The organism is Nocardia sp. NPDC056564 (genome assembly GCF_042793755.1).
GTDB lineage: Bacteria > Actinomycetota > Actinomycetes > Mycobacteriales > Mycobacteriaceae > Nocardia.
Genome location: NZ_JBHTUR010000027.1, coordinates 54,991 through 98,793, shown reverse-complemented (window position 1 = coordinate 98,793; position 43,803 = coordinate 54,991). Strand labels below are relative to the sequence as shown.

Annotated in this window: 43 protein-coding genes (1 of these 43 only partly in view); 17 read left to right on the top strand and 26 right to left on the bottom strand. The window is 68.4% G+C overall.

The window, feature by feature from the left end:
* The 4 genes from ACFQ9K_RS40925 to ACFQ9K_RS40910 all read right to left on the bottom strand — a co-directional run.
* Window positions 1-238: rRNA adenine N-6-methyltransferase family protein (locus ACFQ9K_RS40925; protein ID WP_378984387.1), on the bottom strand; the 238-nt coding region annotated here is incomplete at its 3' end.
* 136 nt (window positions 239-374) lie between these two features.
* Window positions 375-1,541, bottom strand: coding sequence for an alpha/beta fold hydrolase (locus tag ACFQ9K_RS40920; RefSeq protein ID WP_378716020.1), 1,167 nt, complete (start codon window positions 1,539-1,541; stop codon window positions 375-377).
* Between the two features lie 216 nt (window positions 1,542-1,757).
* The gene (locus tag ACFQ9K_RS40915; protein ID WP_378716018.1) at window positions 1,758-2,885 is read right to left on the bottom strand and encodes a transglycosylase family protein; all 1,128 of its coding nucleotides are present in this window, start codon (window positions 2,883-2,885) and stop codon (window positions 1,758-1,760) included.
* A 191-nt stretch (window positions 2,886-3,076) separates the two neighbouring features.
* A complete protein-coding gene (locus ACFQ9K_RS40910; RefSeq protein WP_378716016.1) occupies window positions 3,077-3,904 on the bottom strand; it encodes a TatD family hydrolase in 828 nt (275 codons plus the stop codon).
* Window positions 3,905-3,951: 47 nt separating this feature from the next.
* Between ACFQ9K_RS40910 and metG the strand changes: the two genes are divergently transcribed.
* Entirely contained in the window at window positions 3,952-5,550 is a 1,599-nt protein-coding gene (gene metG / locus ACFQ9K_RS40905; RefSeq protein WP_378716014.1) for a methionine--tRNA ligase, read from the top strand.
* Window positions 5,551-5,656: 106 nt separating this feature from the next.
* Entirely contained in the window at window positions 5,657-6,325 is a 669-nt protein-coding gene (locus tag ACFQ9K_RS40900; protein WP_378716013.1) for a TetR/AcrR family transcriptional regulator, read from the top strand.
* Between the two features lie 67 nt (window positions 6,326-6,392).
* Here the strand turns inward: ACFQ9K_RS40900 and ACFQ9K_RS40895 are convergent, their stop codons facing one another.
* The 3 genes from ACFQ9K_RS40895 to rsmI all read right to left on the bottom strand — a co-directional run bounded on the left by ACFQ9K_RS40895 (window position 6,393) and on the right by rsmI (window position 9,120).
* A complete protein-coding gene (locus ACFQ9K_RS40895; protein WP_378716011.1) occupies window positions 6,393-7,145 on the bottom strand; it encodes an isocitrate lyase/phosphoenolpyruvate mutase family protein in 753 nt (250 codons plus the stop codon).
* 45 nt (window positions 7,146-7,190) lie between these two features.
* Window positions 7,191-8,069, bottom strand: a complete 879-nt coding sequence (locus tag ACFQ9K_RS40890) for an SMP-30/gluconolactonase/LRE family protein (RefSeq protein ID WP_378716008.1) — start codon at window positions 8,067-8,069, stop codon at window positions 7,191-7,193.
* Window positions 8,070-8,259: 190 nt separating this feature from the next.
* On the bottom strand, window positions 8,260-9,120 hold the full coding sequence (gene rsmI / locus ACFQ9K_RS40885) for a 16S rRNA (cytidine(1402)-2'-O)-methyltransferase (RefSeq protein ID WP_378716006.1): 861 nt from the start codon (window positions 9,118-9,120) through the stop codon (window positions 8,260-8,262).
* A gap of 142 nt (window positions 9,121-9,262) precedes the next feature.
* Between rsmI and ACFQ9K_RS40880 the strand changes: the two genes are divergently transcribed.
* A complete protein-coding gene (locus tag ACFQ9K_RS40880; protein WP_378716004.1) occupies window positions 9,263-10,885 on the top strand; it encodes a dolichyl-phosphate-mannose--protein mannosyltransferase in 1,623 nt (540 codons plus the stop codon).
* Here ACFQ9K_RS40880 and ACFQ9K_RS40875 read toward each other — a convergent pair.
* Both ACFQ9K_RS40875 and arcA read right to left on the bottom strand, forming a co-directional pair.
* Entirely contained in the window at window positions 10,882-11,241 is a 360-nt protein-coding gene (locus ACFQ9K_RS40875; protein ID WP_378716031.1) for a GntR family transcriptional regulator, read from the bottom strand. The two genes, ACFQ9K_RS40880 and ACFQ9K_RS40875, sit on opposite strands and share 4 nt — an antisense overlap.
* A gap of 7 nt (window positions 11,242-11,248) precedes the next feature.
* Complete coding sequence (gene arcA, locus ACFQ9K_RS40870; protein ID WP_378716002.1) at window positions 11,249-12,547, bottom strand: arginine deiminase; 1,299 nt, start codon at window positions 12,545-12,547, stop codon at window positions 11,249-11,251.
* A 172-nt stretch (window positions 12,548-12,719) separates the two neighbouring features.
* Here arcA and soxR point away from each other — a divergent pair, with 172 nt between their 5' ends.
* On the top strand, window positions 12,720-13,205 hold the full coding sequence (soxR, locus tag ACFQ9K_RS40865; protein ID WP_150402090.1) for a redox-sensitive transcriptional activator SoxR: 486 nt from the start codon (window positions 12,720-12,722) through the stop codon (window positions 13,203-13,205).
* Here soxR and ACFQ9K_RS40860 read toward each other — a convergent pair.
* The 6 genes from ACFQ9K_RS40860 to ACFQ9K_RS40835 form a co-directional block, all read right to left on the bottom strand.
* Window positions 13,174-13,998, bottom strand: a complete 825-nt coding sequence (locus tag ACFQ9K_RS40860; RefSeq protein WP_378715999.1) for an SDR family oxidoreductase — start codon at window positions 13,996-13,998, stop codon at window positions 13,174-13,176. The genes soxR and ACFQ9K_RS40860 overlap by 32 nt on opposite strands.
* Before the next feature lie 106 nt (window positions 13,999-14,104).
* The gene (locus ACFQ9K_RS40855; protein ID WP_378715997.1) at window positions 14,105-15,232 is read right to left on the bottom strand and encodes a glycosyltransferase; all 1,128 of its coding nucleotides are present in this window, start codon (window positions 15,230-15,232) and stop codon (window positions 14,105-14,107) included.
* A gap of 91 nt (window positions 15,233-15,323) precedes the next feature.
* Complete coding sequence (locus tag ACFQ9K_RS40850) at window positions 15,324-16,334, bottom strand: GAF domain-containing protein (RefSeq protein ID WP_378715996.1); 1,011 nt, start codon at window positions 16,332-16,334, stop codon at window positions 15,324-15,326.
* Window positions 16,331-18,172 carry a putative bifunctional diguanylate cyclase/phosphodiesterase gene (locus tag ACFQ9K_RS40845; protein WP_378716029.1) on the bottom strand — a complete coding sequence of 614 codons (1,842 nt, stop codon included), beginning with the start codon at window positions 18,170-18,172 and terminating at the stop codon, window positions 16,331-16,333. The genes ACFQ9K_RS40850 and ACFQ9K_RS40845 overlap by 4 nt, the downstream gene beginning before the upstream one ends.
* 763 nt (window positions 18,173-18,935) lie before the next feature.
* Window positions 18,936-19,370, bottom strand: a complete 435-nt coding sequence (locus ACFQ9K_RS40840; RefSeq protein WP_378715993.1) for an effector binding domain-containing protein — start codon at window positions 19,368-19,370, stop codon at window positions 18,936-18,938.
* Window positions 19,367-19,810 (bottom strand): GyrI-like domain-containing protein, encoded by a 444-nt coding sequence (locus tag ACFQ9K_RS40835; protein ID WP_040738955.1) that lies wholly within the window; start codon window positions 19,808-19,810, stop codon window positions 19,367-19,369. The genes ACFQ9K_RS40840 and ACFQ9K_RS40835 overlap by 4 nt, the downstream gene beginning before the upstream one ends.
* A gap of 256 nt (window positions 19,811-20,066) precedes the next feature.
* On the opposite strand from ACFQ9K_RS40835, the gene ACFQ9K_RS40830 reads away from it, so the two are divergent.
* The 3 genes from ACFQ9K_RS40830 to ACFQ9K_RS40820 all read left to right on the top strand — a co-directional run bounded on the left by ACFQ9K_RS40830 (window position 20,067) and on the right by ACFQ9K_RS40820 (window position 23,452).
* Complete coding sequence (locus ACFQ9K_RS40830) at window positions 20,067-21,359, top strand: M20 family metallopeptidase (protein WP_378715990.1); 1,293 nt, start codon at window positions 20,067-20,069, stop codon at window positions 21,357-21,359.
* 5 nt (window positions 21,360-21,364) lie between these two features.
* Complete coding sequence (locus tag ACFQ9K_RS40825) at window positions 21,365-22,090, top strand: uracil-DNA glycosylase (protein WP_378715988.1); 726 nt, start codon at window positions 21,365-21,367, stop codon at window positions 22,088-22,090.
* 126 nt (window positions 22,091-22,216) lie between these two features.
* Window positions 22,217-23,452 carry a cation:proton antiporter gene (locus ACFQ9K_RS40820; RefSeq protein WP_378715986.1) on the top strand — a complete coding sequence of 412 codons (1,236 nt, stop codon included), beginning with the start codon at window positions 22,217-22,219 and terminating at the stop codon, window positions 23,450-23,452.
* On the opposite strand, the gene ACFQ9K_RS40815 is transcribed toward ACFQ9K_RS40820, so the two are convergent.
* On the bottom strand, window positions 23,447-24,676 hold the full coding sequence (locus tag ACFQ9K_RS40815; RefSeq protein WP_378715984.1) for an epoxide hydrolase family protein: 1,230 nt from the start codon (window positions 24,674-24,676) through the stop codon (window positions 23,447-23,449). The two genes, ACFQ9K_RS40820 and ACFQ9K_RS40815, sit on opposite strands and share 6 nt — an antisense overlap.
* A complete protein-coding gene (locus ACFQ9K_RS40810) occupies window positions 24,673-25,152 on the bottom strand; it encodes a MarR family winged helix-turn-helix transcriptional regulator (RefSeq protein WP_378715981.1) in 480 nt (159 codons plus the stop codon). Before ACFQ9K_RS40810 ends, ACFQ9K_RS40815 begins: the two co-directional genes overlap by 4 nt.
* Window positions 25,153-25,265: 113 nt before the next feature.
* On the opposite strand from ACFQ9K_RS40810, the gene ACFQ9K_RS40805 reads away from it, so the two are divergent.
* Window positions 25,266-26,351 (top strand): ABC transporter permease, encoded by a 1,086-nt coding sequence (locus tag ACFQ9K_RS40805; RefSeq protein WP_378715980.1) that lies wholly within the window; start codon window positions 25,266-25,268, stop codon window positions 26,349-26,351.
* Here ACFQ9K_RS40805 and ACFQ9K_RS40800 read toward each other — a convergent pair.
* Window positions 26,301-27,470, bottom strand: coding sequence for an alpha/beta hydrolase fold domain-containing protein (locus tag ACFQ9K_RS40800; RefSeq protein ID WP_378715977.1), 1,170 nt, complete (start codon window positions 27,468-27,470; stop codon window positions 26,301-26,303). The two genes, ACFQ9K_RS40805 and ACFQ9K_RS40800, sit on opposite strands and share 51 nt — an antisense overlap.
* 201 nt (window positions 27,471-27,671) lie before the next feature.
* On the opposite strand from ACFQ9K_RS40800, the gene ACFQ9K_RS40795 reads away from it, so the two are divergent.
* Entirely contained in the window at window positions 27,672-28,310 is a 639-nt protein-coding gene (locus ACFQ9K_RS40795) for an HD domain-containing protein (RefSeq protein WP_378715975.1), read from the top strand.
* 2 nt (window positions 28,311-28,312) lie between these two features.
* Window positions 28,313-29,278, top strand: a complete 966-nt coding sequence (locus tag ACFQ9K_RS40790) for a GlxA family transcriptional regulator (protein ID WP_378715973.1) — start codon at window positions 28,313-28,315, stop codon at window positions 29,276-29,278.
* 8 nt (window positions 29,279-29,286) lie between these two features.
* On the opposite strand, the gene ACFQ9K_RS40785 is transcribed toward ACFQ9K_RS40790, so the two are convergent.
* A complete protein-coding gene (locus ACFQ9K_RS40785; RefSeq protein ID WP_378715972.1) occupies window positions 29,287-29,721 on the bottom strand; it encodes a hypothetical protein in 435 nt (144 codons plus the stop codon).
* Window positions 29,722-29,875: 154 nt separating this feature from the next.
* Window positions 29,876-31,465: a glycoside hydrolase family 172 protein gene (locus ACFQ9K_RS40780; RefSeq protein ID WP_378715969.1), complete on the bottom strand. Its 1,590-nt coding sequence runs from the start codon at window positions 31,463-31,465 to the stop codon at window positions 29,876-29,878.
* Window positions 31,466-31,792: 327 nt separating this feature from the next.
* On the opposite strand from ACFQ9K_RS40780, the gene ACFQ9K_RS40775 reads away from it, so the two are divergent.
* Window positions 31,793-33,112: an FAD-binding oxidoreductase gene (locus ACFQ9K_RS40775; RefSeq protein ID WP_378715967.1), complete on the top strand. Its 1,320-nt coding sequence runs from the start codon at window positions 31,793-31,795 to the stop codon at window positions 33,110-33,112.
* Window positions 33,113-33,119: 7 nt separating this feature from the next.
* On the opposite strand, the gene ACFQ9K_RS40770 is transcribed toward ACFQ9K_RS40775, so the two are convergent.
* Window positions 33,120-33,962 carry a GNAT family N-acetyltransferase gene (locus ACFQ9K_RS40770; RefSeq protein WP_378715965.1) on the bottom strand — a complete coding sequence of 281 codons (843 nt, stop codon included), beginning with the start codon at window positions 33,960-33,962 and terminating at the stop codon, window positions 33,120-33,122.
* A 50-nt stretch (window positions 33,963-34,012) separates the two neighbouring features.
* Complete coding sequence (locus ACFQ9K_RS40765; RefSeq protein ID WP_378715962.1) at window positions 34,013-34,609, bottom strand: hypothetical protein; 597 nt, start codon at window positions 34,607-34,609, stop codon at window positions 34,013-34,015.
* A gap of 234 nt (window positions 34,610-34,843) precedes the next feature.
* On the opposite strand from ACFQ9K_RS40765, the gene ACFQ9K_RS40760 reads away from it, so the two are divergent.
* Window positions 34,844-35,737 carry an esterase/lipase family protein gene (locus tag ACFQ9K_RS40760; protein WP_378715960.1) on the top strand — a complete coding sequence of 298 codons (894 nt, stop codon included), beginning with the start codon at window positions 34,844-34,846 and terminating at the stop codon, window positions 35,735-35,737.
* A 188-nt stretch (window positions 35,738-35,925) separates the two neighbouring features.
* A complete protein-coding gene (locus ACFQ9K_RS40755) occupies window positions 35,926-36,459 on the top strand; it encodes a hypothetical protein (protein WP_378715958.1) in 534 nt (177 codons plus the stop codon).
* Window positions 36,460-36,525: 66 nt separating this feature from the next.
* Here ACFQ9K_RS40755 and ACFQ9K_RS40750 read toward each other — a convergent pair whose 3' ends face one another.
* A complete protein-coding gene (locus tag ACFQ9K_RS40750; protein WP_378715957.1) occupies window positions 36,526-37,116 on the bottom strand; it encodes a hypothetical protein in 591 nt (196 codons plus the stop codon).
* 115 nt (window positions 37,117-37,231) lie between these two features.
* Between ACFQ9K_RS40750 and ACFQ9K_RS40745 the strand changes: the two genes are divergently transcribed.
* The 3 genes from ACFQ9K_RS40745 (at window position 37,232) to ACFQ9K_RS40735 (ending at window position 40,819) form a co-directional block, all read left to right on the top strand.
* Window positions 37,232-37,756 (top strand): DUF3237 domain-containing protein, encoded by a 525-nt coding sequence (locus ACFQ9K_RS40745; protein WP_378715954.1) that lies wholly within the window; start codon window positions 37,232-37,234, stop codon window positions 37,754-37,756.
* A gap of 377 nt (window positions 37,757-38,133) precedes the next feature.
* Entirely contained in the window at window positions 38,134-39,642 is a 1,509-nt protein-coding gene (locus tag ACFQ9K_RS40740) for a peptidoglycan DD-metalloendopeptidase family protein (protein WP_378715953.1), read from the top strand.
* Between the two features lie 199 nt (window positions 39,643-39,841).
* Entirely contained in the window at window positions 39,842-40,819 is a 978-nt protein-coding gene (locus ACFQ9K_RS40735; RefSeq protein ID WP_378715950.1) for an undecaprenyl-diphosphate phosphatase, read from the top strand.
* On the opposite strand, the gene ACFQ9K_RS40730 is transcribed toward ACFQ9K_RS40735, so the two are convergent.
* Window positions 40,812-41,975: an epoxide hydrolase family protein gene (locus tag ACFQ9K_RS40730; RefSeq protein WP_378715948.1), complete on the bottom strand. Its 1,164-nt coding sequence runs from the start codon at window positions 41,973-41,975 to the stop codon at window positions 40,812-40,814. The two genes, ACFQ9K_RS40735 and ACFQ9K_RS40730, sit on opposite strands and share 8 nt — an antisense overlap.
* A gap of 103 nt (window positions 41,976-42,078) precedes the next feature.
* On the opposite strand from ACFQ9K_RS40730, the gene ACFQ9K_RS40725 reads away from it, so the two are divergent.
* Window positions 42,079-42,654: a CGNR zinc finger domain-containing protein gene (locus tag ACFQ9K_RS40725; RefSeq protein ID WP_378715946.1), complete on the top strand. Its 576-nt coding sequence runs from the start codon at window positions 42,079-42,081 to the stop codon at window positions 42,652-42,654.
* Window positions 42,655-42,873: 219 nt separating this feature from the next.
* Here the strand turns inward: ACFQ9K_RS40725 and ACFQ9K_RS40720 are convergent, their stop codons facing one another.
* Complete coding sequence (locus ACFQ9K_RS40720; RefSeq protein ID WP_378715945.1) at window positions 42,874-43,491, bottom strand: dihydrofolate reductase family protein; 618 nt, start codon at window positions 43,489-43,491, stop codon at window positions 42,874-42,876.
* Window positions 43,492-43,564: 73 nt separating this feature from the next.
* Window positions 43,565-43,803: the end of a helix-turn-helix domain-containing protein gene (locus ACFQ9K_RS40715; protein ID WP_378715943.1), read on the bottom strand. It continues 604 nt past the right edge of the window; only the last 239 of its 843 coding nucleotides appear in the window; its start codon lies off the right edge, out of view; the stop codon is at window positions 43,565-43,567.

Sequence of the window (43,803 nt, the reverse complement as noted above, 5' to 3'; positions counted from 1 at the left end):
CCACCACGTCGAGCAGCGCCAGCGTCAGCGAACCGAGGCCCGGCCCCACCTCGAGCACCACGTCGTCGCGCCCGACCCCGGCCGCCGCGACGATCCGCCGCACCGTGTTCGCGTCGTGCACGAAGTTCTGCCCGAGCTGCTTGGTCGGTCGCACGCCGAGCCGCTCGGCCAGCACCCGCACTTCGGCGGGCCCGAGCAACGCGGCACTCCCACGAGCGGCAACTTCAGGTTCGGACACCTGAAGAACCTATCAACCCGCCGGCTCGGCGCCGCGCGACGTCTCCGGCCGCGCACCCGGCTCGCCGCGCGCTTTCGGTGTGCCGCGAGGAACAGCCGGCGATTGCGGGCGCGACGGGCGAAGGTGTGCGCGACGGCTACCGCTGGAGCGGGGTGGCCTTGATGCGGTTCAGGAAGTCGTCGATGGCCGCCTGCATCGGGGCGTTGAGCTGGGTGTGTTTGCCGGTGCCGGTGACCGTCCGGAAGTCGACGCCGTTGGTGGCGAACTGCGCGGCGAGCGCGGCGTGCAGCGGGGACGGGACCGTGGTGTCGGTGACGTTGAGCAGCAACAGGATCGGCGCGTCGTAGCCGGAGGTCGGCACGGTGAGGTACTGATCGAGGGCCGAGCGGATGGGTTCCTGGCCGAGCGGCCGGGCGAGCAGGTCGCCGACGCCGAGGCCGTGCACGCGGTCGATGATGCCGTCCAGGCACAGCGTGCCGACGCTGTCCAGGACCGCACGGCCCTGCGGGGTGAGGTACTGGTCGACCTGGACGTCGGGGCGGGCCGCGCGCAGGCCGGCCAGGATGCTGACGAAGAAGCTCAGCGCGCCGTCGTTGCCGGGGATCGTGGGGATGATCGGCCCCGCCAGCGGCAGGATCTTCTCCACGTCCGATTCGGGGTCGATCGCGATGGTGCCGCGGAAGTCGAGGTCGGGCGCGTCGATCGCCTGGCGGTGGCCGGTGCCGAGCGCGGCCTGGCCGCCCTGCGACACCCCGAGCACGGCCCAGGTGCGCGACAGGTCGGGGTTGGTGGCGCGGGCGGCGCGCAGCAGATCGATGGTGGCGGTCGCCTCGGTGGCGATCTCCAGATACGGGTGCGGCCCGGTGTCGAAGCGGCCGAGTCCGAGGTAGTCGGGGGCGACCACGGCGAAGCCCTGGGCCAGCAGGCCCTGGATCAGCTGGTCCTCTTTGGACCGAATCTGCTGGTAGGGATGGCTTTCCGGAGCGGACTGGCCGCCGCAGCCCGCGCCGAGTCCGCTGGTGCCGTGGTCGTAGGCGATGACCGGCCAGCCGCCGGCGGGCGGGGTGCCCCTCGGGACGAACAGCGCGCCGCTGGCCGGTCGCGGCGTACCGTCCGAGCCGCGCATCCAGTACTCGAGCACCGAACCGCCCGATACCCCGTGCCAGCCGTCGGGCTGGGCCGAGATCGAGATCAGCGACCCCGGAGTTTCCGCCTGCGCGGGCCCGACGTTCACGAACAACGCGGCACTGGCCGACAACGTGGCCACGGCCACCGCGCGCCTGAACCCCTGAACAACCCTCATCGACCACACCTCACTGACCCGACCCACACCGTCACAAACCTGGACGAGTGTACAGATCAGCGGAATACTGCCAGCTCACCGTGACGACACAGCGAATCCCATGCAACGCCGAGGGGGCAGCCGGTAAAACCACGGCCGCCGCACGCCTTCTGCCGCACCGCACCGAAAATCGCAGGCAATTTCAGGTGCGGGAGGTCAGAAGGCGTGCGGCGGCGGTCAGCTGATGCCGAGGCGGCTGGTGCAGGCGGGCCAGGCGCCCCACCCCTGGCGGGCGCGGGTGATCTCGGCGATGGCGATCTGCTCTTCGCGGGTGGCCAGGTCGGCGCGGGGGGCGTACTTCAGCCCGCCCTGGCGTTCCCAGGTGCCCTGGTCGAATTGGATGCCGCCGTAGTAGCCGTTGCCGTTGTTGATGTTCCAGTTGCCGGTGGATTCACAGCGGGCCAGCGCGTCCCAGGTCGCGCCGTCGCGCACCGGCGGCACCTCGGTGCCCGGCTTCGCGCCCTTGCGCACGGTCTTCGGCTGCGCGGTCACGGTGACGGTCGAGGCGATCGGCTTGCGGTCCACCTCGGTGCCGTTGACCATGGTGACCGCGAAGGTGACGTCCTGCACCCCGGGTGCACCCTGGGTCTCCACCACCGAGCGGCTCATGTTCATTTCCGGGTCTTCGATCACGTGCTCTGGCGGGTCGAGCGGCAGCGTCTCGGTCCGGTTCTCGGTTCGCTTGCGGGTCACCGTGATTCGCACACCGTCGGTGAGCGGGGTGGACGCGGCGGGCTCGACGGTGTCCTGCTCGATCAGCGGAATGCCCGCGACCGCGAGGAACTCGCCGACCGTCGGCGCGGCAAGCCGCACGTCGACGGGGGCGCCGATGCCGTCCAGCAGCGAGACCGATCGTGGCGTCGCGACCTCGAGCGCGGCGCCCTCCAGCGGCAGCTTCTCGTCCCGCTTGGGCGAGACGTACACCTCCTTGGGCAGGCTCAGCTGCTCGAGCGCCTCGCCAGCGGTGAGCCCGGTGGTCCACACCTTGCGCGCCTGGCCGTCGACCATCAGCTGGACCTCACGCGCACGGTTGAGCGTGATGGTCGCGCCGTCGCCGATCTTCGCGGCCAGCGCGGGGGCGACCCGGTCGCGCTCGGTCACGGCGAAGCCCGCGGCCCGCAGGACGCCGCGGACATCGAGCGACATCGTGGTCTCGACCCGCTTCTCGCCGTCGACCACCACGGTCACCGTCTTGCGGTTCACGATCGCCAGGCCCGCGCCGACGATCAACGTCATCAACAGCGCACCCACCGCCGCGTACAGCAGCGGCGACCGTGACTGGTTGATTCGCGTGAATGGGGACATGGTCACAGTACGATAACGAGGGGTTTGGGGGTAGACAACCTTCACTTGCTTCAGCTGGGTCTTTCAATATCACGAACAGATATCGCTGCCGCAGGTTGATCACGATATATACCTATCGATGTGACCTAAGACACACCGGGCATATCCAGCCCCCTTACGGGTACTCCGATTGCCGAGAAATAGCGGATTTGTCAGATTCCGTACACGCGGCGCGCGTTCGCCGTGGTGATCTTCGCCAATTCGGCCGCGTCCTGTTCGCGTAGTTCCGCCAATGCGCGAACGGTGTACGGCAGGCAATAGGATTCATTGGGCGCACCACGGAATGGATGCGGGGTCAAATACGGCGCGTCCGTTTCGACCAGAATCAGCTCGTCCGGCACGACTTTCGCGGCCTCACGCAACTCGTGCGCATTCTTGAAACTCACGGTGCCGGAAAAACTCAGCACATAACCCTCCGCCACGCAGGCCAGCGCCATGGTGGTGTCCGAGGAGAAGCAGTGGAAGATCACCGTCTCCGGTGCGCCCTCGTCCAGCAGCACGGTCAGCAAATCGTGGTCGGCCTCGCGGTTGTGGATCATCAGCGGCTTGCGCAGCCGCTTCGCCAGGTCGATGTGCCAGCGAAAGCCCTCGATCTGGGTCTCGATATCGGCGCAGCCGTCGAGCTTGCCCGGCCAGTAGTAGTCCAGGCCGGTCTCGCCGATCGCGACCACGCGCGGGTCGGCGCCGAGGCGTTCCAGTTCCGCCTTCGCGGCGTCGTTCAGCGCGTTGGCCCGGGTCGGGTGCAGCGCGACGGCGGCGTAGACGCGGAAGTCCCAGTGCGCGGCCCGCACGGCCCACTGCGCGGCGGCGAGGTCGTCGGCCACGGTGACCACCTGGCCGACACCCACCGACGCGGCGCGGTCGACGATAACCGCGGTGGACGCCGCGTCCGTCGCGCCGCAGGCATCGAGATGCGTGTGCGCGTCGATGATCGGGGCGAGCGGCTCGGGCAGGGGCGGCGCGGGGCGCTTGCTACTCATCGAAAACCGCCGCGGGACACGGGGGAACCAGCGCCGGGGATATTCGCGTGAGTGAAGGAAACCACGGCCATTACAGTAGACACACCATGAGCGCAGCTGACCGCCCCGCCTTCTATATCACCACGGCCATCGCCTACCCGAACGGTGCGCCGCACATCGGGCATGCGTACGAGTACATCTCGGCCGACGCCATCGCCCGGTTCAAGCGGCTCGACGGGTTCGACGTCTTCTTCATGACGGGCACCGACGAGCACGGTCAGAAGATGCAGCAGGCGGCCGTGGCCGCGGGCGTCCCGGTGGAGGAGCTGGCCAGCCGCAACTCGGACGTGTTCGAGGCGCTGGACAAGACGCTGGATATCTCCTACGACCGGTTCATCCGGACCACCGACGAGGACCACCTGGCGGCCTGCGTCGCGCTGTGGGAGCGGATGCTGGCCAACGGCGACATCTATCTCGGCAACTACTCCGGCTGGTACTCGGTGCGCGACGAGGCCTTCTACACCGAGGAGGAGACCACGCTGCTGGAGGACGGCAGCCGGATCTCCACCGAGTCGAAGACCCCGGTCACCTGGACCGAGGAATCGAACTTCTTCTTCCGGCTCTCCGCCTACCAGGACAGGCTGCTCGCGCTGTACGAGGAGCACCCCGAATTCATCGCGCCCGCAACGCGGCGCAATGAAATCGTCAGCTACGTCAAGGCCGGGCTGAAGGATCTGTCCATCTCGCGCACCACCTTCGACTGGGGCGTACCGGTGCCGGGCCATCCCGAGCACGTGATGTACGTGTGGGTGGACGCGCTCACCAACTACATCACCGGCGTCGGTTACCCGGACCTGGAATCGGCCGCGTTCCAGCGGTTCTGGCCCGCCGACGTGCACATCATCGGCAAGGACATCACCAGGTTCCACACCGTGTACTGGCCGGCGTTCCTGCTGTCGGTGGGCGTCGAGGTGCCGAAACGCGTGTTCGTGCACGGGTTCCTGTACAACAAGGGCGAGAAGATGTCCAAGTCGGTCGGCAACGTGGTCGACCCGCTGGAGCTGGTCGAGACCTACGGCGTCGACGCGGTGCGCTTCTTCCTGCTGCGCGAGATCTCCTACGGGCAGGACGGCAGCTACAGCCACGACGCGATCGTCGGCCGGATCAACTCCGACCTGGCCAACGAGTTCGGCAACCTGGTCCAGCGCAGCACCAAGCTGGTCGCGCGCGACTGCGGTGGCGTGGTGCCGACGCCGGGCGAGTTCACCGACGCGGACCGCAAGCTGCTGGACCTGGCCAACGGGCTGCTCGACCGCTGCCGCGCCGAATTCGACGCGCAGCAAATGCATCTCGCGCTGGAGGCGATCTGGCTGACCCTCGGCGAGACGAACAGGTACTTCTCCGCGCAGGCGCCGTGGGCGCTGGCCAAGTCCGGCACGCCGGAGGATCTGGCCCGCGAGGCGACGGTGCTGTACGTGACGCTCGAGGTGCTGCGCATCGTCGCCATCCTGGTGCAGCCGGTGATGCCCGCCTCGGCGAGCAAGATCCTCGATCAGCTCGGTCAGCAGGAACGCACGTTCGCCGATATCGCGACGCCGATCGTGCCGGGTGTGGCGCTGCCCGCACCGGAACCGGTGTACCCCAAGTACATCGAGCCCAAGGACTGACCCCGCCCGGATCGGCGAACATGGGCACCGACGCGTAATCCCCTGGCGCGCAGTCGCATAATGCTGGGTTACGAATACTCATGTTCGCCGAACAGGGAGAGCACCCATGCGCCGACAACAGGCGACCGACTCGACACCCGTGCCGCAGAACAGCTTCGCCGATCGGCATCGGGCGGCGCGTGATGCCGTGCTGGCCTCGCAGCGCGGGCGGCTCATCGAGGCGATGGTCCAATGCGTGGACAGCGCCGGGTATTCCGCCACCACGCTCACCGATATCGTTGCCCGCGCACGGGTTTCGCGCAGCACCTTCTATGAGCACTTCGCGAACAAGGAGGAGTGTTTCGTCGAGGCGGTGCGCACCGGCGTGGACATCGTGGAGACCCGGATCACCGAGGAGCTGGCACAGCTCGCGCCGGCCGCCGGGGTGCCGGCCATGATCGAGTCGATCGTCGGCACGTTTTGCGAAACCGTCGCCACCGAACCGGATTTCGCCCGCCTGATCCTCGTCGAATCGTTCAAGGTGAACCAGGCCGCGGTCGACTACCGCGACCTGGCCGTCGACCGCTTCGCCCTGCTGTACCGCTACTTCTACGACCAGGCGCGCCAAGCCGATCCGAGCCTGCCGGAGGTTTCGGACGAGCTGATCGCGCTGATCCCGGACGCGATCGGCGAGCGCACCCGCCGAGTCATCGTGTCCGACGGCCCGGCGCACGTCCCTACCCTGGCGCCCCTGTTCGTCCAGTTCGTCAACCAGACGCTCGGCCTGTCGGCCTGAATACGTTCTCCCGCTTCGGCATTCGCCCGACGGACGACCCGCGTCGGCGAATCGCCCGTCGCCTCGGCTACTTCCAGCGGCCGAGCAGGCGTTCGACCTCCGCGGTGAGGGCGCGCTGCAAGAACGGACCGAAGCTGATCCGGGCCACGCCCTGATCGGCGAGCAGCGCCTTGTCGGACTTGTCCGGGAGCCCGACCATGCTGATCGGCAGCGACAGTTCGCTGGTCAGCCTGCGCACCGCGGCGTCGTCCTGCGCGCCGGCCGGGAACAGCACGTCGGCACCCGCCGCGGCGGCCAGGCCGAGGCGCTCGATCGCGCGGTCCACCCGATCGGCCTCGTCGCCGTCCTGGCGCAGGAACAGATCGGTCCTGGCGTTGACCACCACGTGCACCCCGGCCGCATCGGCGAACTGACGCAGGCCGTGCACCAGGTCGGCGTGCTCCTGCGGGCTGCGGAGCCGCTGGCCCTCGCTGTGCACCGTGTCCTCGATATTGAGGCCGACGGCGCCCACCTCGAGCAGTCCTTCGATCAGCTGGGCCGGTTCGAGGCCGTAACCCGACTCGATGTCCACCGACACCGGCACCTCGACGGCCTCGGTGATCTGCCGGACCCGGGTGAGCAACTCGGCGAACGTCATGCCTTCGCCGTCCGCCCGGCCGATCGAGTCGGCGACCGGATGACTGCCCACGGTCAGTGCCGCGAACCCGGCGTCCACCGCGACCTTGGCCGACCACGCGTCCCACACGGTGGGCAGCACGGCGGGATCGCCGGGGCGGTGCAGTGCGAGGAAGGCCTTGGCCTTGCTTTCCAGAGAGGTCATAGGACGATCATGCCGCGTCGTCGCGGTGCGCACCATGGCGCGCCCTCAGGGCTGGGTCAGGCGGGTGACGGCGCCGGTGAAGCTGGTGACGTAGAGCGCGCGCGGATCCCAGCCGGGGCCCGCGCCGAACCGGGCCGAAGTGGCGAACGGGATGCCGTCGGCGATGACACAGGAACTCGCGGTGTCCGGGTCGACGCGGACGACGCGGCCCGCGGCGTTCAGCGCGAGATAGATGGCCCCGTCGGGGCCGACGGTGAGATCGTCGGCCGCGTTGAGCGGACCGAAGCCGGGGAGGGTGATCCGCGCGGGTGCGGTGTCCGGATGATCGATGTCGATCGCGGCGAGGGTGGTGATCGGGTCGAAGGTGGTGGATACGAACAACTTCCGCCGAGCCGCCGCGTAGGCGAGGCCATTCGTCGAGGTCAGCTCGGCGGCGAAGGTCGTTGCGCCGGAGCCGTTCCCGGCGATCCGGGTCAGGGTGGCCGGTGCGCCCAGATCACGGCTGACCACGAAACTGCCATCGGGCAACTGCGCCAAGCCGTTCGGTGCGGTGAGGCCGGAGACCACGGTCGCGACGGTGCGCCGGGTGAGGTCCAGCGCCTCGATCGTGCCGTCGGGCCGCCCGGACAACCCGCTGCTCAGTGAGCCACCGGTGGTGAAGTACGCCGTGTCGCCGGTTACCACGATGCCGCCCGGAGAACTGGCCTGGGCCAGCACTTCTCGTGCTCCGTCCGCACCGAGCCGGTACACCGCTCCCCCACTGCCGGAGGCGGGCACCTCGGACAGCAGCAGGCCGCCGTGTCCGTCGAACGCCAGGTTCTCCAGCACGCCGAAACCGGACGCCACGGGCGACGCGGCCCACTGAGCGCACTGCGCATCGGATGCCTCCTGCGCATGGACCTCTCCGGCACCGGAGCTCAACATGAGCGCAATACCTACGGCCAGCACGCTTTTGACTGAGACACGGTGAGTCGCCATCCGAATGTTCTCCCCTCGCAACTGCGCTCAAGATATCGGCAGCCGAGCGCGAAGTTCGCGAAACCGCAGACCCCTGTGCACGTGCCCAGATCTCGCTCGGCACCCTGTCCGGCCGCACAAACCGAACGGCGTGGGTTCAGTCCTCGCCGTCGCGGCGGGCGACCAGCACCGCGTCGTACAGCTCGTTGCGGGAGGCGCCGTGCGCGCCGGCGATCTGCGCGCACGCGTCCTTCAGCCGGACACCCTGGGCGGTCAGCGCCTCTACCGCCTCGACCAGGTCGGCCGGGTCGGCGGATTCGGGTTGCGCGCCTTCGAGCACGACGGTGATCTCGCCGCGGGCGCCGTCGACGGCCCAGGCGGCGACCTCGGCGAGGGTGCCGCGGATCACCTCCTCGTAGGTCTTGGTCAGCTCGCGGCAGACGGCGGCGCGGCGATCCGGGCCGAGCACGGTGACCGCGTCGGCCAGGCAGTCGGCGAGCCGGTGCGGCGCCTCGAAGAAGACGCAGGCACGCGGCTCGGTGGCCAACGTGCGCAACCACTCCCGGCGCTGCCCGCCCTTGCGCGGCGCGAAACCGTCGAAGCAGAACCGTTCCACCGGAATCGCGGACAGGGCGAGCGCCGTGGTGACCGCGGACGGTCCCGGCAGGCAGGTCACCGGAAGATTTCGCTCGGCACAGGCCGCGACCAGCCGATAGCCCGGGTCGCTGACCGACGGCATGCCCGCGTCCGTGACCAGCAGCACCGTGCGCCCGGCCTCGATATCGCCGAGCAGCGCCGGAATCCGCGCGATCTCCACGTGGTCGTAGAAGCTGACCACCCGTCCGGTGATCTCCACCCCCAGCGATTTGGCCAGCGACTTGGTCCGCCGCGTGTCCTCGGCCGCGACGATGTCGGCCGAGCCGAGCGCGTCGCGCAGCCGCTGCGAGGCGTCCCCGATGTCGCCCATCGGCGTCGCCGCGAGCACCAGCCTGCCCGGCCCTGTCGCCTCGTCCGTCACCGCACTCCTGTCTCGACCACGCCCGACGCCCGCCGAACCTTCGCAGCCTAAGACATGCGAGGCGGCGCGAACCTCCGGCCGTGGCGCGATCGACGGCTCACCGCTGCGGGACCTCGCGGGCCGCACAGCATACGATCGGTACGTGACACAGGTGACCGACCAGCGCGCAAACGCTCCGTTCGGGGCCGTGCCCTCCTGGTCGAGCCCCGCGCCGCGGCGGCCGGCCCCAGATTTCGGACCGACCGACACGCTGCGCGGCTGGCTGGTCACCGCGTTCCTGACCGCGATCGCCGCGGTGACGCGGTTCACCATGCTCAACTACCCGACCGACGCGGGCACCCCGGTGTTCGACGAGAAGCACTACGCGCCGCAGGGCTGGCAGATGCTCAACGGCGGCGGGGTGGAGGACAACCCCGGCTACGGGTTGGTGGTGCACCCGCCGGTCGGCAAGCAGCTCATCGCGATCGGCGAGGCGATGTTCGGCTACAACGGCTGGGGCTGGCGGTTCGCCTCCGCGATGGCGGGCACCATCCTGATCCTGCTGGTGATCCGGATCGTGCGGCGCCTGGCCAGGTCGACGTTGATCGGCGCGATCGCGGGCATCCTGCTGATCGCCGACGGCACCACCTTCGTCTCCTCCCGCATCGGCATGCTCGACATCTTCCTGGCGTTCTTCGCCACCGCGGCCTTCGGCTGCCTGATCGTCGACCGCGACGAGGTACGGGCCAGAATGGCGCGCGCCGACGCGGAAGGCCGGATCGACGAAACGCCGTGGGGTCCGCGACTAGGGGTGCGCTGGTGGCGGTTCGGCGCCGGCATCCTGCTCGGATTGGCCTGCGGGACAAAATGGTCCGGGGTGTACTTCATCGTCGCCTTCGGCCTGCTCAGCGTCTGTTTCGACGTGGCGGCGCGGCGGGCGTACGGGGTGCGCAATCCGTGGTTCGGCACCGGGATCCGCGATGTCGGGCCCGCGCTGTACGCCCTGGTGCTCATTCCGCTCGGGGTGTATCTCGCCACGTACTGGGCCTGGTTCGCCAGCGAAACCGGCATCGATCGGTACATGGTCGGCAACCCGTCCGCCCCGACCGACCCGATCGGCACCGGCGGATACTTCAGCTGGGTCCCCGATGCCTTGCGCTCGCTGTGGTATTTCAGCGCCAGGGCGCTGGAATTCCATGAGGGCTTGACCAATTCGGCGGGCAACCACCACCCGTGGGAGTCCAAGCCGTGGACCTGGCCGATGGGTCTGCGACCGATGCTCTACTACTACGCCGACAACGGCGTGAGCGGCTGCGGCCAGACGCAATGCGTCAAGGCCGTCATGTTGATCGGCACCCCGGCGATCTGGTGGCTCGCCTTCCCGGTGATCGCCTGGATGTTGTGGCGCAGCGTGGTTCGCCGGGACTGGCGCTACGCCGCGGTGCTGGTCGGTTACGGCGCGGCCCTGCTGCCCTGGTTCCTGACCCTCGATCGGCAGATGTACTACTTCTATGCCGTCGCGCTCGCGCCGTTCCTGGTGATGGGCATGGCGCTGGTGCTGGGTGACATTCTCGGCCCGGCCCGGCGAACAGCCGTGCCGCGCAGCCCCGTCGGCACCTATCTACCGGTCTCGCCGGACGAACGCCACGCCCTCGGCCTGCTCGCGGTCTGCCTCTATCTCGCCCTGGTGATCGCCAACTTCATCTGGCTCTGGCCGATTCTCACCGCGCTGCCGATCACGCCGGGCAACTGGCACGACCACCTCTGGCTGCCCAGCTGGCGCTAACCCTCCAGCGCCGCTTTGACATAACGCATGGCCGCCGCGTCGTCGAGTCCGAGACGACGGACCGTGGCGACGTAGGCCGTGGCGGCGCGACCCGCGACATCGCGCGTCGGGTCGCCCGAGGAGGCGATGAAAGAGCCCTGCCTGCCCCGGGTTTCGACCACGCCGTCGGCCTCCAGCTCGCGATAGGCGCGGGCCACCGTGTTGGGGGCGAGGCCGAGTTGCGCGGCGAGCGCGCGCACGGTGGGGATCTTCGTGCCCGCGGTCAGCTCGCCGGAGCGCACCTTGGCGATGATCCCCATGCGTAGCTGCTCGTAGGGTGGGACGGTCGATTCGTGCGACACGGTGATGTTGAACATGACTGGATCACAACTCATCCCGGGAGAGTGGACAGGACAGGCACCGGGGTCCGCCTCGACCGGAACCCAATTCGGAGCCGGGAATGCGCAGCACCTCGATGCCGGCGTCTTCCAGGCGCGCGTTGGTCATCTCGTTGCGCTCGTAGGCCGCGACCACGCCGGGCGCCAGCGCCAGCGTGTTGTTGCCGTCGTCCCACTGCTCGCGTTCGGCGGTGACGCCGTCCAGCCCGGTGTCGATCACCCGGAGCTTGTCGATGCCCATCGCCTTGGCCGCGGCGACCAGGAACGGATCGGGTCCGCTCATCGCCACCCGGCCGTCGCCGTCGCGCGCGCTGTAGTCGTCCTCGCGTTCGATGGTGAACGCGCACAACGAATCCCGCACCGCCGGATACATCACCAGCGCGTCGCTGTCGACCATCGTGCAGACGGTGTCCAGGTGCATGGTCGCCCGGTTCTGCGCGATCGGGACGACCAGCACGGTGTGCGCGAGATCGTCGTCGAACAGGCTGCGCGCCAACGCTTCCGCACCCGCGGGCGAGGTGCGCTCGCCGACGCCGACCGCGACCACGCCGGGCGCGAGCAGCAGCACATCGCCGCCCTCGATCGGCGCGGTATGCGATTCGTAGGCCCGGCGCACCCCGAGGAACCGCGGATGGAAGGCGTAGATCAGGTCGGTGAGCGAGGTCTCCCGGATCCGGGCGGGCAGCGCCAACGAGGTGATCGCCACCCTCGGCCCGATCCAGAACGAGGAATCCCTGGTGAACAGCAGATTGGGCAGCGGATCGATGACGAAATCCGCGCCGTGGTGCATCCGCCGCACCAGCGAGGTGGCATCCGGCCCGAACGGCAGCTCGTCGAAGGTCATGCCGGCCATCAGGATGTTGGCCAGGTCCCTGGCCCGCACGCCGCGCAGGAACGCGGCGAGCTGATCGGCCAGCGAATGCCCGAGCCTGCGCGCGTCCACCGCGGCGGAAATGCCCTGGATCCGAGCCGCGCCGCTGACCGCTAGGGTCTCGGCGAGCAGGTCGGCCAGCAGCAGCACCTCGACGCCGCGCTCGCGCAGCACCCCGGTGAACGCGTCGTGCTCCTGTTGCGCCCGCTCGACCCAGGGAATGCCGTCGAACAGCAGCTGATCGTTGTTGCGCGGGGTGAGCCTGCGCAGTTCGTCACCCGGCCGGTGCAGCAGCACCGTACGCAGCGTGCCGACCTCGGAGGTCACCGTCAACCGCGTGCCCGGACTGTCGGGGTCCAGCCCGTCCGCGTCCGATTCCTCTCCGTGCCGCGCGGGCACAGCGTCTGCTCCCATGCTCAGACCGTAGTTCGCCGCGGCCTCGAGAGCACGTAATTCGAGCCTTCGTTGCCGTCTTGCCGTGTGTGAGGTCGCTCGCCTGGCCGCTCCGGCGACTTGCCGAAGCGGTCCGTTTCCGCCCCAGCTCACCCTAACCTCAAGTATTGTTGAGGGGAATGGAGGAGCGTGCATGTCGACAGCCGATTGGCGAGCGAAGGAGCTGACCCCCGGGCAGCTTTCCGAGCGTAGTGGAGTAGCGGTTTCCGCGTTGCATTTCTACGAACGCGAAGGACTCATCAGCAGCCGCCGGACCAGCGGTAACCAACGCAGATACGCGCGCGAGACGTTACGGCGAGTCGCCTTCATCCGGATCTCGCAGCGGGTCGGCATCCCGCTCAGCGAGATTCGCGACGCCCTCGATCAGCTGCCGGAAGGCCGCAACCCCACCCGCCGCGACTGGGAGACGCTGTCCACCACCTGGCGTGCGGACCTCGACGACCGCATCACTCAGCTGATTCGGTTGCGCGACAACCTGACCGGCTGCATCGGCTGCGGCTGCCTGTCGCTCGGCAGCTGCAAATTGGTCAACGAACACGACCGGCTCGGCACCGAAGGTCCCGGCGCGCGCGTGCTCGACGTGCAGCTCAACTGTTCTGCGCGGCCAGCAACCGGCTGAACCGAGCCGAGGCGCGCCGCATCACGATCTCGTAGGGCAGCGCGAACTTTCGCGCCCACCAGTAGCCGAACCGGATGTCGAAGGACGTGTAGATCAGGAACCGGTTACGGGTGACGCCACGCAGGATCGCGGACGCCACGTGCTCCGGCGACACGGCGTGCTTGGTGAACGACTGGGTGAGCCGCTGGATCTTCGGCGCCTCCCGGTCGACGCCGACCAGCTCGACGCTGTGCACCAGCGGGGTGTCCACCGCGCCGGGCACCACCAGGTGCACCGAGATGCCGTGCTGGTCCAGGTCGAACCGCAGCACCTCGGACACGCCGCGGATGCCGTACTTGCTCGCGCTGTAGGCCGCGTGCCAGGGCAGCGCGAGCAGCCCGGCCGCCGAGGAGACGTTGACCAGGGACCCGCCCTTGCCCGCGCGCACCATCGGCGGCACGAAGTTCTCGATCACGTGGATCGGGCCCATCAGGTTGACCTCGACCATCCGCCGCCAGTGCTTGTGCTCCAGGTTCTCCACCGTGCCCCAGGCCGAGGTGCCCGCGACGTTCATCACGACGTCGAGGCTGCCGTGCGCGTCGTGCACCTTCTCGGCGAACGCGGTGACGGCGTCGTAGTCGGTGATGTCGAAGGCCTGCGCGACCAGCACCACGCCGCCGTCGCGGCGGATGTCGGCCACCGTCTCGTCCAGCCCCGCGGCATTGATGTCGGTGAGCACCAGCTGCCCGCCCGCCTTCGCGGTGGCCACCGCGGTGGCCCGGCCTATGCCGCTGGCCGCGCCTGTGATCAGCACCTTCGCGTCTCGCACTGTATTGCGGCCCGGTCGCCCGTTACCTCGCACTGCGCATCCCCATCTCGAATTGCTCGAATCGGCTCACCGCAGGGTACTTGGGCAACGCTCAGCGGCCCAGTACTGCGAGCATTCCGGCGACCGCTCGCGGCCAGGTGTATTGCTCGGCGCGGCTGCGCGCGGCCCGCCTGCGGCCGGCCGTCGGCAGGGCGAGCACATCGGTGACGGCCTGCGCGAACGCCGAGCCACGGTCCTCGGCAACCGCGCCGCACTCGGCGGTCACGATGTCTTTCAGGGCCGAGGAGCGGCTGGCCACCACCGGGGTGCCCGCCGCGAGCGCCTCCAGCGCGGCGAGGCCGAACGTCTCGTGCGGTCCGGGAGCCAGCGAAACATCGGCGGTGGCAAGCAGTTTCGCTACCATCGCGCGTTCGGAGATGAAGCCGGTGAAGTGCACGGCGGGCACCCCGTTGCCCAGCGCGGGCAGTGCGCGCGCCCGGCGCTCCAACGCCTCGCGACGCGGACCGTCTCCGGCGACGACCAGCCGAACCTCGGTGCCCGCCTTCCGCAGCGCCGCGACCGCCTCGATGCTGCGCTCCACCCGCTTCTCCACCGATAACCTGCCGCAATGCACGAGCAGCGGATGCCCCGGCGCCCCGAGGTCGGCGCGCAGCCTGCCGTCGCGCCGGTGCGGGCTGAACAGGTCCAGGTCGACGCCGAGCGGCACCAGCTCGACGTTCGGCGCGTCGATCCGGAGGAACTCCTCCCGCGCGAATTCGGTGGTGCAGACCACGATGTCGTAATCGGCGGCGGTGCGGCCGTTCGCCACGTCGGCGCAGCGCCGGGCCGCCGGACCGGGCATGAACTGGCCGAGCAGCCGATCCAGCCGTTCGTGCGAGATCATCACCCCGGCCACGTCGCGGCGGCGGGCCCAGCGGCCGAAGCCGCGCAGGGTCAGCCGGTCGGAGACCTCGAGCACGTCCGGGCGCAGCCCGGTGAGCACGTCGGCCACGCGCCGCGGGTCGGCCGCGCGATAGCCGCCGGTCCACGGAATGGCCAAGGCGGGCAGGGTTATTCGAACGACACCGGTCGGCAGGAGCTCTTCCGAACGGCGCGCGCCCGGCACGATGAGCACCACGTCGTGCCCGGCCGCCACGTACCCCTCGCCGAGATGATGCAAGGCAGTGCGCAACCCACCCGAACGCGGGCCGTAGAAGTTCGCAAGCTGAACTATGCGCACCTCGCAGATGGTGCAGCCAGTCGGGTTATCTTCGGGACCGGTGCGCCCAACTCGACATGAACAGCCGTGAAAGACCCGGCGAACCCGCTTTTCAGGGCGCTTCCGGCCACACCCGGATCAGCCCGTGGCCGCGGTCGGCGGGCACCGGGGACAGCTCGGCGCCCACCGGGATCCAACCGGTATCGGCGAAGCGCACGCGAAACCGCAGTCGTTCGGCCGTGGCCGCGGGCGCCAGCAGATCGGCGCAGGCGGACCGGAAACCGTCGAGGTCCTCGGGATGCAGCGTCGGGCGCTCGACGGCCCAGCGATCCAGCGGCGGGGCCGGGGTGCGGGTCCACTCGTAGATGAGTCCGGAGTGCAGCCCGACGAAGCCGACGCCGTCGTCGATCCGCTGCGACACCGCGCGCACCATGGCCATGTCCACGTCGGGCCGGGCCGGTGCCGCGCCGGCGCATTCGCGCATCACCGCCCTGATCCGGCGGGCGACCGGATCGGCGCTGGTCACCATCTGGAAGCAGCGCACGACGCCGTCGTCGCCGAGCATGTCCACCTGGCTCTGGTGCCTGCCCTCGAACGCGGCCACCATCTCGAAGTAGTCGATGCGCCCGTCGAAGCGCACCATGCGCCCGAACGCTTCCGGCGGCGTCCGGATCACCCGCACCTCCGCGGGCGCCCTGGCGAAGATCATCTCCTCCAAACCCGGTCCGTGATGGGCCAATTCGGTCTCGGCCTGCCAGTCCCACGCACCGGCGCGCGGACGCGGCGGCGGGGGCACGTCGGCGGCGGCCACCCACACCTGCACGCCGTGCACCTCGTCGAACGCGCACAAGACGGGCACCCCGAGCACGACGAGCCCGGTCTCGCGATGGGTCGCCGACTCCCCGGTCGCGACGCAGTTCTGCACCACCTCGGCGATCCGAAGTGGCGCGGCGGCGTGCAGATCCCGGCGGACCCGCACCAGGCTCGCCCAGTCCTTGACCTTCGCCCCGTCGGCCACCAGGGTCGGCTCGGCGACCGTACCGTCGGGTGTCCGGCCCAGGGTCTCGATCAGCAACCAATCCCGTTCGGGCGGTTGACCTTCGGCCCCGCGACCAGCGGTCATATCCCCGCAGTACCGCGGCTCGCCCTGGGCAGATCGAGATCCAGCGGGATGCGCCCCACCGCCAGATGCGCCTCCACCTCGTCGGCGGGCATCGGCCGGGCGATCAAAAAGCCTTGGGCCCGATAGCAACCGAGGCCGACCAGGGTGCGCGCGGCGACCGCGGTCTCGACCCCCTCGCCGACCACCCCGAGACCGAACGAACCGGCAAGCCCGATAATGGATTTCACGATGGCGAGATCGTCGGTACTGGCGCCGAGGCGCTGCACGAAGCCGCGGTCGATCTTCACCGCGTCGACCGGGAGCGCCTTCAGGTGCGACAGCGAGCTGTAGCCGGTGCCGAAATCGTCGATCGCGATCTGCACGCCCATCCGCTTGAGCCCGCGCAACGTCACCTGGGTGCGAGCCAGATCCTGCACGACCACGTGCTCGGTGATCTCCAGGCAGATCGAGCTGCCGTCGATGCCGAACAGCCGCAGGATGTCCTCGATCCGTTCGACGAAGTCGAGGCTGACCAGCTGCACCGGCGAAACATTGATCCGCATCACCACATTCGCGGCCAGCCCGCGTCTGCGCCATTCGGCGAACTGCGCGCAGGCCGATCTGATCACCCAGCGCCCGAGCTCGCCGGCCAGGTTGGTCGCCTCGGCCACGGTGACGAACGCGGCGGGCGGCAGCAGCCCTCTGGTCGGATGCAGCCAGCGGACCAGCGCCTCCAGCGCGACGATCCGGCCGGTGCGCAGGTCGACCTCCGGCTGGTAGTGCAGCAGCAGCGAGCCGTCGGATACCGCGCCGCGCAGGTTGAGCTCGACGTCGTCCTGCAGTTCGAACTGAGCGCGCATGGCGTCGGTGAACACGGCGACGCCGTTGCCGCCGCCCGATTTGGCCGAGAGCAGCGCGTGGTCGGCGCGGCGCAGCACGTCGGCGACGGTGGTCTCGCCGGGAATGCCGACGGCGACGCCGATGCTGGCCGCCCGGCTCACCGATTCCCCGCCGACGGTGACCCGGCGGCCGATGAGCTGCTGGATCCGGGTGCCCTCCTCCTCGGCCGCGACCGCGTCCATCGGCTTGGCCGGCACGATGACGAACTCGTCGCCGCCGAGGCGGGCGATCATGTCGTCCGGATCGAGATGCTCGCGCAGCCGCGAGGACAGCGTGCGGATGAAGTTGTCGCCGGCCGTGTGCCCGAGAAAATCGTTGAGCGCCTTGAGCCGATCGAGGTCGAGGAAGAACGCCGCCACCGGGCCGGGGCTGCCCGGTTTCAGCCGCTCGTCCATGTGCTCGAGCAATGCCCGCCGGTTGGCCAGCCCGGTGAGGTCGTCGTGCAGCGCGATGTAGCGCAGCCGTTCCTCGGCGACCACCCGCGCCTGCAACTGGGCGAACAGCGCGGCGATCGCCTTGAGCACGTTGAGCTCGCGGGTGCTCCACTGCCGGTCGCCGGTCTTGATGAAGCCGAGCACCCCAGTCGACTCGCCGCGGGAGAGCAGCGGCACCGCGGCGGTGGTGACGACCGGGATGCCGGAGGCGCGGCGCATCGTCTCCTGGTAGCCGGCGAACTCCGGGGTGGGGCGGGCGATCATCGGCTCGGTCGCGTGCTCGAACGCGCGGAACACCGGATCGGCGCCCTCGAAGTAGACGACCTCGAGCGGATCCGGATCGGGCACCTGCGGACGGTGCGGCCATTCCGCGATGAGCAGCGACGCGCGGCGCTCCCGGTCGGTGTGGCGCACATAACTGAAGTCGACATCGAAGTATTCGACCAGTTGGGCCAGCACCCGTTCGGTTGCCTCGGCCATGGTCGTGGCGTCGACACCCATCAGCTCGGAGGCGACCTGAGTCACCAATGAGTCGAGCGTCCGCCGAGGCACCTTGTCTCCGATCACGCTATCCACGGGTGTCCACGCCAGGCATCGGCCTACGGCTGCGGAGCCGCCGGCCACGACCCCGGGCAGCGGCCGAGTCGCACAGGCATGGCACCAACGCCATGGTCTCATGCCCAGGTGTTGAGAGCAGGTCCGAGAAACGAAGCGACGCCAGTGTATCCACGCGATCCGCGAAAATCGCGGCCGGTGCGCCAGGGAGTCGCGCTTTTCGACTGCTGTCCTCACCCATCGTCACCCCACCATTCCGGGGTCGGTATCCGGTGTACGGCGCCCGCGCCGGTCGACTCGAATCCGCGAGCCGTGCAATTCATCGGCAATTGCCCGACCACAGCGATTATCCCACCAGATCGAAGCGGTCGAGCGATGATCTTCCGAATCGGGGCCCGGCGGGAAATGACCTGCTACCGTCCCACCGAAGCCGCCAGCAACCCGGATCGGCGCGGCGGCGGTGCTCGCCTCGACAGCCATACTGTTCCTACTCCGTTGCTCCGCATCCTTACGCGGTCGTCGAACCGGGGCCGACATCTCCACCCGAATCCTGCTTTCCGGACGAGTTTGCCTAGGGCAGTATCCGTCATCCGGCAAGAATTGACCAGATGTCTGGTTAATCTTCCGAAAACTAGACGCGGCCCCGCAAATTCCCCCTGGTCAGAACCGGTCTTGCGGTTGCGCAAGATATCAGAGAGACCGGTCGGTTCTAGCGCAGCTAACGAGCAGCAAGCTATACCAGGATCGAGATGAACAGCTCCACCGAATCCGGCCCCTGCCAGATCTCGATCTCTTCCCGGTAGGCCCGGGTGATCTCGGCCGACGCCGTCGCGTCGTCGACCTGAGCCCACACGTCCTCCACCGGATCGTGATAGTCCCCGTTCGGCGCGAACCGCGCGTAGACGCCCTTCGGCACGCGCACCAGGACATCGCCGATCGGCACCGCCTCGGGCTCGCGGTACTCGAAACAGACCACCGCGTTGTAGTTACCCGCCGGGTCCGGCACGTACACGGTGAACATCGGCCGGTCGGCGCCCTTGCGGTCGCGCAGCCGGTCCTTGAGGAACTCGATCAGGTCGCTGTTGCTGACCTTGAAACTCGGGCGCACCCGCGGCACCACCAGGCCGCCGTAGATCGCCTCGTGCCGCACTGCGATCGCATAGGTCATCGGGCGTCGACCGCCAGGTAGAGCTCGATCTTGTAGGCGTGTGGATAGCACTCGAAGTCGCCGGTGTAGGTCCGCTTGATCTGGTTGTGTTCCTCGGCGTACGCGATCTGGGTCCAGAGGTCGGTCATCACCTGCGGGAAGTTACCGACCGAGGAGAATCTCGCATAGGTGCCGCGCGGCAGCCGGGCGACCAGATGGCCGCGGGTGACGTCGCCGAAGGACGCGCACTCGTAGCCGACGATCTGCGTGTTGTAGGTGCCGAGCTCACCGGTGTAATCGGTGTAGGCACTGGCCAGCGGGCCGCCCAGTTCCTGGTGCAGCACGGTCGCCCAGGCCGCCTCCAGGTCGTGATCACGCAGCTCTCCGAGCGCACGTTTAGGGCTGCGCACCGGCAACCCGGCAACCCACGTCTCGTCCCGCTCGACGATTTCAAACTGCATGGAAAGACTCTTTCGAGATGAATCCGGGGGCGAAGCGAGGCCCGCATCCGGTCGGTCGGAAAGGCCATGCTATCAACACAGACCGCGTGGTCACGATCACATGTCCCGCTTGCTGCCTCCCGTCCGCGAGGGTCCCGAACTGGACAAATGACTCGGGGCAGCGAATCGCTCGCCTCGCCGATGCCACTCATGCATAGTTGGCATGAACCCGCGCGCTGATCACCTGGCCTCACCGGAGACACCGAACGGAGTCCTGATGAACGACAGTCCGATCCACGACGAATTGGACCGGCGCGCCGCGGCGATGACCGATCAGGTGATCGCCTGGCGCAGGCAGCTGCATCAGCATCCCGAGCTGTCCAATCGGGAGGTGAACACCGCCGCGCTCATCGCCGGGCAGCTGCGCGCGCTGGGCCTGGACGAGGTGCGAACCGGCATCGCGGGGCACGGCGTCGTCGGCGTGTTGCGTGGCGGTCAGCCCGGCGAACGGGTGATCGCCCTGCGCGCCGATATCGACGCGCTGCCGGTGCCGGACGAATGCGGCGTCGACTTCGCCGCGCACGTGGTGGACGACACCTATCCGGGCGGGCCGTTTCCGGTGTCGCACGCCTGCGGCCACGACTGCCACACCGCGATGCTGATGGGGGCCGCGAGTGTGCTTGCGGGCGTGCGGGATCAGCTGCCCGGAACCGTGCTGTTCGTCTTCCAGCCCGCCGAGGAGGGGCCGCCGGTGGACGAAAAGGGCGGCGCCAGAGAAATGCTCGCCCAGGGCGCGTTCGACGATCCGGTGCCGACGATGGCGTTCGGCTTCCATGTCACGCCCTATCCCAAGGGCTACATCGGTTATCGGGTCGGCAACCAGTTCGGCGCGTCCTGCCTGGCGCGGATCACCGTCACCGGGCAGCAGGTGCACGGCTCGACGCCGTGGATGGGCATCGATCCGATGCCTGCGGTCGGCGCCGTGCTCACCGGCATCGGCCAGCTCTACCGGCAGGTCAACGCGTTTCAGCCGATCACCGTGTCGATCGGGCACATCGAGGACGTGGGACGGTTCAACATCATCGGACGAACGGTCACGCTGTGGGGCACCATCCGCTGCGCGGTGGAATCCGACATGGCCGAGGTACAGGAACGGCTCCGCACGCTCGCCGAGCACAGTGCGCAGGCCTACCACGCGACAGCGACGGTCGACTACCTGCAGGATGTGCCCGCGGTGCACAACAAGAAGGAGTGGATCGACGCCGGGCTGCCGACGTTCTGTCACGTCGCCGGCGTCGAACGGGTGGTGGAGACCGCGGCGACGCTCGGCTACGACGACGTCTCGGAGTTCGTCAACAACTACGGCGGCCTGTACGTGACGCTGGGCGTGCAGGACACCGAGATCGCCGACAACGGGATGCCCGCGCCCGCGCCCGGCGGCCGAGGGCTGGCCATGAACCACAGTCCGCACTTCTACGCCGACGACGACACCCTGGTCACCGGCGTCCGGCTGCACGCGCACGTGGCCTACGACCATCTCGGCGGTGCCCTGGTGCCGCACCTAGGCTGATTCCGGTGTGCCACACCATCACCGAACTGGACGCCGCGGTCGCCGACTGCTTCGCCTGCCCGCGGCTGGTCGCCTGGCGGGAGCAGGTCGCGCGGACGAAGCGGGCCGCGTTCCGAGATGAAACCTATTGGGGGCGACCGGTTCCCGGCTACGGCCCGGACGACGCGCGCCTGCTGGTGGTCGGGCTGGCGCCGGCCGCGCACGGCGGCAACCGGACCGGGCGCATGTTCACCGGTGACCGCAGCGGCGACGTGCTCTACGCGGCCATGCACGCGGTCGGGCTGGCCAACCAGCCGACCGCGACCCATCGCGACGACGGCTTGCGCCTGCTCGGCACCCGGGTCACCGCGCCGGTGCACTGCGCGCCACCGGACAACAAGCCGACGCCGGACGAGCGCGACCGCTGCCGGCACTGGCTGGCCACCGAATTCGCGTTGCTCGCACCGACGGTCCGGGCCGTGGTGGTGCTCGGCGGGTTCGGCTGGCAGGCGCTGCTGCCCGTGCTGGCCGAGGCGGGCTGGACGATTCCGCGACCGCGACCGAAGTTCGGGCACGGTGCGCACATCGAGCTCGCCCCGGCCGACAGCGGGCGCGCGCCGCTGCATCTGTTCGGCTGCTATCACGTGAGTCAGCAGAACACCTTCACCGGCAGGCTCACCCCCGCGATGGTCGAAGAGGTGTTGCGCACGGCGGCGCGGGCGGCCGGGCTGGATATCGCGGCGATCGACTAGTTCTATTGTCCGATAAAGGGTTTTCGGCATTCCACGTTATCGTTATAGCCGGGGAGTCGGTCGCGGGCGCGGCTCGACGGAGGAGCCGGGCGGGCCACGGCGCGTCCACTGCGAACGGAGCGAACGTTGCCCAGTAACCAAACGGTGTTCCTGCTGGTGGATCTGGTGCTCATCGCGGTGGCCGCGCGATTGCTCGGCAGGCTGGCCCAGCGGCTCGGCCAACCGCCGGTAATCGGCGAAATCGCGGCGGGAATCATTGCCGGGCCCACAATTCTGGGGGCGCATTTCTCCGGAATCGTCTTTCCGCAGGACGTCCGTTCCTATCTGAGCGCGTTCGCGAATGTCGGCGTGCTGATCTTCATGTTCCTCGCCGGATTGGAAATCGAGCGAAGTTCGTTCAACGGCAACCGCCGCGCCGTGGCCACCGTGTCGCTGTCGGCCTACTTCGTGCCGTTCGCACTCGGCTGCGGGGTCGCGCTCGCGGTGCTGTCGCGATACCACGGGGGCAACCGGCTGACCTTCGCGTTGTTCATCGGCTGCGCGCTCGCGGTCACCGCGTTCCCGGTGCTGGCCCGCATCCTGATCGAACGCGACCTGATGGGCACCAGGGTGGGTCAGCTCAGCATGGCCAGCGCGGCCATCGACGACATCCTGGCGTGGACCGTGCTCGCCTTCGTCATCGGGCTGGCCCGGCCCGGCGCGACCAACCAGTGGAAACTGCTGCTGTTCGTGCCGCTGGTCGCGGCGATGTGGTGGCTGGTCCGCCCGCTGCTCACCCGCGCCTCCCGCGCCACCACCGCGACCAGCAACAACACCATGATCTTCCTCGCCGTCTGCGGCGCGCTGATCTGCGGCGCGGCCACCGAATGGATCGGCCTGCACCTGATCTTCGGCGCGTTCCTGTTCGGCGTCATCTTCCCCCGCACCCACCGGCCGATCGTGGAAACCGGTGCGCAACTGCTGAGTTCGGTGTTCCTGCCCGCCTTCTTCGTCATCGCCGGCCTCCAGGTGGACCTCAGCTCGCTCGACCGCGCCGGTGTCGCGGAGATGTTCGCGATCCTGGCCACCGCCTTGGCCGGAAAGCTCGGCGGCACCTATCTCGCGGCCCGCGCCAACGGGATCGAACCGCGCGAGGCGGGCGCGCTGGCCAGCCTCATGAACACCCGCGGGCTCACCGAGCTCATCATCCTGAACGTCGGCCTGACCACGGGGCTCATCGGAGTGCAGCTGTATTCGATCCTCGTCGTGATGGCGCTGGTGACGACGGCGATGACCGCGCCGCTGCTGCGCCTGCTCAAGGTGACGCCGGACCTCGGGCGCCTGCCCGACCAGACCACGGAGGCGGCCAGGACCGCGTCATGACCGGCGAGTGCGGAAGGTGCGGCGCAGGTCGTCGATCCAGGCGTGCGGGACTTCCCAGGGAATGAAGTGACCGCCTGCCTCGTGCGCGGTCAGGTTGACGTGGTTGTACCAGTCGGCCCGGTCGGTGGCGAGCCAGCTCTCGACGCGCTGCTCCGGAGTCGTTACGCCGGGCGGGTTTTCGTGACCGACGAAGGTGATGCCGGTGGGCGCCTCGATGATCGGGACCCGATCGTGGGCCGGGACCCAGGGATAGCGGTTCGCGTTGGCGTAGTAGCGGATCGAGGTGCCGATGGCGTTGTTCACCCAGAAGATCATGGCGTGGGTGAGCAGGTCGTCCTTGCTGAAGACGGTCTCGATGTCGCCGTGGTTGTCGCTCCACTTGACCCAGCGTTGCAGCAGCCAGGCGAGCAGTCCGGCCGGTGAGTCGGTGAGACCGTAAGCGAGCGTGCTGGGTTCGAGCAGATGGACGGCGAGATGGACGGCGAAGCGCCGTTCGATGGCGAGGAATCGCTGATAGTCCGGCCCGGACAGGCCCGGCGGGATCGGTTGTCCCCCAGTAAGATCCCAGGCCCGATCGCCGGTGAACAGGCTGAGCTTCAGGCCGGACCCGATGTGGATGCCGTGCAGTTCGGCGGCGTACTTGTGGCCGAGCTGGCCGGTGACGAGCGCACCGACATCGCAGCCTGCCGCGGCGTATTTCGGATAGCCGAGGGTGTCGGTCATCAGCGTGTGCCAGAGGTCGGCGACCTTCCAGAAGTTCATGTCCGGGTGCTTCGGCAGTGGGGTGGAGAAGCCGAAGCCGGGCAGCGACGGGACGATGACGTCGAACGCGTCGGCCGGGTCACCGCCGAACGCCGCGGGGTCGGCGAGCGGGTCGACCACCTTGGCCCAGTGCCAGAAGGTCCACGGCCAGCCGTGGGTGAGGATCAGCGGAGTGGGAGCGGGACCGGCACCCGGTTTACGCAGGAAATGGATCGGCACCCCGTCCACGCTCACCCGATAGTGCTCGTAGGCGTTGATCGCGGATTCCGCTTTGCGCCAGTCGTATTCATTGATCCAGTACTCGACCAGCTCCTGCAGGTAGCGCCGGCTGACGCCATAGTGCCAGTCGTCGTTGTCTACATCATCCGGCCACCTGGTGAGCCGAAGTCGCGTCGCCAGATCGTCCAGCACCTCGTCGGCGACCTGTATCGGCGTGGCCGCGAGCGGAACCTGCGATGTCATGAATATCCTTCCGAGATAACCGAATCGGCTGAGCTGAGCTCGTCATCCATCAGCTCGGCCATCCGCGCCAATGCGGGCAGCGCCGCGCTGACCGCCTGCCGCTCCGCGTCCGTCAGCGCCTCGACCAGTTCCGTGAACCGGCGAACCCGCTCCCGGTGCCGCATCTGCACGATCCGCGCCCCCGCCGCGGTGATCTCGACCAGCACCGCCCGCCCGTCCGCCGGGTCCGGCCGCCGCACGACCAGGCCGTCCCGCGCCAGCCGGCTCACCAGCTGAGTGATGGCCGGCTGCGTGATCTGCTCGGTCACCGACAGCGCCGAAACCCGCATCGCCCCTTTGTGGGCCAGCGTGTGCAGCACCGACAGCGTGGTGAACGTGTGCTTCTCCGCGCTCGGCAGCCGAATGGATCCCCGGGTGAACGCTCCCATCACCCGGGCCAGTTCATCGGCCTCCAGTTCGCGCCGCGGTGCCGCCATAGGCAGCAATGTATCACTGATTTATTTAAGCTGCTTATGTATTTTTCCCGCCGCTGCCGCTCGTGACGGCGTGGGTAACCGGCGTCCGCACTGGTGCGACCTAGTGTGCGGGGATGGTCAACCTACGCGGGCAGCACGAGCGGCGGCGGACGGCGGCCGAGTGGTGGGCAATGGTCCGGGCTTCGCCGTATCTGCCCGCCACCGTGCTCGTGCTGCTGGTCGCGGCCGCGGCGGGGTTGTTCGCGGGGTCGTATACGTACGCGCTGGCCAATCCGACGCCACGCCAGATTCCGATCGCGGTGGTCGGATCGGAGCAGGACGCCCCGGTCCACGGGTTTCTGACCGAGATGCAGCGGTCGCTGGACAATTCGCTGGTAGTACACGGCTATCCCAGCCCGGCGGCGGCGCGGGAGGCCATCGAGGATCAGCAGGTCTTCGCGATCGTCACCGCGCAGCCGCCGGGGGTCCGGCTCGATATCTCCAGCGCCTCGGGGCAATCGGTCGCCCAGTTGCTGACCCAGGTGGCGACGACGGCGGGGGCGGTCGAGGTGACCGACGTGGTGCCGTTGCAGCGCGGCGATCCGCGCGGCCTCGCGATCTTCTATATCTCGCTGGCCGCGGTGATCATCGGTTTCGTCGGCGCGACCCAATTCAGCGTGCACGCGTCGGCGTTGAATCCGCTGGAACGGATCGGCTTCACCGCGGCGTACGCGCTGTGCGGCGGCTTTGCCATTGCGGCGGTGGCGGATTGGGTGCTCGGCGTGGTCCGGCTGCCGTTTCCGGAGTCGTGGGGAATCCTGTCGCTGACCATGTTCGCCTCCGGCATGGTGTTCACCATGTTCAACACCCTGTTCGGGCGGTGGGCGATCCTGCCGACCTGGGGTCTGATGGTGTTGCTCGGCAATCCGTCCTCCGGCGGCGCGGTGTCCTGGCCGCTGCTGCCGTCATTGCTCGGGCACATCGGTCGCTGGCTGCCGCCGGGCGCGTCGGTCAACGCCCAGCACACCGCCGTGTATTTCGGTGCGCACCAACATGTGCTGCCGTTCGCCGTGCTCGGCGGGTGGGCGCTGGTCGCGTGCGCGGTGTTCTGGATCTGGCGCAACCGTCATCCCGGCGGCCGGACGACCGGCAACGCGCACGAAGCACGGTCACGCAACCGGGAAGTGATCGGCCAGGAACGTGGCGAAGACCTGCCGTGAGATCTGCGTGCCCCAGCCCGCCCAGGTGAAGTCGTAGATGTGTTCGCCGTAAGGCACTGCGAGCAACTGGTTTTCGACGCCGACCCGGCGCAGCCGTTCGGCCAGTTCGGCCGAACCGCGGTACGGCGCGACGTGATCCCGGTTGCCGTGCATGAGCAGCGTCGGCGGCACGTTCGGCCGGACGTAGGTGACCGGCGAGGCGGCCTTGTAGCGGTCGGGCACCTGGTCCGGAGTTCCGCCGGTGTAGTCCTGGAGGAAGGTGCGCATCCGTCCGGGCAGACCGGTGTCCCGCCACGCCTCGACCAGGTCGGGCACCGGGTAGAACGCCGCGACGGCCTTGACCGCCGTGTCGGTGACCGCGCAGCTCGGCGCGACCCGGTCATCGGCGTAGGCGCCCATCAGCGCGAGGTTGCCGCCCGCCGATCCGCCCGCGAGCATCACGCGCTCCGGATCGATGTGGTACTTCGCCGCCTGCTGCTTGACCCACCCGACGGCACATTTCACATCGCCCGGCGATTGGTTCCAGCGCGGGGGCGGCGTCAGCCGATAGTCGATGGCGAAGACCGCATATCCCTGGTCGGTCAACCACCGGTGCCACATCGGCGCCTCGCCGCGGTCGCCGTTGCGCCAACCGCCGCCGTGCACCCAGACCACCGCGGGGCGCGGGCGGGCCGAATCGCCTTCCGGCAGTTTCACATCGAGCTTCAGATCCTGACCGTCGACGGTGTTGTACACGGTGCTGGACGCTTCCACCGGGGCGCCGGTGTTCGTGCCGCCGGAAAGATAGTCGCCGAAGGACAGTTTCGCGTCCTGGCGCACCGCCGTCCCCCACGACGCGGCCAGCGGGAAGCCGGAGGCGACCACGCCGAGCAGGCACACCAGCCCGGTCACCGCCGCCACCCGGCGCACCCCCACCCGCCCCTTTTTGCCAAAGGCGATCAGCGACAACACGAATCCGGCCAACCCGAGCGGAATCAGGTACAGCCCATAGTCACTCACGATGTGGGTCAGCACCACGAAGGGCGCGGGCACCCGCACCGCGATGATCACGTAGATGAACAGCACCATCAGCACGGCGACTCCGGCCGCCGATGCCGCAACCAGCCAGCGAATGAGCATTCGATCATTAACCCACGACCGTCCGCACCAGCACAGATGGCACGCCGCGCGGGGTAGTCGAGGCAGCGTTCGAGGTAGCCGACGCGGCGGCGGCGGATGTCCCGATCTGCGGTATACCTGTCTGAAAGGACACGGCCGACGAGGGACCCGAGGACGCATTCTGGGACAGGTCAGCACCTACCGATGACAGGAGCGTTTCCCATGACCGAGCACATCGCAGGCGTCGCCATCCCCGACAGCCGCCTGGTCGCCGAGGCCACCGAGCTGGTCCGGGCGAGCGCGCCGCCGCTGCTGTTCCATCACTCCCGGCGCGTCTACCTGTTCGGCATGCTGCACGGACAACTGCGCGGCCTGAAGCCCGATCCCGAACTGCTCTACGTCGGCGCGATGTTCCACGACCTCGGGCTGACCGACGCCTACCGCACCGAGAACCAGCGGTTCGAGGTCGACGGCGCCGACGAGGCCCGGCGCTTCCTCACCGCGCACGGCATCGAAGATGATGCGGCACAACGGGTATGGACGGCCATCGCGTTGCACACCACGCCGGGCCTCCCCGAACACATGGCGCCCGAGATCGCACTGGTCACGGCCGGTGTCGAAACCGATGTCCTGGGAATCGGATACGGCGATCTCGCGCACGCGGATATCGACGCGGTCACCGCCGCGCATCCGCGGCCCGACTTCAAACGGCAGATCCTCGCCGCGTTCACCAACGGGTTCGCCGACCGCCCCGATACCACCTTCGGGACCGTCAACGCCGACGTCCTCGCGCACTTCGTGCCCGGCTTCGTCCGGACCGATTTCGTCGAGGTCATCCGGTCCAACCCGTGGCCGGAGTGAGCATGGTGTCGCGTCCGCACACGGTCGGCGTGCTCGTGTTTGCCGGCGTCACCCTGCTCGATGTCGCCGGGCCGAGCGAGGTGTTCACCGAGGCCAATCGGTGCGGCGCGGACTATCGGATCACGCTGATCTCCGCCGACGGCGCGCCGGTGCGCTCGTCCACCGGGTTGCGGTTCGACGTCGACCGCGCCGCCGCGGCGACCCGCACGCTGGACACGCTGCTGGTACCCGGCTCGGAGGAACTGGTCTCCGCGGCGCTGCCGGCCGAACTCGTCGGCGCCGCAACCGGATTGGCCGACCGCGCGCCACGGATCGCGTCGGTGTGCACCGGCGCGTTCCTGCTCGCCGCCGCCGGCTTGCTCGACGGACGCCGGACGACCACACATTGGCGGCACGCCGCGACGCTGCGCCGACGCCACCCCGGTATCGAGGTCGACCGCGACGCCCTCTTCGTCACCGACGGACCGATCATCACCTCGGCAGGCATCAGCGCGGGCATCGATCTCGCCCTCCACCTGGTCGAACAGGACCACGGCCCGGCAATCGCCCGCGATGTGGCCCGCGCACTGGTCGTCTTCCTCCAGCGACCGGGCGGCCAATCACAGTTCTCCGTCCCGATTCGCACGCAGGCACCGAAGGACAGCACGCTTCGCGCGCTGCTCGACACCATCCACACCGATCCCACGCGGGAGTACACCGTGCCGGTGCTGGCCGCCCTCGCCAACACCAGTCCCCGCCAACTCACGCGACTGTTCCGCCGGGAATTGGACACCACCCCGGCTCGCTATCTGGAACAGGTCCGGCTCGAACAAGCCCAAATACTGTTGGATCAAGGGCATTCCGTGACGACGACCGCCGTCCGCAGCGGCTTCGGCAGCGACGACACGCTCCGCCGCGCCTTCCAGCAGCACCTCGGCGTCGCGCCGAGCACCTATCGGCACCGTTTCACCACGACCGCCGAACGCTGAGGTTGCGGTCAATTCGACTGTCGCAGAGCGGGGTCGACCTCGTTTGTCGCGTCCGCTCGCCACGCCGCGATCGCCGCTTCCCACCGGCGATTGTTGGTGAACTCGGAAATCTCCCGGCGATCGATCAGGATGTAGATCTCCCCCGCCGTGGTCGTCTCCAGGATCAGCGGCTTGCCCGCATTGAGCAGACCACCCATGAATCTGCCGTAGAGCGAGGTGAATTCGCGGCGCAGCGACACGATGGCCGCGGGCGCCAAGGTCAGATCCGCGCCGTCGCTCCAGTCCGAGAGCACCAGGCGCTGCCCATCGAGTTCGATCCGACCGCGGCGCGGGAACAGCGCGCGCTGGCTGACGATGCCGGCCGCCTTGTCGGCGGCGCTGTGCCGGCGTAGTTCCGCCACGGTCGCGGCGATGTAGCTCCCACTTCGCACAACATCGGTCATCCCGAACACCTCCCGGCTCAATGGCAAGCACCTACCGGAATTGTGCGGCCGGGCACCGGTATCGCACATCGCTCTCCCGTACCGCATCGATGTCCGCCGCAAGGACTACGCGACGCCGCACCGGTCCGCCGAGCGGAGGACCACCACTCAGCGGCTACGGCCGCGTATAGAGAAATGCGGTGGAGCCGTAGTCGGCTTGTTCGTCGTTGACCGGGCCGTGTTCGATACCGAACCGCAGGCTCGTCCGATAGCCGACGGTGTCGGCGAGCATCAGACGATAGGCGGTGGCGCAGTAGTCCGGGCAGCGATCGGGTGCCCGGCGAACGGTGGGCTGCCCGGTGAGCGGCAGGGTGTAGCGCTTGCCGTAGTCGAAGAACCAGCCGCCCTCGTAGAAGTCCTCGGTGCCGGTGCCGTGCAGCTGCGGGGTGGCGGAGCCGTCGACGTAGACCTTCTCGTCACCCTCCATGAACACCGCGTCCGCACCCATCCCGGTGGTCACGTGCCGACCGCTCATCGAATGGCTGACTCCGACGAATTTGCCGGTGCCGGTCATGGTGGCGAACGGCCAGTCGACCCCGGGCGTGGTCGGCCCGGACCGCGATCGAGTCGTGAAATACCCGGCTTGTCCGTCCCGCAGCGCCGGGACCCACTTCGAGTCCGGGGCGACGGTCACCTCCGCATCGAGGCCGGAAACGGGCGCGCCGGTGTCGTTGCGCAGCGTCAGCACGGCCTCGCCGGCGAACGGCATCGGCCACCACGCCGAGAACCAGCCGCCCGGCTCGGCGTTCGCCGCGAACATCAGCGAGCGCACGTCGACCGGACCGAGGCCGGCGCCGAAAAACTCGCCGACCGGCGAGTCGACCAGGTCGTGGCCGTCGAATCGAAGCTGTAGCCGGATGTCCGCGGGGTCCGTGCCGGCGGGCAGGCGCACGCGTAGTGCCGAAATACTGCCGGGCCCAGTCGCTTCGGTGATCTCGATCGCGGCATCGGCCGGGATGTCGACCGTGCGGGTCTGCGTGTGCGCGCCGGGCGCGACCGGCTTCGGATCGCGTTTGCCCGCGGCCAGCAACGTGGCGAGCACGTCGAGCGCCGGGTCGGCACGGTCGAAGACGCGCAGACCGTCGGCATTCGGGAACTGGCGGAAGGTGACATGGTAGTAGTCCACCGGATTCGAGACCCGTACGCGCATCGAATTCCGATACGGCATAGGCACTTTGACATACACGCCACCCGGCGACTGCTTGGCGTTCGCCACCAGCGGGAACGCGAACGGCGGGCCGTACGCACCGTCGACCACCGCCTGCAGCGGTTCGTCGAGAATGGTCCGGCCGTCCAGCTCGATGATGAGGTTGCCGAGTGCGGTGACGTCGCCTCGATTGATGGTGAACCAGATCGAATCTATTTCGCCGGGGTGGTCGTCCGCGGCGATCAGGCAGCCTGGCCGATCGTCCGTCAGGCAGCCGCCGGTCCAGTCCCGGTTGCCGCCACCGCGGTCGTAACTGGAGTACTGCTGTGCCTCCACCGCACCGCTCAGGTACGGCAGCGCGTCCAGTCGCCGGTAGGTGTCCCAGCCCTGCACCGCCGCCGCTACCCCCGGGGTGTCGGCCACCAGGGCCGCGGGCTGTGCGGCCGCCAGCCCGGGCACGGTCAGCAGCGCCGTGGCGACGGCCGTCGAGATTCGAATCGACACCGTCCATGCCCTGCGCACGTACGCCATCTCCTTCGCGTGGTTCTCGCTTCGCACCAAGGTTCGGCTATCGGAACACTGGTCATTCAGCGGAGGGCTGATTCCCTGTTATTCGGACCCGCGACCGTCTTGGATGGGCGATTCCTCGCCAGTGGGCCGAAGACCGCGACCAGGCGTCACCGGACGGTGTCGTACCGCTGTTTTCCATGGTCACGCCCCTAGTCTTGTTCCATCGATACCAACTTCTCGCGCAGCACCTTTCTGCGGAACGCACTCGGAATCGGCCTGACCGGATGGGCTCTGGCCGGCCTACCGGGTCCGTCCGGCGTTCGCGTCGCCCGGGCCGAGCCGCCGCCGCTGGCGGTCGGCCGCACCGCGGCGGGCGTGGATTGGAGCAGGCTCGACAAGCGGCTGCGGGGACGCGTCTTGCTGGCGAACGACGCGGATTACGCGACGGCGAGGCAGATCTTCAACACCCGGTTCGACGACGCGAAGCCGACCGCCGTCGTGCAGGTCGACACGGTCGACGATGTCGCGGCCGCACTCACCTTCGCCGCCGAGCACGAACTGACGCTGGCGGCCCGCGCGGGCGGGCACTCGTACGTGGGCGCCTCGGCCGCGACGGGCGCGATGATCGTCGATCTGCGCAAGTTGTCCGGGGTGAACTACCGCGACGGTGAAGCCGTTGTCGCGCCGGGCATGACGCTCAACGCGGTGTACCGCGAGCTCGACCGGTTCGGCCAGACGCTGCCCACCGGAATGTGCCCGATGGTCGGCATCGCCGGCCTCACCCTCGGCGGCGGCCTCGGCTTCGAATCCCGGCGCTACGGCCTGACCTGCGACCGGCTCGCCGCGGCGACGATGGTGCTGCCGGACGGCACGGTGACCGAGGTTTCGCCGACCTCCCGGCCGGATCTGTTCTGGGCCCTCCGCGGTGGCGGATCGCAGCTGGGCGTGGTCACCTCCCTCACCTATCGCACGTGTCCCGCGACACCGAAAGATGTTGTGCAACTGACATTTCCCGGAGATCAGGCGGCGCAGGTGATCGCCGGATGGTCGGCCTGGCTCGGCACCGCCGACCCCGCCGAGTGGGCCTGCGTCAGTGTCGACGCGGACGGGCACGGCGGCGTGAAGTGCTGGATGCAACTGGTCTGCCCGGCGAAGGAGGGCATCCGGGCGGCGGTCGCGTTGATGGCCGCCACGACGAAACCGCTGACCGTGGAGTACCGGAGCCTGAACCACATGGACACGGTCATGTATCTCGCCGGTGGCAACGCCACCCAGCCGCGCGCCACCTTCAGCTGTGGCTCCGACGTCGTCACCGAACTGTCCACGGATGCCATCGCCGCGATCATCGAGGCGATCACCGCGCACTCCCGGGCCGGCGGCACCGGCTGGGTGCAGATCAACACGCTCGACGGCGCGGTGCGCGACACCCTCCCCGCCGACACCGCCTTCCCCTGGCGCGAGCACGCGGCCCTCGTGGAATGGGGTAACTACCAACAGATTCCGCACGAGCAGGCGGCCGCGTGGATCGCCGAGGCGCATCACCTCATCGCGCCCTACTCCGCGGGCGCCTACGTCAACTACCTCGAGATCGGCGACCCGATGCAGCGCTACTACGCGCACAACTATCCGCGACTCGACCGAATCCGCCGGAAGGCGGACCCGCAGAACCGGATGCACACGGTGCTGGTCAGCTGACCGCGCGCTAGGCCGGACGGACGAGAATCGCTCGGGTGTAAAGGATCTGGAACCCGAGCCGCTGCACATTCTGCTGCGACTTCGAGCCGGGGAGCGTGGTGACCACGGCGAGGTCGCAGCCCGCCGACGCGGCGGCGGCCAGCCGGGCGGACAGCAGCGAGGCCTGGACACCGCGGCGGCGGAACGCCGGAAGGGTTGCCGCTCCGCAGAGTTGGGCGACCCCCTCGGCAAGACGCAGGCTGGCGCCGCCCGCCGGGACCCCGTCGACGCGGGCGATCGATCCGGAAAAGCCGGTGGCCGAGGCGATGTCGCGCACCGAGTGGTCGAGGGCGTCGCGCGGAAACTCCTCGTGCGCGGCGATGCCCTGCACGTCGGGCGCGGCGAAGCCGGTGGCGACGACGTCCAGCCAGATGTCGAACTCGTCCGGGTCGACCGGCGAGATCTCCACGCCCGCAGCGGTATTCGGTGGTCGTCCCGGCTCGAGCCGCAGACCGAGCACGTTCTCGAACCCGCTGAACAGGTAGCCACGGCGGGTCAGGCGTTCGACCACTGCGGGATCGGCGAGCGTCGACACCTCGAACTGGACCGGGGCGCCGCGTTCGGCGAAGGCCGTCTCCACCTCGTCCAGGGTGCCGTCGTCGATGTGGCCGCCCATACCGACGCCGACCACCTTGTCCAGCGGCGAACTCGGGCCCGCCCACACGGCCGACCCGCTGCCGACGGGAAGCACCAGCACCCGCGGCTCCCGGCGCGCGGCGGCGCGGGCGCCCTCTTCGATCAGCGAACGTTCGACGCGCTCGATCCGAGCGGCGAGATCGGTTCCGGCGAACAGGCCGGGTTCAGGCGACATGGGTGCATTCCTACCAGGGCGAACTATCCACGCGACAATCCTTTTCGCACCTATGCCGAAGCCCGCAGTGCCGGCGCGGACGCCTCGGCTCGATCGGCAGAACTCCTGACTCCGACCAGGGACGCGAGGATGCCGAGCCCCGCCAGCGGAATCAGGTCCAGCGTGAGGATCGGCGCCATCGTGCTCGCCGCCATGACCACCGGGCTCCACCACGGGAGCCGGCCCGCCCGGACCAGCAGAACGGTCAGCATGATCAGTCCGAGGAAGAACAGCGGCGGGCCGACCTCGTAGAACGCCAGGCGGACACCGGGAACCGCCGAGAATTCCCGGCTCAGCCTGGACATGCCGGCCTGGTCCTCGGCCAGGGCGGCGAACGCGATGTCCGCGCCGAACTGAACAATCGTCGCCGCCAATCCGATCAGCGTGATGATCGCCGTGCCCATCGCCCATTTGCGTTGCGGCAGTGCGCGTTCCAGACCGAGAACCACCGGAACGAACAACCCCGTCCCGATCAGGCCGACGATATGCGCGGCCTGCCAATCGACCCCGGGACCGTAGCGGCCGTCGGCCAGGCCGAACAGCCGGATCACGCCGTATCCGGAAAAGCACAGCGGCGCGCAGACGAGCAGCACTCGAGGGGATTTCACGGTCCAAGCTTGGCAGGACGAAGGCAGCTGAGCCTCCGGGAAAACCCCGGTTTTTCACGCCACTCCGCCGACGTGTTTGCCACATATTCGCCCCAATGGTTCCATGAGGCCGAGACACCTGGTGACGGGACTGGCTTTCGAGTAGCCACGCAGATCTGTTGTGCTGGCGAAAGGAACCGTGTCTCGATGCGTCCAGGTCAAACACGTCGGTGCCATTGGGGAATCAGTCTCACCTTGACGCTCGCGGTCACCGGAATGGTCGCGGCCGTTCCGGCTTTCGCCGAGGTCATCGAGGACGGCAGCGTCTCGCCCGCCGGGGCGAACGATTGGACGTGCGTCCCGAGTACGAAACGACCGGAGCCGGTGGTACTCGTGCACGGCACCTGGGGCAATCAGAACTCCTGGGACGTCCTGGCTCCGCAGTTGAAAGCACGTGGGGTGTGCGTGTATTCGCTGAATTACGGGCATGCGCCGTTCAGTGTTCGCGGCGCGGCGCCCGGGGTATTCGGCACCGCGGATATTCGCTCGTCGGCCAGGGAACTCGCGGCATTCATCGAACGGGTGCGTGGCGTGACCGGTGCGGCGAAGGTCGATATCGTCGCGCATTCCCAGGGTGCGCCGCTGACCCGGCAGTATCTGCGTTTCGAGGGTGGCGCGTATCGCGCCGATCCGAGCCGCAACAAGGTCGACCACCTGGTCACCATCGCCGGCACCAACCACGGCACCACGGCCGACGGGCTCGGTTTTCTCCTGCCCACGGGCAGCGCGTCCGGGATATCGGACGGCGTGATCGCCAGGGTGCTCGGCACCTCGGCGGCCCAGCAGTTGACCGGCAGCGAATTCATCCGCACGCTCAATGCCGGCGGCGACACCGAACCGGGCGTGCATTACACGGCGATCGCCACCCGCGTCGATCACGTCGTCACGCCGCCGGAGGCGACATTCCTGCGCGCGGGCCGCGATGCCACCGTCGAGAATCTATGGGTGCAAGACCTATGCCCGACCGATACCTTCCACCACGGAATTCTCCCGGAATCCCCTGCCGTCGCTTATCTCGTGCACCGCGCCCTCGGCCTGCCCTTCGCCGGCGATCCCTGTCCCGCACCGAGCGTCGATCAGTCGAAGTAGCCGCTGAGCGGCCGACGATCCGACCCCCGATCCCCCGGGGTCGAAAACCGTACCGAAAATATGCTTTGAACAGGGGAAATGCCTAATAGACAGGTCAGACCCAGCAGCGCATCATGATCTTTACATCCGGTGCCGTTCGTCGGGGGAACGTCAAAGGAAACCCGCACGGATTGGAAAGACCCATGTTTATGAAAAAGTTGGTGGCGACCGCGGTATTCGCCATCGCGGCCACCGGAATCACGATGGCAACGGCACACGGTGAAGCGGAATTGGCCGACGTCTCGGTCAGCGCGGTGGACGGCCCGGTCGGTTACACGACGACGCTGGCCGCGGATCATTCACAGGCCCTGGTCACCTTGGCCTCCGGCAAGTTCGTCCTGACCCCGGACGCGGTCCAGGTGGTCGCCGACGACGGCACGGTGGTCGGCGCGATCCCCACCACGCTGCGCGTGGAGACGGGCCAAACCTTCTCCGTCACACCAGCTTTGACCAGCGATACGGCGCTGACCCTCACCCCGGTCGGCGGCCCGACGGCCGCCGCGACCACCTCGCATGATCTGCCGTTCATGCACACCGTCGGGGGCGGCGGAGCCATCCTCGCGGGCGCGTTCGTCGGCTGCCTGGTCGGCATCGTGATCGGGATCTGGTTCTTCCTGGTCGGCGCCATCGTCGGCTGCGCCATCGGTGCGGCGATCGGCGGCTTCATCGGCGCCGTCTCCTGACCGCGCCCGAGAGCGACCCGTGCTCGGCCCCCGGGCACGGGTCGCTTACGTGTGGAACAGATCTCGCTAGACGCAGTACTCGCAGGTGCCATTGGCGGGCAGCTGGATGAAGCACTGCGCGCACACCGCAGGCCGCGTCGGCTGCGGCTTGATCTCGACCTGCGAGGTGGTGCTGGGCGCCCGGCGGCCGGCGACCTTGGGCGTGAGCGGCGGGACCGCCATGTCGGCGGGCATCGCCGCGCCGTAGAACTCGTAGCACTGCCAGCGCGCGTAGGCGGCGTGCAGCTCGAGGTCGTCCGGGATCGGCAGTCCGGCCAGCTCGAGCACGTACTTGTAGGTGTCGTCGACCGTGTGGTTCTGCCGCACGCACAGCGCGGTCAACGGCGGCTCGCCCGCCTTGTGGCAGCGGCGCGCGATCTTGCGCAGGATGGCGTCCATCCAGGCGCGGGTCGGCGCGCCGGTATGCACCCCGGACACCTCCTGCACCCGCTCGGCCAGCTCGCCGACAGTGATGAAATGCCCGTACCCGGTGGCGATCTCGGAAAGTTCCGCGTGCGCGGCCAGCGCCCACGCCACCGTCGCCTCCCGCAACGTCACCGCGGTGCCGTCACCCGCCCGCCATGCTCCCGCCGTTGTGGGTACCGAATTCCTGATCACCCGATCAAGTTATCGCGGGAGACCGGGAAAAGACCAATGACGGGACATGTACCGCGGGCATGACCGGCTGTGGACGACTCTTGACTATACATACGATCGACCGTACGTTTATTTTGTGACTACAGATACCGGCAGCGGCCGGGACATGGCAACGGATCCACGGGTGCGGGATGTGGGCGAGGTACGGACCGAGCATCTGTTCGATGTGGTCGTCGACTTGAATCCGCCGCTGGACATGGGTGCCGGGCCGTTCGGCCGGCGGATTCTCTACGGCGCGGCGGGCGGGTCGTTCGCGGGACCGCGGTTGCGCGGCGAAGTCGTTGCGGGCGGCGGGGATTGGACGCTGTTCCGGCCCGATCGGGCGATGACGGTGGATGTCCGGCTCACCTTGCGCACGCATGACGACGCGCTGGTGCATGTGTCGTACGGCGGGCGATGGATTGTTCCGGCGGAACTGCACGACGATATCGCCGACCCGGTGCGGAGTCGCCTGATCGATCCAGCACGGTATTACTTCCGGACCGCCCCGTTATTCGAAACCGGGTCGGAGAAATATGCGTGGTTGAACGATATCGTGTGCGTCGGATCGGGATATCTGGTCGACGGCGGGGTGGCATACCAAGTTTCTCGCGTGCTGTAGCAGAATTTCGCTTCGTTGCCGGCAGGATAAATTAAGATTCACCGCGCCGGTGCGGCGAGCAAGCATGATGATCCGCAAGAGTCCAGGCAGAAGGGGCCTCCAGGGCGGCGGATCGACCGGAGCGGGACGCGCTCGCCGAGCGGCGCACCGCCACCTGAGCCAGGGATTCGCGTTATTGAATCCCTGGCTTAACTCTTTTATAGAATGACTAACCTTTCCAACCGTCACTAATCTCCTAACCTACACTTTCGGCTGGGAAGTGGGAATCCGATCAGACCAACGAGATCTGGACGTTATATGCCTACACCCACCTCCCGGTGGCCGTTTCGGCCCGACGATCGACGATTATCACGACCGACGGAGAAAGTTGCCTCATCTTGAGATCGATCAATCCACGCCGCACCGGACGTTGGATATTCCCCAGTGCCGTAACCGCTCTCGTCCTCGCCACCCTCATCGGCCTGACGGTCACCGTCAGCCCGGTCAGCGCGGAACCGACCGCGGATGGGCTTGACGACGCCATCACCGACACCCTCGCGACGCAGCCGGCCGCGCGGACTGCGACCAGCGACAAACCCCCGGTCATCGACCGCATGCGCAGCGACGGCGAATGGGTCTTCGGCGCCGCGACCGTCCCCGAAAACAGCGAGAGCGAGGAAACGCCGAAGTCCACGCTCTATGTCGCGAAACTCGACGACGAAGGCGATTGGGACGTCGCGTTCGAAGGCACCCCCGAGTTCGGCAGCATGGTCAGCAACGCACCGGAGTCTGTGGTCAGCGGCGGCGAGAAGGCGGCACTGACTGCGCCGCAACCACGTTCGGGCAATACCGGGCTGTCGCTGCCGTGGAAGCAGGGGCAGAGCTGGTACATGGGCGGCGGACCGCACGGCATCAGCGGGGAGAGCCGGCCGTACAACTCGGTGGACTTCAACGGCGGCGACGGCCGGGTGCTGGCGCCCGCGTCCGGCCGGATCTACAAGACGTGCGTGCGCAACGGCAGCGCCGAGGTGAAGATCGTGCACAACAACGGCTTCACCACCTCCTACTACCACATGACCGACCTGATCGGCGCCGCCGACGGCACCGAGATCACGGCGGGCACATACCTGGGCCGGACTGGAACTCAGTTGCCGTGCGGTGGATTCGCCAGCGGGGCGCACGTGCACATGTCGCTCTACAAGGGCGCGCAGCCGGTGCCGGTCAACGGAGTGACCATCGGCGGCTGGACCTTCCGCGAGGGGCGGGAGGCCTACGGCGGGTACGCCGAGCACGAGGGTCAGCAGGTGCGCACCGGCGGCAGGCTGGTCAACTACGGCGGCGGGGACGATTCGAGCCCCAAGCCGACCGACCCGAAGCCGACCGACCCCACACCGACGAACCCCAAGCCGCCGACCGACCCCAAGCCGCCGACCACGACGCCGAAGCCGCCCAAGCCCAATCCGACATTGGCAAAGGGCACCGTGCGTCCCTATCCGGATCGCAATCGAAACGTCAATCTGCGCTCCGGTCCCGGCACCCGGAACCCGGTGGTCGGCACGGTACGCGACGGTGACGTACTGACCATCACCTGCACGGCGCGCGGCGACCGGCTCAGCGGGAAGTGGGGCCGCACCGACCTGTGGAACAAGCTGGACAACGGCAAGTGGATCAGCGACGGCTTCCTCGACACCGGCAGCAATGGTCCGGTGGCGCCCGCCTGCCAGGCGAACGAGACCCCGAAGCCCGACCCGCACCGGGGAACCGACGGCGACGAGCCGGACGGCGGGCAGCCCGGCGAGAGCGCCGACGAAGAACAGCAGGCCGACGAATCACCGGAAGACGAATGGACCGACGACGAATGGTCGGATGACGAATGGGGAGAGGGTGATTGGAGCTGGTGGAACTAGCGTCCGGCTGATCGGCTGACGCGATCGGTCCGGTAGCGGCGGTGGGTCGTGGGATCGCCGCCACCGGGCCGGCCGCCGGCCTAGCCGGATTCGCAATGATCTTGCCGAGGGCGTCCTTGGCGCTCGCCCGGCAGACCTGATTCGGACGAAAGCCGCTGGGAGAGGCCGGATTCGGGCATATCGGTCGACGCGTGGGGTCATGCCGAGCCGCCGTCTCGCGCATGCGAAACTCGTCGCGATGCTCACCTACTTTCAAGCGACGGTCATCGGCGTGGTGCAGGGAGTCACCGAACTGTTCCCGATCTCCAGCCTGGGACATTCCGTGTTGATCGCGGCCTGGGTCGGCGGCGACTGGCAGAAACTGGTCAACTCGGGCGAATCACCCACGGGCACACCGTATCTGGCCTTCGTGGTGGCCCTGCACGTGGCGACGGCCCTGGCGCTGCTCGGCTACTACTGGCGGACCTGGTGCAGCATCGTCGTCGGCCTCGTCACCACCCTGCGCACCGGCCGGCTCGATACCGTCGCGCAACGGCTGGCGCTGCTTATCGTGATCGCCACCATCCCCGTCGGCATCCTCGGGCCGCTGCTGGAGCATCCGCTGCACGCCCTGTTCGCCGCTCCTATCTGCGCCAGCGTCTTCCTGGTGCTGAACGGCATCGTGCTACTCATCGGCGAGGGCCTGCGCCGCCGCAACGAACCGACCCTGGCCGAATACGGCCGTCGCTTCGCCCGGCAACAAACTCGCACAACGGTTCTCACCCTGGCAGCGCCCCCACCACGCCCCTCCGACCGCAAACTCGCCGCCCTCGATATCCGCGACGCCGTCGGCATCGGCTTCGCCCAGGCCGGCGCGCTCCTCACCGGCTTCAGCCGGGCCGGCCTCACCATGGTCGGCGGCCTGTGGCGCGGCCTGGAAAACGACCACGCCGCCAAATTCGCCTTCCTCCTGGCCACCCCGGCAATCCTCGGCGCCGGCCTCCTGGAAATCCCCGAACTCGCCGGCCCCGAAACCATCGGCATCCGAGGACCAATCCTGCTCGGCGCCATAGCCTCCGGCCTCTCCTCCTGGCTAGCCGTCCGCTTCCTCGAACGCTACTTCCAAACCCGCACCCTCCTCCCCTTCGCCACCTACTGCCTACTAGCCGGCCTCCTCTCCATCGCCCACTTCAGTTAGCGGCCAGGACTGCGCCGAGGCCTGCTTGCAGATCTTTGACGAAGTAGTCGGGGAGTTCCAGTGCGGGGAAATGGCCGCCGGAATCGGGGGTGTTCCAGCGGACGATCCGGCGGTAGCGGTGCCGGGCCCAGGGGCGGGGGTATTTCTCGATGTCGCGGGGGTACATGGTGATTGCGGAGGGGACGTCGACTCGGAGGTCGGGGTCCAGGGAGTGGTGGCTTTCGTAGTAGATGCGGGCGGCGGAGGCGCCGGTGCGGGTCAGCCAGTAGAGGGTGACGTCGTCGAGGATTCGGTCCTTGGAGATCGTTTCGAAGGGGGTGTCTTCGGTGTCTGTCCATTCGGCGAACTTGTCCAGGATCCAGGCGAGCAGGCCGATCGGTGAGTCGACGAGCGCGTAGCCGATGGTCTGCGGCCGGGTCGCCTGCTGCTTCGCGTACGCGGCGCGGCGGTGCCAGAAATCGCGAGTTTCCTCGGTCCACGCGAGTTCGGTTGCCGTCAGGCCATCCGTGGTCATCCCCGGCGGTGACTGCGCGGTCGTGGTGTGGATGCCGAGAACCTGGGCCGGGAACCGGCCGCCGAGGACCGTGGTGATGACGCCGCCCCAGTCGCCGCCGTGGGCCAGGAACCTGTGGTAGCCGAGCCTTTCCATCAGTCGCACCCATGCGGCCGCGATCTTCTCGATGCCCCACCCGGTGGTGGCCGGCTTGTCGCTGTAACCGAAGCCCGGCAGCGACGGGACCACGACGTGGAACGCCGGCGCGCCCGGATCTTTCGGATCGGCCAATTCGTCTATCACGTCGATGAATTCGGCAATGCTGCCGGGCCAGCCATGGGTCAGGATCAGCGGCGTGGCATCGGCGCGCGCGGAACGGCGGTGCAGGAAGTGGATGCCCAGATCGTCGATGGTGGTCCGGAACTGACCGATTCGGTCGAGGCGGGCCTCGAACGAGCGCCAGTCGTACTCGGTGCGCCAATAGTGCACGAGATCGACGAGGTCGGCGAGCGGCACGCCCTGGTCCCATCGGCGCGGGTCGGGCGCGGCGCGATAGACCGTCTCGGCCTCCGGCAGTCGCGCGGCGGCCAGTCGCGCACGCAGATCGTCGAGGTCGGCGTCGGGCGCGTGGGCTTCGAATGCTTGCACGTCGCTGGCGGGCATGAGTCCTCCTGGTCGTCGTGGCACCGACTCTGACGCTTCGAGAACCGGCTTAGACGGTTCTAACACGGCCCGGGATCCGATGGCAACCAGCTAAGGTGGTTCCATGCGTGCTGGTTTTCCCGACTTCCGCCTCGGTAGCGTGCTGGCGACCAGCTTCACGGGAACGCTGTCGGAGCGGCACGGCACGGCCGTGGAGCGCATCCCCACGCCGCAGCGACTCATCGATTGGCTTGCGGTGAGCGGCCTCACCGTGGACTCCTGCACCGCCGCCCAGCTCGAACTCGCGCAGGAACTGAGGGAGGCGATTCACGCCGCGGCCACCGCGGCCGCGACCAGCGCCCCGCTCCCGGCCGCCGCCGTCCGGGTCATCAACGACCGCAGCATGCAGGGCCGGGCCGCGGCCGTCCTGACACCCGAGGGCAATCGCGAATGGCGGCTCAGCTCGCCTTCTCGCGTAGCGGACGCCCTTGGCGTGATCGCCGCCGACGCCATCGGCATCATCTCCGGCGAACGGGACGGAAAGCTGGCCCTCTGCGCCTCGCCGACCTGCCGAGCCGCCTTCTTCGACACCAGCCAAAGCCGCACCCGCAAATGGTGCGACATGAACACCTGCGGAAATCGCCAGAAGAAGGCACGCTTCAACGCCAATCAGCGCAAAGCCTCCGAATCGGCAAAGTGACTATCGCGCCCAGCGCACTGGGCCAAACTCCCTACCAGCCGTAAACCGAGAAGGGTGTCCCGTCCGCTATGTGGCCCATTGCCGTGCCGCCGCCGGCCGAACAGGACTTGACCGTCGTCGTGTAGCAGGAGGTGCACATCGCCGGTCACCTTGTGCCGCTGGGTATCCGCACTAGACGATTCGGCCATGCGTCGAGAATGCCTTGCGTACCCGGGGGCGTTAGCGGCGGACCTTGAACTTCAGGTGCAGCACCCCTTCACCCTGGATGACCACGTGCGGATCCGCCAGCCGATGCTGTCCATCGATGCTACCGAAAAACCTTTTGCCCGAACCGAATACGACCGGCACGAGGTCCATCGCCACCTCGTCCACGAGACCTGCCGCGAGGATCTGGCCGCCTACTTCGCCGGCGTTCACGGCGACGGTGCGATCGCCGGCGAGCTCCTGAGCCTTAGCGACCGCGGCCGTCACGTCGTCGACGAAATGGTAGGACGCCTCGGGATGCCAGCCTTCGGGCTTGGGGCGGTGGGACACCACGACGACGTGATCACCCGCGGGCGGGCGCCCCTCCCAGCCGTTCACGAGATCGAAGAGGTTGCGGCCCATGATGATTGTGCCGATGCTCGCCCATATCGATCCGACATACTCCGCCGAAACGCGCGAGACCTTGATCCGGTTGCCGGTTCCGGAATGGTCGTACCCCGGGTCGTCTTCATCGATGTCGGTGAGCGGGGTGTCCCCGTTGAAGTACCACTCGTGCAGCGGCCCGACGTCGTCGTTCTCATCGGCGATGAAGCCGTCCACCGACGCCACATTGTGCATGATCACTGTTCCCACCGGTTCTCCTCGGGTCTCTCGGGTATTCGCTTCCGATCTTGTCGTCCCGCGCACAGGCGGGTCTTGTAAAAAATCAATCAGCGGGCATCGGACCGTTGTCCGGCGGAAACCCCTGGTCAGCGGGGAATCGGCGGCGCAGGGCCAGGTAATCCGTCGGAGTGCGGCCGGTGAAGTCCTTGAACTCCCGACTGAAGTGGGCCTGGTCGAAGTAGCCCACGGTGTGGGCGAGCGCCGACCAGTCGACCGGACGGCGGACGTCCACGGACAAGATCAGCCGCGCGAACCGGTAGATCCGCGCAACCTGCTTCGGCG

What these genes read in the sequence shown, in the direction of transcription:
- ACFQ9K_RS40730 (WP_378715948.1), bottom strand. Translation starts at nt 41,975, where the DNA reads ATGCCCGCCAGCGACGTGCAAGCATTCGAAGCCCACGCGCCCGACGCC.
- ACFQ9K_RS40920 (WP_378716020.1), bottom strand. Translation starts at nt 1,541, where the DNA reads ATGAGGGTTGTTCAGGGGTTCAGGCGCGCGGTGGCCGTGGCCACGTTG.
- ACFQ9K_RS40890 (WP_378716008.1), bottom strand. Translation starts at nt 8,069, where the DNA reads ATGTTGAGCTCCGGTGCCGGAGAGGTCCATGCGCAGGAGGCATCCGAT.
- ACFQ9K_RS40785 (WP_378715972.1), bottom strand. Translation starts at nt 29,721, where the DNA reads ATGACCGATGTTGTGCGAAGTGGGAGCTACATCGCCGCGACCGTGGCG.
- ACFQ9K_RS40735 (WP_378715950.1), top strand. Translation starts at nt 39,842, where the DNA reads ATGCCGAGCCGCCGTCTCGCGCATGCGAAACTCGTCGCGATGCTCACC.
- ACFQ9K_RS40815 (WP_378715984.1), bottom strand. Translation starts at nt 24,676, where the DNA reads ATGACATCGCAGGTTCCGCTCGCGGCCACGCCGATACAGGTCGCCGAC.
- ACFQ9K_RS40770 (WP_378715965.1), bottom strand. Translation starts at nt 33,962, where the DNA reads ATGTCGCCTGAACCCGGCCTGTTCGCCGGAACCGATCTCGCCGCTCGG.
- ACFQ9K_RS40895 (WP_378716011.1), bottom strand. Translation starts at nt 7,145, where the DNA reads ATGACCTCTCTGGAAAGCAAGGCCAAGGCCTTCCTCGCACTGCACCGC.
- ACFQ9K_RS40900 (WP_378716013.1), top strand. Translation starts at nt 5,657, where the DNA reads ATGCGCCGACAACAGGCGACCGACTCGACACCCGTGCCGCAGAACAGC.
- ACFQ9K_RS40790 (WP_378715973.1), top strand. Translation starts at nt 28,313, where the DNA reads ATGGTGTCGCGTCCGCACACGGTCGGCGTGCTCGTGTTTGCCGGCGTC.
- ACFQ9K_RS40725 (WP_378715946.1), top strand. Translation starts at nt 42,079, where the DNA reads ATGCGTGCTGGTTTTCCCGACTTCCGCCTCGGTAGCGTGCTGGCGACC.
- ACFQ9K_RS40875 (WP_378716031.1), bottom strand. Translation starts at nt 11,241, where the DNA reads ATGTTCAACATCACCGTGTCGCACGAATCGACCGTCCCACCCTACGAG.
- ACFQ9K_RS40800 (WP_378715977.1), bottom strand. Translation starts at nt 27,470, where the DNA reads ATGCTCATTCGCTGGCTGGTTGCGGCATCGGCGGCCGGAGTCGCCGTG.
- ACFQ9K_RS40835 (WP_040738955.1), bottom strand. Translation starts at nt 19,810, where the DNA reads ATGCAGTTTGAAATCGTCGAGCGGGACGAGACGTGGGTTGCCGGGTTG.
- ACFQ9K_RS40850 (WP_378715996.1), bottom strand. Translation starts at nt 16,334, where the DNA reads ATGACCGCTGGTCGCGGGGCCGAAGGTCAACCGCCCGAACGGGATTGG.
- ACFQ9K_RS40810 (WP_378715981.1), bottom strand. Translation starts at nt 25,152, where the DNA reads ATGGCGGCACCGCGGCGCGAACTGGAGGCCGATGAACTGGCCCGGGTG.
- ACFQ9K_RS40840 (WP_378715993.1), bottom strand. Translation starts at nt 19,370, where the DNA reads ATGACCTATGCGATCGCAGTGCGGCACGAGGCGATCTACGGCGGCCTG.
- ACFQ9K_RS40805 (WP_378715980.1), top strand. Translation starts at nt 25,266, where the DNA reads ATGGTCAACCTACGCGGGCAGCACGAGCGGCGGCGGACGGCGGCCGAG.
- ACFQ9K_RS40915 (WP_378716018.1), bottom strand. Translation starts at nt 2,885, where the DNA reads ATGTCCCCATTCACGCGAATCAACCAGTCACGGTCGCCGCTGCTGTAC.
- ACFQ9K_RS40910 (WP_378716016.1), bottom strand. Translation starts at nt 3,904, where the DNA reads ATGAGTAGCAAGCGCCCCGCGCCGCCCCTGCCCGAGCCGCTCGCCCCG.
- soxR (WP_150402090.1), top strand. Translation starts at nt 12,720, where the DNA reads ATGTCGACAGCCGATTGGCGAGCGAAGGAGCTGACCCCCGGGCAGCTT.
- arcA (WP_378716002.1), bottom strand. Translation starts at nt 12,547, where the DNA reads ATGGGAGCAGACGCTGTGCCCGCGCGGCACGGAGAGGAATCGGACGCG.
- ACFQ9K_RS40755 (WP_378715958.1), top strand. Translation starts at nt 35,926, where the DNA reads ATGAAAAAGTTGGTGGCGACCGCGGTATTCGCCATCGCGGCCACCGGA.
- ACFQ9K_RS40830 (WP_378715990.1), top strand. Translation starts at nt 20,067, where the DNA reads ATGAACGACAGTCCGATCCACGACGAATTGGACCGGCGCGCCGCGGCG.
- ACFQ9K_RS40795 (WP_378715975.1), top strand. Translation starts at nt 27,672, where the DNA reads ATGACCGAGCACATCGCAGGCGTCGCCATCCCCGACAGCCGCCTGGTC.